The organism is Pseudomonas marginalis, from assembly GCF_024169655.1.
Lineage (GTDB): Bacteria > Pseudomonadota > Gammaproteobacteria > Pseudomonadales > Pseudomonadaceae > Aquipseudomonas > Aquipseudomonas paraveronii.
In genome coordinates, this window is the sequence record NZ_JALJWV010000001.1 from 4,158,508 (window position 1) to 4,215,308 (window position 56,801).

Consider the following 56,801-nt stretch of genomic DNA (forward strand, 5'->3'; position numbering starts at 1 on the left):
TAGCACTGGGCTCCTTCAGCAACTTCCCGGCAATGAATGCACTACGCGCCGCACTGCCAATGGTGCAGGCCTTCCTCATCATGGGCGTCATCATCAGCTTGCCGCTGATCCTGCTGGTCAGTACCTATCAGCTGAAGACCGTCATGACAGTGACGTTCGCGCTGTTCACCTTACACATGCTGAGCTTCTGGTGGGAACTGGCGCGCTGGGTCGACTCCAGCATGCTCGACACCTTGTACAACCAAGTTTCGGCTTCCAATCAAGCGCTGTTGTCGCTGCCTACGTCCGGGTTTATGGACGGGACAGTCACGGCACAGGTGATCGAGTACGTGATGGGGGCCATGTTCATCGTGCTGCCGATGCTGTTTCTAGGGGCCATGAGCTGGGCAGGATATTCAGTCGGCAGCGGGATTCAAGGCATGTTGGCGAACGGTAGCAAAGCAGCAAGTGACGCAGCGAGCAAAGGTACGGATCAAATATTGGGTGCTGCTAAGCGCTCAATTAGATGACTTGCTGTCGCCTATATAATGCCCGTTGTCGTCGAAGTCACCGATGTAGAGGTCAGCACCTAGGTAGTCTGGCCCTGGATTTTTCTCTTGTTGATCGGCACCAATAAAAACCCTGAGCCATAGCAAAGCAGTGACAGCCAGCATCATCACAATGAACGTAACCATCCAAGCACTGACAAAGAGCAATCCTCCGATCAATGCCAGTTTGGCAATCAAAAAACTCCCGCGAACAAGTAATTTACCTGCGGGCATACCTGCCGTCACCGCACGCTCAGCCACGCGGAGCTCAAACGTTTTCAACATACGGCAACCACGTTTTACCGACATGCCACATGCGTACGCCCAGCGGTGGGCACGTGAATTCTGAACAGGTTGCTGAGTCGGCATGGTCTCGGCCTCTTCTGAACGTTTTCATGGTTGAGACAGGAGTAATAGCCTACTACTGAAAACGGTCCGTTCCTGACCATTTATCAGTTTACCTAGCCGAAAAATCTTCGCTGGAGTAAAGCGGGCGGCACGGTTAAGCAGGGTATTGAGACTGATTGCCCATGCTAGCCGCTTTGCCCTGCGTCTGTTATCGGACGCTGCTGATAGGCATTCGTTGCTGTTACCTCACGCATTGATTTTGGGCGTCGCGGTGAACGCGACCCGTATCGCTTCCGCCAGGAATGCTTCGAATGGACAGGACCAACAGATGGCTAGTAACCTTTGGGTATGCGGTAGGTCTCGCCTTTTTTCTTGTCTCCGAAATTATCCGTATGCTCCGATTCGTCTGTGCGTATGCAATTCCGAGTCTGACCATTCCCCACAATGCATTTCGACCACTCGACCCGACTAGCTAATTCATCCAGCCTCATGACTTCAACTCGACGCGCTTTGATCTCGTCTAACGACGGCACCCACAGATAGAGAAACACTACAACCAGTGTAAGGATCGTGGCCTGCGCCGACAGGAAGTAGAGCCAGCGCCTACTATCCAATTTTTTTGCTGCTGTGTCGTACAGTTTAGCGGCCCGCTGTGCGGCAGCATCTGCCTCGATGAATCTCTTGCTCAACAACTCGGCGGCTTGACTCGCGGTTGACTGTGCGGAGCTCTCGATACTCTGTTTGACGCCAGCCTCCAGTCGAGTCAGTTTCTTTTCGACATTATCCTGTAACTCACGCAAGGCACCGGTAGCCCGTCGAGACTCGCTCTCATTGACCTCTGCCGCTTCCAATATTTTACGAGCTGAGCCGAAGAGGGCCTGAAAATTACGATCGTGCACTTGTTCTTTACTCGTTCCATTCATCTAAATCTTCCTAACGTTGGACCTTCTAGGTCAGGCATCTCATGTTTTGGTTGTTGCAGTCCCCGACGACGAGAAAGGTCCTGACTCTTGCTGTACTCCATCCATTGTGTGTGAGACAGGTTTAAGTCCATCAGGTCCTGTAGGGCCGCGAAATGCAGAGCACCACCGCTGCCGGCCACCAACACCAGCGCCCCCGTTCCGGTCTCCTCAGGTCCTTGAGCAAGCCTCACCAAGTCGATGTAATCGCGCTCCGCCTTGGCGTTTTCAGTCGATCTGTTTTGCAGAATGCCTGTAGCCAACTCCTCGATGAAGTTTTGAAACCTCTCAGTCGATTTAGGCCTCTGTCTAGCTCCATCGCCGAATGCATCAAGATAGGGCTCGATACGTGCCTTCAACGCGGCGTCTGGAAGAGGTGCTGTTTCGATGTACCAATGCACCCGTCGTGAAGTGCTCGGCAGGTCAGGCAACTCGTCCAATTTTTCTGAAAAAATTCGAGAAAGAAACTGGTGTCGACCAGCCTCTTTTTTTGACTTATTGGCCTCAGTCTTAAACTCGATCAAACGTACTGTGCCGGGGAAAGCCATCAGCAAATCCCCCAGCCGTTTGTCGTCTGGCGTTTGCTGAAGCAAGTTCACCATGCTCGGTAACTGGCCGGATTTCAGCTGTGAACCAAGAGCGAACCCCAACCCGTAAAGAAAATTTCCGATAACCACATTTTCATACAGCTTCATTGAACGTCATCGCTCCAGTGTCACCTGCCAATTTACAGAAGCTCGCCGGTAGCGCTCTGTGCTTTACCGTTTGTCAGTCTATCGGCCCGAAAAAACAAAGCTGGAGCTCAGTAGACTCAGCCCGTCAAACGCCGTCGTTTATCCGATTGATATTCGTAAATGACTTGGCTAAACCCAAGGTACGGATCGCTGTTATCGACAGCACCTTCCCAGGTAGCCAGAGCCTTCAAGGCTACGTCACTTCGGTGATGGTTCTCCCCAAGTGCGATGAGCGTTCGGTAGCTCGCACGGTGACCGTTTCTACGGTGATGAACGCCTACTGCTCTCCTGAGCGCCTTCCGAGCTCTGCTCGTCAGGCAAACTTTCTTGTTTTTCTTCAACCCATCGCGGGGAAATTCTTTCCCCCACGGGACAGGTTTCTTCGCGCTTTCAACGGAGGCACACCATGCCCGACTCACTTACACCGAAAGCACTGAGCCCCCTTCGGTTGCCCATCGTGTTCACGCCTGGCGCTTGGCAACGCGCAGTACAGCTCGAGCGTTCCGATCACGCTGGGAAGCTGCAGGTCAATCGGCTGAGCCACGTATTGCGCGCAGCCTTCGAAGCCCACCGGGCCTCTCCACACGAGCCCTATGTGCTGTTCGAGGTAGTCCACATCGCGTCACCGGGTCATCCACGCCATGACCCGGTGCTGCAAATGAGCCTCAGCCTGCTCCAAGAGCCGGACCAGCCTGACGCCTTGCTGATAGCGCTTGCAGGAGAGCACCAGCGCTGAGTGCATACGACCGTACTCGGCGCTCAGATCCACATTCGGACGGCCTGCAAGACCTGCATCAATCCTGCACATCACCCAACCGGGGGAACCCTCCCCGACGGGCAAGGCGTTCCTCCGTTTTCTCTCGAGGAAAATGCCATGCGCGATATCTACCAAGACGTGACTGAGAAGATCGTTACCGCTTTGGACCAAGGCGTAGCCCCCTGGATCAAACCCTGGACCTCAACCGACTCGGTTTACGCTGGTCGTCATCAACCCTACCCCATCAACGCCATCACGCGGCGTCCGTATTCAGGCATCAACTTACCGTTACTCTGGGCCGAGGCGAGGTTGCAGGGATTCACTCAAGATCGTTGGCTGACCTTCAACCAAGCCAAAAAGGCCGGTGGGCACATCCGTAAGGGTGAGCACAGCACCCTGGCGGTGCTCTACAAGCCGATGGAGCGCGAGGAACAGAGCGAGTCAGGCCAACCCGTACTCGATGAAAACGGTCAGCCCAAGGTCGCTCACTTTGGCATTCTCAGGACGCATTTTCTGTTCAACATCGAGCAAACGGAGGGGCTCGAAACGTTCAACGAAACCTTGCTCGAAGCGGACCCGACCGATCCCTTCCTGGCCAACAGTGCTGCGGAAAATCTGCTGTTAAGTTCGGGTGCACACATCGTTCATCGGCCTGCCGACGAAGCCTTTTACCACCCGGTCAGGGATCTCATCCAACTGCCGACAAAAGCGCAATTCCACGATGAAGGCGGGTACTACGCCACCGCACTGCACGAGCTGACGCACTGGACCGGGCATCACGCTCGGTTGCAGCGCGAGGGGGTGACGTCAGCCTGTCCGTTCAGCTCGCCAGGCTATGCCTTTGAGGAGTTGATCGCCGAGATGGGCGCTGCGTTTTTATGTGCTTACGCCGGCATTCAGGGAGAGCTGAGGCACGAGGGCTATATCGATTCCTGGCTCAGCCTGCTCAAGGCTGACAAGCGCGCGATCTTTCGTGCCAGTGGCCAGGCCCGAAGCGCCTCGGAGTATGTACTCAACCTGGAGCAGCAACTGAAGCAAGCGGTCTTGGATGACTCACGATGCATGAACGATGGAGCTTGATCGTTACCTCACCGCTGCAAACGCTTCACAGGGCCCAACGCGAGTTGAGCCCTTTTTTCTGTTTCCAGAAAACAGACGGAATCATACGGCGGACCCCTCACGCAAAGAACAAGAGAGGGGCGCACACCCGCAGCCTGTCATTCCGCATCCAGGTTCTGCGCCAGTAAATCCACCAGCTCGAGCGGACTCCGGCTGTCGATCACCTTGTAGATCAGATCGCGTTTACTGCGCGGTAACTTCTTGACCACGCTCTTCGCCGAGGCCCTGACGGCTTCGTCGGTCCCATGGATACGTGCCGCGAGCAGCAGCACGAGCGTGGCGTCAGTGAGGTTCATGGCAAGGCCCAAAAAATATGCACCGCAGTGTACCGGCTCTTTTCTTTGCCGTACTAGCCTCCAGCAAAACGATGTCTAGCAAAATCAATATCCCAATTGCCGCACAAAGGGACACGGGCCAAAAGGACGGGTAAGGGTTGGAAGGGAATGGGCACTCAAGGGTAAGAGCGCTATCCGAAAAGGCTAAAAGGCCACTGACCCAGCCACTTCCCGGAGGTCACGATGCTCAGTCTGTTTCGCCACAAAAGGCAGAAGCCCCCTCCGCCACCGACCGTCAACGTAGCCGAAGGTTACCTGTCCATCGAGTCAGCCCATACCCTCTTAGCAGTGGAGCACCGCCGTCAGTTGCTCGATCGCATCTGGCAATACACCGCCCTCTCCCACGTCCAATTCACCCAGCTCTACTTAAATCCGATCCATCGCTACGCCGAACAGGTCCAGCAACTCCCGGCCAGCGAGACGCACCACCATGCGTATCTCGGTGGCATGCTCGACCATGGCCTGGAGCTGGTCGCTTGCAGTTTGAAACTGCGTCAGTCGTATCTGCTTCCCACCGGCGCCGCGCCCGAAGACCAAGCCGCCCAGACCGATGCCTGGTCGGCTGGCATCGCCTATGGCGCGCTGCTGCATGACATCGGCAAGATCGCCGTGGACCTGCAGGTCGAACGCCAGGATGGCCGTCCTTGGCACCCCTGGCACGGCCCACTGGATCAGCCCTACCGTTTTCGCTACCTCAAAGGTCGCGACTATCACCTGCACGGCGCCGCCGCTGGCTTGCTCTACCCCCAGATTCTCGACCGTCCTATCCTGAACTGGCTCAGTGGATTTCCGTCACTGTGGGCCAGCCTGCTGTATGTCCTGGCGGGCCAGTACGAGCGCGCCGGTGTGCTGGGCGAATTGGTGATGCAGGCCGACCGCGTCTCCACTGCGCAGAACATCGGTGGCAACCCGAACAAGGCACTGCAGGCCCCGATCCATTCGTTGCAACATCACTTGATCAGCGGACTGCGTCACCTGGTTCAGCACGAGCTGAAACTCAACCAGCCGGGAGCCGCGGGTTGGCTGACCCAGGACGCACTGTGGCTGGTCAGTAAGACAGTCACGGATAAGCTACGGGCCTATCTGCTGTCGCAGTCGATAGAAGGCATTCCCTCATCCAATATCGCCGTGTTCGATGAACTACAGTCGCATGGGCTGGTCGAGTCCACGCCAGAAGGCAAAGCCATCTGGACCGCTCTTGTCGCGCAGAGGGACTGGCAGCAGACCTTTACCTTTCTGCGCCTTCAACCGGCGTTGATCTGGGGGAACGAAAACCGGCCTGAGGCTTTCAGCGGAACGGTGAGCGTGGCAGTCGATGACCTCCCGACTGACGCTCCGGTATCACCACCGCCGAAGGCGGTCAGTACAAGGTCAACTCAAAGCCAATCGCAGCCCGATCCAATGACTATGGAAGATGCGGACTACTTAGGATCGTTGCTGGATATGTTCGAGGTAGAGAAGCCTGAGGCCTGCGATGCACCGTCCGCAATTGCTCTCAAAATCTCAAACCCTCCTGTGAATAACCCTGGTCAGGTTTTCCTGAATTGGGTTAGGGAAGGCATCCAGAGCCACAAGCTGATCATCAATGACAGCAACGCGAAAATCCACACGGTGGGTGGCAGCGTATTTCTGGTAACACCTGGCCTTTTTCAACGCTATGCGCAGGAGTTTCCTGGTATCTCTCAGGGCGCCTGTCAAGAGATCGAAGAATGGCGTTGGGTGCAGAAGCAGTTTGAGAAACTGAAGGTCCACAGAAAACGTGACGATGGCTTGAACATATGGATCTGTCAGGTCGAAGGTCCTCGGAAGAAAGCAAATCTCAAAGGTTATTTGCTCGAGACTCCGGCGTTGTTGTTCAACATTGTGCCTGCCGACAATCCTTTTCTTAAAATCGTCAATGCTTAAATTTCCATAGCAGCCTATTGGATCCTACGACATTCTGTATCGCGAGTACTTGCCAGCCTTGTCCACTCCACTCAGTCCTATCACGATCAATAACGGCCTTGGTGGCCTCATACTTTTTTCAATTCGATCCTTTAGCCACAACTGTACCTGCTTTCGAACTCTCACATCCTCCGAGTCGTCATGCACCGCAACCGCTCATGCCCCTGGCTGTAGGGAAACCGACACTGCTGCCATTCACCTTGAACACTTGTCCAACCCGGAGAGCGGCTGTGATAAGCCTCTGAATTTCGATAGGCGTGTTTGCCGTTCGCTTACAGAAAGCGTGCCTTGCTAACAGCGCCCTCCCCCGAAACCTTACTGTTCAACATTTCCGATGCTTGTCGAGCAGTACCTAACGTCACTCGATCACCACCTCGGGTCGGCTAGCACTAGAAAGCGTTACGCAGTGGGTAGTGGAAGATAAGTCCTGCTACGGTAAAGTCCGAACGTCGCCAATCGAAGCTTAGCAATGTTGGCCACGCCCTCTTCGTCTGGACATTCTAGCTACTCATCCCCGCACGGCTTATGATGATGGCAGCTTGGCATTGCCCCGCTCCGTTCTCGGAGCGCTTCGGAGCTACGCGCCTTTTCTAACCACGGATGGATCCTAGGCTCCGCGCTTCGCGAAATAGTCCTCAGGCCTCTCGTCCGCCAAGAAAGTACGCTTTCCGCACAATGTCAGTCTCTCAATGCTAGGAGCAAAAATTGGCTGAAGACGCAGTGTCATTCATCACCTCAGAGGACGAAGCAGAGGTTCGAGAGGATAGAACTCAAGCTCCCGAGCTCTTCGCCCTCGATTCTGGCCAACTACCTTTCGAACGAATGGGAGATGCTCATTTTGAGCTTTTGGTCGCAGATGTCTTTCGCGCAGAGCTGCAAGCTGACTCTGAAGACTGGTACGACACCGTCAGTCGCTTGAATGACGGGGCCGACCAAGGACGAGACGTCATCTTGTTCAACGAAGGCAGTCCCGTTGGAGTAATTCAGTGTAAGCGCTTGAAGAAAACTCTTGAGCTCGATGCGCTTATTTATGAGATCTGTAAATTCTTTCTATACGCTCACATCAGACCACAAATCTCCTCTACGCCAGGAACTGCCTTTAGATATTACGTAGCAGTAGCAGACGGTGTCAGCGCCAAGCTTTTTGAATTTATGCAAGGAACAGGTCAAGCGCGCTTCGATGATTTGCGTGCGACTTTTCAGACGAAATGCGGCACCGTGCGTACTAAATCAGAAACTCTAAAAAAACACCCTTTACTCAAAAACCTAACAAAACCCCAGCTATGCAATATCGTCTGGCAGTGGATACCTCATTTGCAGACTAGGGTGTTGAAAAAAGACAGCCTTTCAAGCTTGGTGGCTAAACACTCAATAGTAAAACGTACCTACTTCCAACTCGAATCGGACAGTACTGCGATCATCGAAAGCATTCGCGACTACCTAGTATCTCAAGGTGGGGCACTTTCAGGGGCTGACGAGCCTTACCTAAAAAAGATCCGTACAGAATACATTGATCGGGAGCTGCGTGAGGGCGATCAACTCAATATTGGACTTATCCAAGGTAAGGATTTAATTCCTTTTCTACAGGCCATGCTTGCTCCAGAAGTGGGGATGTTTGAGCAAAGTTTTGGTAACCGCCCCGTAGTGCTCGCGGCAGGTTCTGCAGGCGCTGCTCCTGGACAATGGAGTGACATAAATACGCTTGTAGAAGCCTACCCAAATCCTCTCGTATTAGTAGTCGGATGCGGAGAGGTCACCGGGGCTATACTGATCGGATGGACAGCAACCGATGGAATGTCCTCCATTGACCCTTCTTGGAAGCCGGCACCCGCTCAAAAATTCAGGGCGGGATGGTGCTGGGTAACCGACCCTGCTGAAGGGCTAATCAACTGCTATGTTCTGGTGGAAAATGAACCCAATAACCCTGACTTTGATCGAGGTAACATTTCTCTGAGGCTTGCTTTCAAGGATCTTATCGTCTGGCCTACCTTGGGAAATGATTTCACTAATTCACTCCAGAATAAAAACTCTCAACTGCGGAGAATCATCGCGAGCCAAGCTGATGATCGGCAACGCCGGCACAATCTAATCTTGACCTCTCAGCACATCACAGACCTCAAGGGTATCGCGAAATCTCTGCCGGACTACTACGCAAGACGGTTGACCTCTTCGGTTGTGGTTGCGGCCGCCAACAGCGGGCAGCTGCGAAATTGTTCGATGAAAATTCACAGCGCAACCGGGATATTTCCAGCCGCAGACCGAGCGCAAAGTACCCGCTCAAGCCTACCTGGAATACAGCCTCCAAGCCGTGTCATGCGCAGAAGCACCAGTGGTGGAATGATGCTCACATTGACATGGGATGCTAATGGGTCTCTGGAGCGTGTGAAGGGCCTTAGACTGCAAGGTGGTGTAGTCCAAGATGACTTGGAACCAGCTGCACTCGAGTTCCACGAACTCTTCGACCGTCATCCACCCGACGCCTATTATCTTGATGTGGTAAAGGAAGAACTCAAGCGGCTTAACACACTTGTGCAAGCAGGAAGCATTAAAGACTCACAGGACTTTACATATCAGACCAGGTACGGAGTGAAGCCAGATAACGATTTTACGTTAGACGAAATGGCCTCCTCAGGAAAATATGTGATGAGAGCGGTGAAAGCACTGAGCTACCTCAAGTCTCACAAAGACTCTGTCTGGATCACAGAACCAGGCACGAAAGGCCACCTCCAATTCAGCAACGCAGAAGGTGAGTACAACGTCCTTGCGTGGGCAAATGACGACTTCGGCGTGAGGGATATGGCTAACGATCTCTATCGATGGGCCAGAGGTACTGCAAACCATCCACAACTAGTTGTGTTCGCGAACGGAATTGGTCGTGTTGAGGATACAAAGCCTGGCGAATCTACCGATGATGAGGAAACCAGTCGAGAGCGCTTCGACATTTCAGACCCACCGCACAGAAAAGACTCCATCACCGATGTTGCAATGGTGAATAAGGTGTACTTCTTCGCTCTCGACGGGATCGAGTCGATGTACGACAAGGCAAAGGCTATTCCCGCTGAAGATTTTATGGACGACATATCTAATCGCAGGAAAACACTAGATGCTCAGTGACCTGATTACGCTCTTGGATGAGCGAGCAACCCAGGCCGGCTTCACTTCCCCCGAGAAGGGTGTTTTGGAGTTTACAGGCGACCCTCACTGGCCGGGCCCTCCCCCTACGACTCAAGTGAAATATTGGTCGACTACTTTTGCCTCAGTGCTGCTTGTACACATCGACGGCGCTACCGCAGAGGAAGCCTGGAGAGAAACGAAGCATGCTGAAGCGTTTCTCGACGCCGGACTCCTGCGGCTGGAAAAAAAGGGTTCCGTCGTGGATGGCTACCTGGTTTTAGCGCTGGCGCAATCGAATGAAGAGCTCAAGCAATTCATTACTGACGTCGAGAAAGATACGAGGTTCGTCAGGAAGCACGTCGTGTACCAGGACGCCGAAGGCTGGCAACGGTGCCAACGTATCACCCCGCTTGGATTGGCAGAGCCGTATGAACAGGCTGACTACCCGCAATTCGTGCCTGAAAATGAAGAGATGGCTGACCTGCTGGCAACCCTATCAACGTCAAAAGGAAAGGAACTCGCTCGCAATCATGGAAAGAAGTGGGATTTGAATGAATAACTTACCTATTAAATTCATTTCGGTAGAGATCCAGAATTTTCGAGGCGTGCGAGATGTTCTACGAATCCCACTGAGCGCACCGCTGACGATCATTCACGCAGCTAACGGCACCGGTAAAAGCACCATATGCTATGCGTTGGAATGGTTGCTAACGAATAAAGTGAACGATCTTCCAACTACCACTGATTTTTCGTGCCATTGGGGATCTGGCGACACATTCGTAAGCGCTGAATGCGAGATCAACGGCGAACCGTATCAATTAGAACGGCTAAAGGGTAAAGCTTGGATCAAAAAACAGGGCGATCGCAAAAAGAAACCCATCAAAGACGCTAATCTGCTGGAGATGCTCACCCCCGGCTCAATTTCGGGTGGTAGCGCCCAAGCCACGACCAAAGCCCGCCGTGACTGGCTACGCAACTGCAGATGGCTATACGCAAACTCCCTGGCCCTTCTGGTAGATAACAGCGAGTCGGCGCTCCGACAGCAGATATTTGCGGACATATTGGGATTGGGCCACCTTGCGAGCACACTTAGCAATCTGAAGGAATACCGGACTGAGCTACCCAAAACTCAAGGTCTGGAGACAAAACTGCAGGGGCTTTCGACCGAAATTAATGCACTTGAAGCAAGGCTTTCTGAAAGCCAACACGGGCACGACCAAGTGTCTATCAAGCTGAACGAGGTGCTAGCAGGTTTTCCAGGCACTCAGTTAACGGGAAATCTTCTAAACGATTTCAAAATTATTCAAATGAAGGTGGCCGGGCTGCTGCAGACTGCTAAGCACCAGAAGAACATACTGAGTTTGTTACTGGAGGGATGGGCAGAATACGAATCAGGTCTTCAGCAGCTCGGAATCAACCGGGACTTGCTCAGAGAGCTTACCGAGACCACCACGAAATTGAACAATGAGCACCGCCAGCTATCTGAGCAGCTCGCTGCCCTCAATACACGAATGGGCCAAGCAAAAATCAGTATTGACTGGGCACGAAAAAATACTGAGATTCTCGATCGCTGGGACGCCATCATTGCGAATCCCGTCTTCATCCAGCAGTTCCCTCAACCCGATATTTCCTTCGATCGTCTGCAGCAAAGCTTCGTTGAACATGGCTGGGATGCAGACCGGCAAACGCGATGGCGGAATGCCCTTGAATACTTGATCAGCAACAAGAACACCCTGCTGGATCTCCTACAACGTAAAGAAGATCTGCTGCGCAGCCCTGTCTTACCCCCAGCGAATTTCGTTCAGATATCAAAATCAGCAGATGAGGCGAAGCAAGCGAGAATTAAAGCTCAAGCCGAATTCGACGCTTTATCGAACGTGATAGAACGCCTGAGATCGCTCGGACATGAAGCGGTGAATTCCCTTACGAGCGGCCATTGCCCCCTATGCAGCCATGACTGGAAATCAGCTGACGCATTGCGCCAGCGTCTCACTTACGCTGCTACGACGCCAGAGCTGCAGGCTGCAAAAGAAAAACTAGATATTGCTCAGGCGACCGAGAAGTTCTGCGACTTGTCATTACAAACCGCTAGCCAACAGCAATCTGCAGCTGAGAATTACTCTGGCCAGCTTAAGTCTGCAAACGATAAATTGAAGTCATTTGACGAAAAAACAAGCTATCTAGCTACCATGAACAAAGCTGAGTTTTCAGGTTCTGACGTCAGCAGTTTTGAACACCTACTCACCCGCATCAAAATCGCGATCGACACAAAAATAATCGCTGAAGCCATGCCAAGGGTTGATGAGTTCTTCAAGTTGCCATCCCCTGCCAACGCGAGAGATGGGGTATCCGCTGCGAGAAAGGCGCTGATCGGTTACACCCAGCATTTCGAGCAACAGCTTAGGTCAGATAATGCAGAGCAGCCGATTCTAACCCGCTCCGTGAACGAGAAGCTCCAAAACATTCAAGCTAAAACCCAAGAATCTCACCAGGTCAATGCCAGGATCGCGGCGGCTTCTCAAATAGTGAATCGTTTCCAAAGCCAGTGGAACGAAGTCAACAGTGGTCTCCCAATCTCTGTGGAATTGCACTCCGCCACACAAACGCGCGTGGACGAAGAACTCGCGAGGGCGAAAGGCTATGAGCTTGAGATTAGCGAATGCAAAATTTTCCTGAGTGTCGATGAAGACTCTGAAAAATTGATGAAGCTTCTGAAAGAAAAACAGGTGGTGACAGAAAAGCTCAATGCGGGCCAAAGCCACATAACAGCGGCAGACAGCGCGATCGGCCTGTACAGCAATCATGTTCGTGACGCGACCGTTTCTAGCCTATCCCCGCTCCTGGGCCCGGCGACTGAACTGTTCTCTCGGATGCACGCAAACGAGGTGTATCACAAGCTGAGCGTTTCTGGGGACGATTTGAACTGGATGGTACTCGCTGAGGGTCACGACACACCGTTGGAAGCTCAAGAAAAATTGAGCCAAGGACAGCGGCAAGACCTGGCGCTATCTCTATACCTTGCCAGGGCAAAAAGTACCGGTGGCAGTTTCCTGTTGGATGAACCGATCGCTCACCTGGATGACCTGAACCGAGTGGCCATGCTGGATATTTTCAGGCTCGCCGCGACATCAATGCCAAACATGAACTTGATCCTTACGACCGCAAGCGACAGTTTAGCCCGACACCTGATGCAGAAATTTTCGAGCGTTTCGGATAAGCAGCTATTGAACACAATCTATCTGGAAGGAAATCCGAGAACGGGTGTGAAAGCGTCAGTGAATGGGGTTCCAACCGATACAGCGGCACCTGTCTAGAACTGGGAGAATCCACTGGGCCGGGAGATTGAGCATCTCCAGACTCAGAGGCCGAAGCTGATCCCTCCCGTGAAAAAAAATGAAACCACATGGTTGACCTTACGATGTAACTCCAGGAAATCAAAAATGGGTCGAGGCAAAGAGTTCTTTCGAGGAATGACGAAAACCCGGCTGAAGGAGGCGATTCGGGAGGAAATCGCGGCAGTTGATTTCGGACAGGAATTTGAGTCCGCCCTCATTGCCGACCTCATACTCCAGAAGCATTACCACTGCGCGGCGCAAAGCCTTCGCCCAAGTCTCTTTCGAAAACTACACCGGCCCGGAGCGGCTTACGACTTCCAAGGCTACTTTCCAGACCATGGCTGGCACGGGGTCTCATGGACGCAATGCATTGAACCTCGAGACGAAATGGCCTGGTTGGATCGCGCACTCCGGGATGCTGCGCACCCCATAATTTCGAGCTATAGGGCGATGCATCCAATATGCGAACGGTGCGGGAACCACCCGTCAACGGAAGTTGACCACGTTCTTCCCGAGTTCAACATTATGGTCACTCAGATTATTCAAACGCTCAGCCTCTCCCAGGTCGAGGAGATATTTTCTCGCTTCGACTGGCTGGACAAAGAGCCATTCTCTCTTCCGCCAGGACACGCTGCTTTGCAGCTCATCGATGAGGCTCATCAGACTGCAATACTCCAAGCTGTATGCAAACCCTGCCATATGCTCAACGCGAATGAGCGGCGGCGCTGAGCGATTCGGAGACTGGGGATGAAACCAAGCTGGCTACTTCCTCATGAGTAATCCTCAGCAATTGGACTTGCTGGCACACAAGCCCGCTTATGAAGGTGTCTACGAAACCCGGGGCGATTCAGACTTCAGGTGAGCGATCAGCTAGCGGGCTTGTGCTTGCCCGTTCCCTGCGCTGGTCAAGGTACGACAATGCGATCTCCAAGCCGCTTTCGGACGGCTTCTCTCAACTGGACTTTGCCGAGATCGTCGAGAATAGAGGCTGAAAGAGGTTCGGAAGCCTTCAACAATTGACGTCCGGGATGATCCGGTTCAAGCAGATCGAGGATTCGATCGGCAGTCGTACGATCACGCCTGGCCATAGCGTTGGCGCCAACCAGCAGCAGAGCGCGTCGCTTGTTCGAGTTAGCGACCCGCTCAAAGAGTTTAAGGGCAATTTCCTCGGAAGCATGGGCGCCGACGAGTTGAGCCGCTGACGCGGCAAGGATTGGCGGCGTACTCAGCAGAAACGCGGATGTCAGATGCTCGACAATGCTAGGGTCTACGGAATCGGCGTCGGCCAGGGCATCAATGGCGTCGAGGCGTATCCAACGGGCTTCCGGAATATTGACGAGGTTCGATATTTTCTGCTGGATTCTCGCGCTGCAGCAATTCGCTGCGACGATCAGGGCATTTCGGCTAAGCGCGCGGTCGACCGTTGTGGCGGCAAGATCGAGCAGAGTATTCCCGATTGTATCGGATAAGGGACCGTTCACTGCAAGGGCAACGACCGCCTCTTGCGCAATATCAAAGCTCTCGGGTTCATCGTAGTGCGGTTCGGCGCTCGACCAAGTGTCATGTATCAGAAACAACAGCGTTTTGAGGTGATCCGGGTGCGGCCGTTCTGCAAGCAGGGCGACTAGGGCGCGGCGAACGCGGCTTCCAGGATCGGATGCCATTGCGAGGATTGTAGGCGGCAAGGGGTCCGGGAATGTCGGCGCCAGATGAAACAGCGCCGTACGGCGTGCATCGGCGCGCTGGTGGCAAAGCGCAGCCTCAACAAGGACGGTATCGCCAATCGCAATCGCCGCCTCGGTCGCACTGACGGCATGTTCTGTGCGGCTGGCAAGGGTCAGCCACTGGATGATCGCTGGCGAGGCGTCGCCACTGCTTTCGATGATGACCGGCACGACAAGGTCGAGCGCATCCGCATCGAGCTGCGAGGCACAAGCCGTCAGGAATAATAGCGTCTGACCGTTGACCTTGCGAGCTTTCCGTTTCCTGGTCGGGAACGCTTTGTAGATTTCCTTTAGTTCCCTTGGAAGCGCGCCTGTAATCAGACTTAGTGTAGCCGCGTGGCTGTCTTTCCCGAGTTGCCGGCGGGCGCGCTGCATGGCAGTTAGCAGGGTGACTTGTCGATCAGGCTGTCCACTATTCACCTGGAATGCGGCGACCAGGGATTTTGGTGCGACTTTCAAAGCTGTGAGCGCAAGCTCGTCACACAGATCCACCTCAGAGGGGACTGAGCTGATCCGCGCCGTAAGCGTAGGCTCCAGCGCTGTGCGCCAGTGCTCTCGCGCTGCCGCCCAGACATATGGCTCCTCATCCATACCCTTGCCCGCTACGAGAATGGCTCGAAGCTCGCTTTCACCCACCGGTCCGGGGGAGGTTAAGAGCGCCTGTGCCCAGGCACGGACCAACTCCGCTACGCGCGGATGGTTGGCAAGGAGCAGCCAGCGACCCTCTACGCGAAGCTGGCGGATGTAGGCGTCGATGAAGACGCCGGATGTGTAACCGTCGCCTTCATGGTTCGACTGCGCGGCCTCTTCAGCGGCATGGTCCCGCTCGCCATCCTCAATTGCACGCCATTCCTCTAGGCCACTCTTAGCGTGTTGACGGTGGATGCTCGCGAGGTCATCCAACGCAGCCTGCACTATCCTCTCGAACCCTGCTAGATCGCGCACGGCGCCAGCCGCGACGGCGTTGGCGTTAAGCTCGAAGCCGTGGCCAACCATCTCGTGCGCGGCGTCGAGATAGGCGGCGGTCAGGTTGGGTGCGAAGCGATCGAGCCGCTTGGCGAAGTCTGCTCCGTAGTCCCCTCGGTCGAAGCCAAGCTCCTCACGAATAAATCGGGCGGCGACTTTGGCCGCGATGGGGCTCGCGGACACAGTGTCGTACCAGGCATCGTCAAAGACCGGCGGCTGCCAGTTATGGGTGAAGAAGGAAGCCCCCCGCTGTGTACCTTTCAACAGCCATCGCGCCACGCGGCTTGGTATCGAGGCATCGCTACCTACCTCGGACGCCAGCTCCAGCAATGGTGCGAACTTGGATTCGGGGTCCATGAGGCTTTCGTCCAGCCAGGCATCGATCGCTTCCTGGCTGTCGGAGTCAATTGCGAAGGCTTGGTCAACGTCCTGTCGGCCAGCGAACGTGCGAGCAACTTCATAAACTCGGGCTGCCGTTTCCATGCCCCAGCTGCGGTGCGTTGACGGCAGCTGAACGAGCGCGGAGATCAGGGTCTCGATCGCAAACTCGCTCTGCCCCCAGCAGCCCCTTGCGAAGGCCTCAAAGCCTTGGCGGACGCTCGGATGAGCGAAGGCGATCGTGCGGGCCGGCTGCCGCAGATGGCGGGCCGCGACCATACGGTCTACGAGGCGATCCAAGCCATCGCCTAGCGCTCGATCAAGTCCACGTAGCGTGCGTTGAAGAGAGTGAAGTCGGGCGCGGTCGAACTGGCCGCGCGCCACCAGCAGCGCCCAAACGATGGCTGAGGTTCCGCAAGTGTCGATGGATGATAGAGCTCTGACGACGACACCTTCCACCGCATCGCGCTGCGCCAACTCGAGCAGCCGGCGAAAGAAGATATGGTCTTCTTCCCCGGCATCGGGGCCGGTTTGCATGTGGGCGAAATACAGCTCTATCTCGAGCGGCGTCCCAAGCTTGTCTAGCACCTCATTGCGAAACGCGTACGCCTTGGTTTGCAGAGCGGCCGGTAGCTGATCCATGCGATTGTCATGAATGTCGCGGAGTTGGCCATCCCGATACTGGCCGGCATCCAACTCGACCGACCACGTATTGAGACTCACCCCGACTTTGGCGCTCTGCATCATGTCGCTGCGGGACGTGATGACGAACTGGTGATCCAGCGTGGCCTTGGCGAGCAGGCGCGGCAGCTGCTCGGTCCATGCTTCGCTGCCCCCGCGTAGGCTAAATTGGCCCCACGGATCATCGACATAGAAGAGTGTCGATCCTTTGTTAACGACCTTACGCACGTTGGTCGGCGAATCGTCCGCGCCGATGGTAACGACTTCCAGCGCACCATCGCGCCGTCGCGCGATATCGCATAGTTTGAGCGCCGCTTGCGTCTTGCCCGTACCTGAAGGGCCCATAATCACGACTGCATTCTTGTCGTTTAGGATTCTGAGCATCTCATCGAAGTTCGCAGGCGCCACGAAATGCTCGAGGCTGGCAGAGCTGGCCAGGAACCCGCCGTGCGTCCTTACCGTCGCGAGAAGATCGTCGCTCGTCCATAGACCGGGCGTGCTGCCTCGGGTCCTCCGCTTGGCTTCGAGACGCAGCTTTGCGATCAGATTTTGCTGCTCGACCTTCGGGACATGCAGCAGGTCCGACATCAGTTCCCGGATATCTGATGCGAGCTGCTTTTCGGTAAGCTTGCCCCAGATCGCGACGCGGCCTTCGGGCGAAGCTTTCAGTGTGGAATGAAGGCTCGGAGGGAAGCTTGCCTTGTCGGATACCTCTTCGAAGCCTTCGACCAGCAGGTTACGCGCGACCCCCTTGACGTCGGCATTGGTCACGAGCAGATAGCGGGTGCTCGGATCGTCGAGATGATGCAGTGCTTTTCGGCGCCCACCTTTTTTGTCGGAGCCGTGCTTGAGCAGACCCTCGAAATCCTCAATCGACCAAGGCTCGCCGTTGTCCATTTTGATCTGGATGACAAGCTTATATCCGCCAGAGACAATCGCACTGGGTTGTACGCATCCTGGCACGTTGGGCTCCAGATCCGCCTCCAGATCTTCCTCGTTTGCCGGTTCCAGCACCAGGCGCGTAGCCGCTTTGGAAATGAGGAGGAGTTGCAGGGCTGCGAGGATCGAGACGTCGAGCTGATAGTCGAAGCCGGCTTGAGCGGCGGCCCCGCCCCGCAGGGGACGCCTTGCTTCCGCGCTATCGGAGAAGGATGTGTCCGACGCGTCGGAGTGCGATTGCTTGATGTCTCGACGATTATTTGTCGACATCGTCGAACACCGAGCGCTTTGTCACGACGGGGGTGGAAGGCGGAGCTTCCTCCTTCTTTTGCGTCACGATGTGCGTCCAATCCGCTTCGTCTTCGGAGCCTTCATCATGCTGGCGCTTGCGCTCTTCAAGCGTCTCGACTGAGCGTTTCACGTGATCGCGCGCGTTGTCGATCAAAGCCGTGGCGTCCGCGTCGACACCAGTCGTCTCAATGCGATCAAGCACGCCGAGAAGCTTTTTAAAGTGGTTGTCAGGCTCTTCGTCCAAGTCAGCGTCGGCGGCGATCTCATCGATCCTCTCTTCGAGCGAAGGCAGCACAGTTGTCCGCAGCGCTAAGCCCACACCGATAAGCCTTAGCGGCGGTATGACCGCTAGCATCTGTGGCTCGTCGAAGAAGGAGACGTCGAGACCGTTGAGCACGGCTGATTCCAGCCTGTCGGCTACCTCAGAGCGAAGATCGTTAGGCAAGACGCTGAGGTGATGAGCACGTGCATAGGTGGCGATCTGGGGATCGTTGCTAGTGAGATCAGATTGCCAGCATGGCCGTCGAAGTAGATTGGGAAATTGCTCGACGGCTTTGACGAACACGGCCTCGCTCGAACGATAGGAAAGGAAGTGGAACAGCATCCAATTGCGGTGTAATTCGTCGGGCGTGTGGCCAAGTCGTGCGACCAGAGCGTCGTCGAGCGTTGTCTGGATGACAAGCGCATCTCGAATGAGCGGCGAGCCTTCGCACGTGAAGCTGCTAAGAATGGTGTCGATAGTCGCGCCTCGTATGAGCGCCGCCATCATATGGGGCTTCTGGCGCAGAATCTCCGTTAGGGCGTCGGAGATCGTCGGATGGGCGAAGGTCCATTTTGATCCGGAAAGCTTCAGGAACGAGCCTTTCAGCTCAGCGAAACAATCCTGAATCTTAGTGAGAGTGTACCCAGTCAGCTCAGCGACAGCCTGTGCGGCCGAAGCGTCATGATCGCTAGGATCGAATCCGGCCTGATGGACATACACGAGGATGAGCGCGGCCTGCAGCTGATCATCTAAGGCGTTGACGGTATCAATCAGATGCTCTGTCGGCTCCTCCATAAAGCGTACGAGTGAGCTTTCGCGGGGCGCTAGGCCCTTGGTGAAGTTTGGGTCGCCGAGACGTTCGGCGATCCCAGGGAGAAAATCGCGAACCGCAGCGACAGCGGCTAGATGCGGTTTGATGCTCGATCGCCAGCTCTGGCTCTGCTCACCGAAATTTACATGATTATAGAGAATTTGCGTCTTCTCTTCGAACGTCAACTCGCCAACATCCACCACGGCGCTGCCGTCTACGAATTGGGCAAGGTTGCGCTGCCCGAGCCGGCGCCGCGCCGCTTCATAGATATGTTTTCGGGAAGTTAGAAGAAATCGATTGCCATGCTTGATCGCGGCCCGCAGCTTGGAGAAGGCAGACGTCCAGTCCTGCACATAGTCGTCGCGTAGCACATTGGAGCCGAAGGCATCGTCGATCCAGAAGAAGCGCCCCGGATCATTAGGATTCCAACCGGCCTCAAAGTCGCGTGGGCTGGTCAGAGCAAGTACGGTGTTGTCTGGATTTTCCGACGCTATGGTCGACACGATGGCGCCAATCGCCGATTTACCGCTAGAAGGATTACCGAGTAGCAGCACTACGCCGTGCTCAGAGATCGCGTTGACCGCATCGCGATGAGCCTGGGTAGGCACATAGGTGCGAAGCTTTGGAATCCAGCTGTCAAGCAATGCCCGGCTCTGCTCGCTGAGCCGCTCATCTACGATCGAGGTGAGGTCGCCTAGGCCGTAGACCTGCGGAACGAGGGCCCGGAGGCGCGCGCTGCTCCTGATAACACGGACGATATACTGGCGACCGAGAATGTGCGGCTTACGCACGCCAAGCGCGCGGAGTTTGGCACGCATTGCGGCTGCGATGGGCGCATCTACGCTCATGTTCGTCATGAAGACATAGGTTTCTGCTTGGCCGGCTTTGACCAGTTCCTCGACATGAGCGATCTCGGCGGTGAGATCACTGAGCTTCAACGCCTTTGCGGCATCGGACGTATGCTTGCATTGCACGGTTCCGATCAACAGGGCGTCGTTTTCTGCAGAAATGAGGAAGACCGCGTCCTGACCGCCGTCTTGAGCTTCGCGGAAGATTTCCACGGGCCGGCCGAGCACGACCTCGCATACTTGCGAGCATAGATCCTGAAACGCGCGCCAGCCGATGGTATGGAGCGCTAGATCGCTCCAAGGGCCGTTTGCTCTCCGTTCGGGCAGCACAGAAGCCTCGATTAGCACACCTTAGTCCTTCGTGCAGTGGCAACAACACGTAGAACGCCGACCGGTGTAGGATGGATTTCCGCGTCTGAGACGTCCCAATTTGCATCCAAATCAAGACGGTATTTGTCGAAGCAGCGCTTTGCCACCTCTCTAGCTGACGGCAGACTATTAGGAGGATCCATGGAAAGCCCAGCGCCGCAGACCACTAAAAGGCTGCCGGCGTTCATAGAGGCTAGTAGTCGAGTGATTGTCTCAGGCGTCAAGCCCCCCCCACGGAGAAATATCTCGCCTACCTGATTCAGCTGCGATTTTGTCGATCCTGTTGATCGCATTAGTAGCACTCACCGTTGTTCCTCACGTTGGCTTTCTCAAAGCTCTTCTTGACCTGATCAATAATCGAAGGAGTCATGCCGCAGCGCTTCATTCCTTGGTCTCCTCAAATCTATCCTGTCCGACCTTGATCGCATAGCCTGACTTCAGGTTGCCAATCAGCAGATACCCGCTGCGCGCTCAGAAAATCCGTTGAAGGTCGCCCGATTTGCGGCATGTAAATGTGTACTTAAAAACCGTGACTGGAGATAGATTCCTGTGAATCCAGAAAACGAAAAAAGCGGCTAAAGACCGCTATTTCCGTGGCTTCCAGGCGTTCAGAGGGCCTTAGTGGAAGCAAATATGGCGCAGCGGACGAGACTCCAACACAAATACGCCTCTCAGATGGCAGCGCTACCAAGATCCATGATATCCGTGGGAGTAAATGTGGGAGTAATTTTGTAGACATGAAAAAGCCCAACCTTTTCAGATTGGGCCAAGTCATTGAAAAATATGGTCGGGACGGAGTGATTCGAACACTCGACCCCTAGCACCCCATGCTAGTGCGCTACCGGACTGCGCTACGCCCCGACTAGGCGTGTTACTGGGTTCGCTTCGCAATGAAGCGATCAGGAATATACCGCAAGCTTTTGAAATGTGGAAGTATTTTAAAAGCCTGAATTATTTCTTCAGAACCACCAGCACATCTTCGAGTTCGGAGATCATTTGGCGGATCAACTGCTTGTATTGGGTGGTGTCGTCTTTGGCTTCATCACCGGACATGCGCTGGCGCGCGCCGCTGATGGTGAACCCCTGGTCGTATAGCAATGCACGGATCTGTCGGATCATCAGCACATCCTGGCGCTGATAATACCGACGGTTCCCGGTGCGTTTGACGGGGTTGAGTTGAGGAAACTCCTGCTCCCAATAGCGCAGCACGTGAGGCTTTACCGCACAGAGCTCGCTGACTTCACCGATGGTGAAGTAGCGTTTGCCTGGGATGACGGGTAACTCGTCGTTATGACTTGGTTCCAGCATAAGCCTCAACTCGGGCCTTCAACTTCTGCCCTGGACGAAAGGTGACCACACGGCGAGCCGTGATCGGGATTTCTTCTCCCGTTTTTGGATTGCGGCCAGGCCGCTGGCGTTTGTCCCGCAGGTCAAAATTACCGAAACCGGACAATTTAACCTGTTCGTTGTCTTCCAGAGCGTGTCTGATTTCTTCAAAAAACAGCTCGACCAATTCCTTGGCCTCGCGCTTGTTCAGACCCAACTCTTCGTACAGACGTTCCGCCATCTCAGCTTTCGTCAAAGCCCCCATACGTCACTTCCTTAACGTGGCGTTTAACCTTTGTTCAAGCGATGTGAGGATATTTTGTGTCGTGGCATTCACCTCATCGTCATTAAGAGTGCGCGATGGATGCTGCCAGGTCAAGCCAACTGCAAGGCTTTTTCTATGCGGATCAATGCCTTTACCCTGATAGACGTCAAATAGCCTGAGGTCCGTCAGCCATTCGCCTGCATTTTCACGGATTACATCCAGAACAGCCGTGGCGGACACTTCGCGATCAGCAATCAACGCCAGGTCGCGACGTACTTCCGGGAAGCGCGACAGCTCGCTGAATTTCGGCATCTTGCCCGAAGCGACTTCGGCCAGAACCAGTTCGAAAACGAAGACCGGGCGGTCGAGACCGAGGGTTTTCGACAGTTCCGGGTGAAGCGCGCCGACGAAACCCACCAGGCGACCTTCGCGCTCGATACGCGCCGTCTGGCCCGGGTGCAGCGCCGGGTGGCTGCCCGCCACGAACGTGAAGTCGTTCAGTGCTCCGGCAAAACCCAATACGGCTTCCACGTCAGCTTTAACGTCGAAGAAGTCCACCGCATCGCGGCCTTGGGCCCAACCTTCCGGCAAGCGGCTGCCGCAAACAACACCGGCGAGCATCGGCTCTTGCTTCAAGCCATCCAGTTGGCCGACGAAACGCAGGCCGCTTTCGAACATGCGCACGCGGTCTTGCTGGCGGTTCAGGTTGTGGGAAAGCGCTTTCACCAAGCCTGGCCACAACGACGAACGCATGGCGGCCATATCGTTGGAGATCGGGTTGGCCAACAACAGCGGCTCGACGCCTGGGTTGAACAGTTCGAACTGCTTGGGATCGATGAAGCTGTAGGTCACCGCTTCCTGATAGCCACGGGCAACCAGCAGGCGGCGCAGTTCAGGCAGGTGCGCGCGCGCTTCAGCCTTGGGTTGCGGCGCCAGGCGCGCTTGCGGGTAGCGAACCGGCAGACGGTTGTAGCCGTAGAGACGGGCCAGCTCTTCGATCAGGTCGACTTCGAGGCTGATATCGAAGCGATGGCTTGGCACTTCAACGCGCCACTGCCCGGCTTCACCCGCAGCAATACCCAGGCCGAGGGCCGAAAGCAGACGCTCGATTTCAGCCGGCTCGATCACCAGGCCGAGCATCTGCTCAACGCTTTTGGCGCGCAGGGTGATCGGTGCAATCGACGGCAGGTATTGTTCGCTGACGGTTTCAGTGATCGGGCCCGCCTCGCCACCGGTGATTTCCAGCAGCAGGCCAGTGGCGCGCTCCATGGCTTCACGGGCCAGTTTCCAGTCAACGCCACGCTCGTAGCGGTGCGACGCATCAGTGTGCAGGCCGTAGGAGCGAGCCTTGCCAGCGATGGCGATCTGGTCGAAGAATGCGCTCTCAAGGAAGATGTCACGCGTGGTTGCGGACACACCGCTGTGTTCGCCCCCCATCACACCGGCAATTGCCAGGGCGCGGGAATGGTCAGCAATCACCAAGGTGTCGGCACGCAGGCTGACTTCCTGACCGTCGAGCAGAACCAGCTTCTCGCCTTCTTCCGCCATACGCACACGGATGCCGCCATTGATTTCGGCGAGATCGAAAGCGTGCAACGGCTGGCCGAGTTCAATCATCACATAGTTGGTGATATCAACGGCAGCGTCGATGCTGCGCACGTCGGCGCGACGCAGGCGCTCAACCATCCACAGCGGCGTTGGCTTGGACAGGTCGACGTTACGGATCACACGCCCCAGGTAACGCGGGCAAGCGTTGGGTACCAGCACTTCGATCGGGCGCACTTCATCATGCACCGCAGCGACTGCGGCAACCACCGGCCGGGTGACGGGAGCGTTGTACAGCGCGCCGACTTCACGAGCCAGGCCCGCCAGGGACAGGCAGTCGCCGCGGTTCGGGGTCAGGTCGACCTCGATGCTGGCGTCTTCCAGTTCCAGGTAGACACGGATGTCCTGGCCCACGGGCGCGTCGGCCGGCAGTTCCATCAGGCCATCATTGCCCTCGCCCACCTGCAGCTCAACCTGGGAGCACAGCATGCCGTTGGACTCAACGCCACGCAGCTTGGCTTTCTTGATTTTGAAGTCGCCCGGCAGTTCGGCACCGATCATGGCGAACGGGATCTTCAAGCCCGGGCGCACATTGGGCGCACCGCACACGACCTGGAACGTCTCCGCGCCATTGCTGACCTGACACACACGCAATTTGTCGGCATCGGGGTGCTGCTCGGTGCTCAGCACCTCGCCCACAACCACACCGCTGAATACGCCGGCGGCCGGAGTAACGCTATCGACCTCAAGACCGGCCATCGACAGACGAGCAACCAGCTCGTCGCGGCTTACCTGCGGGCTTACCCAGCCACGCAGCCATTGTTCACTGAATTTCATCCTGCTCTCCTAAAGATTCGTTACGACTAGCGAAATTGCGCGAGGAACCGCAAGTCGTTGTCGAAGAACAGACGCAAGTCGTTCACGCCGTAACGCAGCATGGCCAGACGCTCAACGCCCATGCCGAAGGCAAAGCCCGAGAACTCTTCCGGGTCGATCCCGGACATGCGCAGCACGTTGGGGTGAACCATGCCGCAGCCCATTACTTCCAGCCAGCCGGTCTGCTTGCAGACGCGGCAGCCTTTACCGCTGCACATCACGCATTCCATGTCGACTTCGGCGGAAGGCTCGGTGAACGGGAAGAACGATGGACGGAAACGCACTGCCAGCTCTTTCTCGAAGAACACCCGCAGGAACTCTTCGATGGTGCCTTTGAGGTCGGCGAAATTGATATCGCGATCGACCAGCAGGCCTTCGACCTGATGGAACATCGGCGAGTGGGTAATATCGGAGTCGCTGCGGTACACACGGCCTGGGCAGACAATGCGGATCGGCGGCTTGTTCGCTTCCATGGTGCGGACCTGTACCGGCGAGGTATGGGTGCGCAACAGCATGTTTGCGTTGAAATAGAAGGTGTCGTGCATCGACCGGGCCGGGTGATGGCCTGGGATGTTGAGCGCCTCGAAGTTGTGATAGTCGTCTTCGACCTCAGGGCCTTCGGCGATGCCGTAGCCGATATGGGTGAAGAACTGCTCGATACGCTCCAGAGTCCGGGTGATCGGATGCAGACCGCCCGAGGCCTGACCACGGCCAGGCAAGGTCACGTCAATGGACTCGGCGGCGAGCTTGGCCGCAAGTTCGGCCTCCTCGAGCGACGCCTTTCGCGCATTGAGAACCTCTGTGACACGCTCCTTGGCGACGTTGATCAGCGCACCGACTTGCGGACGCTCTTCAGCCGGCAAATTCCCCAGGGTCTTCATCACCTGAGTCAATTCACCCTTTTTGCCAAGGTAGTGAACCCGGATTTGCTCCAGGGCATTGATATCTTCAGCGCTTTGCACAGCCTCAAGAGCTTGAGCGACGAGCGCGTCCAGGTTTTCCATGTACAGACTCCAGATACAAAATAGGGGAAGAGCTTGAAGGCTCTTCCCCTATTTATGACGTTTAACACCTTGGGCCACAGGAGTAGCCCAGGGTGACTGTCGGGGGTACTTAAGCCAAGGTGGCTTTAGCTTTCTCGACAATCGCAGCAAACGCCGCTTTTTCGTTCACTGCCAGATCAGCCAGAACCTTACGGTCGATCTCAATGGACGCTTTTTTCAGGCCAGCGATGAAACGGCTGTAGGACAGACCGTTAACACGAGCACCAGCGTTGATACGAGCGATCCACAGAGCGCGGAACTGACGTTTTTTCTGACGGCGGTCACGGTAGGCGTATTGGCCTGCCTTGATTACCGCTTGTTTGGCAACACGGAATACGCGTGAACGCGCGCCGTAGTAGCCTTTAGCAAGTTTCAGAATTTTTTTGTGACGCTTACGGGCCATGACGCCACGCTTAACACGAGCCATGAGTTACTTCCTCTATTCTTGATCCAAAAATTAACGAAGGCGCAGCATGCGCTCGACTTTTGCCACGTCAGACGGATGCAGCAAGCTGCTACCGCGCAGTTGACGCTTACGCTTGGTCGACATTTTGGTCAGGATGTGGCTCTTGAAAGCGTGCTTGTGCTTGATACCGTTAGCAGTTTTCAGAAACCGCTTAGCAGCACCACTTTTAGTCTTCATCTTTGGCATGTTCGGATACTCCGCATTCAGTTGATAAACATAATCAGAAGGCCTGCCGTGCCCTATTGATTACTTCTTCTTTTTCGGGGCGATGACCATGATCAGTTGGCGTCCTTCCATCTTAGGATGCTGTTCGACCGAACCGTACTCGAGCAGGTCAGCTTCAACCCGCTTGAGGAGTTCCATCCCCAGCTCCTGGTGGGCCATCTCACGGCCGCGGAATCGCAAGGATACCTTGGCCCTGTCCCCATCACTCAGGAAACGTACCAGGTTGCGCAGTTTTACCTGGTAATCCCCTTCCTCCGTCCCTGGACGAAACTTGATTTCTTTAACCTGGATCTGCTTCTGGTTTTTCTTGGCAGCGGCAATCTGCTTCTTCTTCTCGAAGATCGATTTGCCGTAGTCCATCAGCTTGCAGACAGGCGGTACAGCATCGGCGGAAATCTCCACCAAATCGAGCTTGGCTTCTTCAGCCTTAAGAAGCGCGTCTTCAATTGACACAATCCCAAGCTGCTCACCCTCAGCCCCAATTAACCGAACCTCGCGTGCCGAGATATTCTCGTTGATCGGGGCTTTCGGTGCAGCTCGTTTATCTTGTCTCATTTCACGCTTAATAATAATTACTCCGAATCTGGGCGACCACGCCGGGAAACCGCTTGCGCGAGGAACTCAGCGAACTGGGCGACGGGCATCGAGCCCAGGTCAGCACCTTCACGAGTACGCACAGCGACAGTCTGCATCTCGACTTCCCGATCTCCGATAACCAAAAGATAGGGAACCTTGAGCAAAGTATGCTCGCGGATTTTAAAGCCGATCTTTTCATTTCTCAAGTCGGACTTGGCACGAAATCCGCTTTCGTTGAGAGTTTTTTCAACTTCAGCAGCAAAATCGGCCTGTTTATCAGTGATATTCATGATCACTGCCTGGGTCGGAGCCAACCACGCGGGGAATGCGCCCTCGTAGTGCTCGATCAGGATACCGACGAACCGTTCGAACGAGCCGAGGATCGCCCGGTGCAACATAACCGGGTGTTTACGGCTGTTGTCTTCGGAGACGTATTCGGCTCCCAGACGGATCGGCAGGTTAAAATCGAGCTGCAAAGTACCACATTGCCAGACACGACCAAGACAATCTTTCAACGAGAACTCGATTTTCGGGCCGTAGAAGGCGCCCTCACCCGGCTGCAGATCATACGCAAGGCCCGCGCTGTCTAGCGCGGCGGCCAGTGCCGCTTCGGCGCGATCCCACAGTTCATCGGAACCGACGCGTTTTTCCGGACGAGTGGACAGCTTCATTTCGACTTCGGTAAAGCCGAAGTCGCGATAAACGTCCATGGTCAGCTTGATGAACGCAGCGGATTCGGCCTGCATCTGCTCTTCGGTGCAGAAGATGTGGGCGTCGTCCTGAGTGAAGCCGCGCACGCGCATGATGCCGTGCAGCGCACCCGACGGCTCGTTACGGTGGCAGGCACCGAACTCGGCCAGGCGCATCGGCAACTCGCGGTAGCTCTTCAAGCCCTGGTTGAACACCTGCACGTGGCATGGGCAGTTCATCGGCTTGATGGCGTAGTCGCGGTTTTCCGACTGGGTAGTGAACATGTTGTCGGCGTAGTTGGCCCAGTGCCCGGATTTCTCCCACAGGCTGCGGTCAACGACCTGGGGAGTCTTGATCTCCAGGTAGCCGTTTTCGCGCTGAACCTTGCGCATGTACTGCTCAAGCACTTGGTACAGGGTCCAGCCGTTCGGGTGCCAGAACACCATGCCCGGCGCTTCTTCCTGAAGGTGGAACAGGTTCAGGCGCTTACCGATCTTGCGGTGGTCGCGCTTCTCGGCTTCTTCGATGCGCTGGACGTAGGCGGCCAACTGCTTCTTGTCAGCCCAGGCCGTGCCGTAGATGCGCTGCAACTGCTCGTTCTTCGCGTCGCCGCGCCAGTAGGCGCCGGACAGCTTGGTCAACTTGAACGACTTGAGGAAGCGCGTGTTCGGCACGTGCGGGCCACGGCACATGTCGACGTATTCTTCGTGGTAGTACAGGCCCATGGCCTGCTCGTCCGGCATGTCTTCCACCAGGCGCAGCTTGTAGTCTTCGCCACGGGCGGTGAACACGTCGATCACTTCGGCGCGCGGCGTGACTTTCTTGATCACGTCGTAATCTTTTTCGATCAGCGCGTGCATGCGCTGTTCGATCGCAGCCAAGTCGTCCGGAGTAAAAGGACGCTCGTAGGCGATGTCGTAATAAAAGCCTTCGTCAATGACCGGACCGATCACCATTTTCGCCGTCGGGTACAGCTGCTTGACCGCGTGGCCAATCAGGTGCGCGCAAGAGTGGCGAATGATCTCCAGCCCCTCTTGATCCTTGGGCGTGATGATTTGCAGGCTGGCATCGGCGGTGATCAGGTCGCTGGCGTCGACCAGCTTGCCGTCGACCTTGCCGGCCACGGTGGCTTTGGCCAAGCCGGCACCAATAGATGCGGCGACCTCGGCTACGGAAACCGAATGATCGAATGAACGTTGACTGCCGTCGGGAAGAGTAATAGTTGGCATGGCGCCTCCTCTCCTAGTGGTGACCCCTACCAAAGGTCACGTGGGTTGGGATGAGCCAGTACAAGATCCAATACCAGGCCGTTCAGTGATGAACGCCTGCCTTACAGCGGCAGGAGCCTTTCGGCCAACCGATGATCGAACCAGAGTGACTGGAGTGGAAAAAAAGGAACATGGCAAGGCGGCATTTGGCGCGCCCGGAAATAGCCAAGCGCAAGATGCTAGCACAGATGAACGGTCATCGCGCCCGCAGCGCCGCAGGTAATAACAAATTCCCGTCTTTATAGGGGAAAAAGTGAACTTGAGCTGTACGCCGGCCCTCAAATCCATCGAGAATCGCCGTTCGTCCTCACGACTTTGGAGCATTTAATGATGCGTTTTTCCTCAACTTTTGCGCTTGCAGCATCCCTTACCCTTATCTCCCTTGGCGCACACGCAGCAGCCCCTTCGAACTGGCCTGCGGGCGCCAGGGACGCGTTCGTTAAAGACTGCAGCTCAGCCGCCAGCCAGAACGTGGACATCAAAACCGCCAAAGCACACTGCGAATGCGGCGCCGACAAGATCAATGCCGAATTGAGCACCGCGGAAATCAAGGAACTCATGACGAACCAGAACGCGAGCCAGGCGCTAAAAAACAAAGCGGTCGCGGCGATTTCGTCCTGCAAAGTCGTGAAGAAAAACTAAGAATCACCGCGATTCGGATGGCAGTTTTTCAGTAAAAACCCTCTTAAAACTGCCATTTCGCACAAATTACGCAGCTTTTACGGCTTTTTTTACCAGTTGATATTTCGTGCAGAAGCCCCGTAGATCGGGGCTTTCAGCCCACCGAAGGACTAAACCCAAGGCTATTGATTAGCAAACAGTGCCTTGGGGGGGCTCCCAAGCCGAACATTTCGACTATGATAGCCCAGTGTGCCCAGTTGGCCTGAGCAGCACAGCACTACTGAAAATATATGTTTCTTGGAGATACACCATGTCTAATCGCCAAACCGGCACCGTTAAATGGTTCAACGATGAAAAAGGCTTCGGCTTCATCACTCCTCAAGGTGGCGGTGACGACCTGTTCGTACACTTCAAAGCTATCGAAAGCGACGGTTTCAAAAGCCTGAAAGAAGGCCAAACCGTTTCCTTCGTGGCTGAGAAAGGCCAAAAGGGTATGCAAGCTGCACAGGTTCGCGGCGAGTAATTCTCCGCTGAGCTAAAAAAACCCCGTCCATGTGACGGGGTTTTTTATGGGCGCTGCAAAAGCCTGTGGCTATCAGCCGCAATTGACCCGGGTGATCACCAGATTGTCGTCGGTGTTCAGGTTCAGGCGGTCGGAACGGTATTCCAGGGTGATCATATCGTTAGGCTTGAGAATTCGGGCGTTCTGCGCACCGGCACGGGTACGCGCCTGCTCCAGCAACTGGGGCGAGGCTTTCTGGCCGATCGTGAACTCGGCGGCCTTCGCCTCACAGCGGCTATGACCGGCATCGGTCACGGCGGCGTCTTTGGCTGGCTCAGAGGTACCCGGGGTGCTGCAACCCGCCAACGCGAGTGCCGCCAACAAAGTACCGAATGATGCGAGCTTCCAAGGCATGAAGCCTCCTATGATAAAAAATGGACAGAGATCGTGCGACAGCAGTCAGGCGGATTGGTTTCAAGACGTAAATCGCCCGCTGGCAAGTCTGCCTGACTCAGGACAAGCATTCGCCCGGTCAATCGTCACCAGATATGAACGAATTCAGTAGATATCGATGTAGTCAAACGGCGGTTTTGGCCAATTCTGTTTCAACGCATTGAAAATCTGCGTGACCCAGACCTCATCGCTGGCGGCCACATTTCCGACGTAACCGGAGCCCTTGGCCCAGGTTTCCAGGCGAAACAGCAACCCATCGATATCGACTCCCCCGACGGCCTGGCCGGAGGAGATGTAGGCAATACCGGCCCTGGTGACTCGCAATTGGGTGTGTTCATCGTCGCTGGCACTGGCGAGCAGTTGGCGCACGGCGCTCAGTGTCAGGTTCTCGGGGTTGTTCAAGTCGATCTGCACGCGGCGTTCCCCGGCAATTAAAACAGGCTGACAGTGTCGCACACGGCCGGCCCCATTCCGAAGTACCTCATGCATAAGTAGCAGTGCCAAATGCCGTACAAAATGCTTAACTGCCGGAGTAAGCACCGCGTTTTAGCGCATTACCCCGTACTTCCTGCTCGCGAGTCCCCCATGACCACCGTAACGCTCCAAGCCGACATCAAAGCCAAGTGGCCCCAAGGGCAGAGCTCCTACAGCCCCGGAAGCCCGGAAGAATTGGCGATCATCGGTATCGACCTGCTGGTCAAGGAGTTGGGCACCCAGGCCGCACAAGCGTTCATTGGCCAGGTTTTCGAGAAATACCCGGCCAATCACATGGGCGCACACAACCCCGGGCGCGAATAAGAACCGGCCGGCGAGCGCCGACCGGCAATCACCTTACTTCAGGCGCGCCAGGCGCTCGGTCAGCAGATCGAAAAAGCCCTGGGCGTCGCCATTCTCAACCCAGAACACATTCTTTTCCTGCTTCAGGCCGTCATACCAATCGACGATGGTCTGGCCAAAGGTCGGTCCTTCGCGGCTGTCCACCACCATATTGGCCTGACGCCCACTGAACAACGACGGTTTGAGCAGGTACGCGATGACCGTAGCGTCGTGCACCGGGCCGCCAGGAATGCCGTAGTGCTCCATATCGCCCTTTACGTATTCATTGAGAATATCGCCGACGACTTTGCTCGCATTGTTCTTGATGTCGGCGATTTTCTTCAGGCGCGCCTCACTGGTCAGCACCTTGTGGGTCACGTCCAACGGCAGATAGGTCAGCTTGACGCCGCTCTTGAGCACAATTTCGGCTGCGACCGGGTCGGCGAACAGGTTGAACTCGGCCACCGGTGTGATATTGCCGCCATTGAAGTGCGCGCCGCCCATCACCACCACTTCCTTGATACCTTGGGTGATTTCAGGCGCCTGGGTCAGCGCCAGCGCCAGGTTGGTCTGCGGGCCAAGCATGGCGATGGTGATGCTGTGGGGCTTGGCGGTGCTCAGGGTCTTGATCAGGTAATCAACGGCATTGCCTTCGGCCAGGCCTTTTTTCGGCTCGTGTACGGCGACACCGGAGATGCCCTCCTTGCCGTGGATATTTTCGGCGTAGATCGGCGTGCGCAGCAGCGGCTTCGGCGCGCCCGCGTACACGGGGATCTCCTCACGCCCTGCCCACTCACGGGCCAGGCGCGCGTTACGCGAAGTCTTGTCCAGGCGCACATTGCCGGCGACGGTGGTCAGCGCCCGAATGTTCAACTCCTCCGGGGAAGCCATCGCAAACAGCAAGGCCACTACATCGTCGGCACCTGGGTCGGTGTCGATGATCAGGTCGATTTTTTCCGCCGCTTGGGCGCTCGCTGCGGTGAGTGCGGACAAAAGCAGAACACTCCGGAACAGATTTTTCAGGGTTGGAAGACGCCGTTGCATAAAACACTCCTTGTCGTTGGGGAACTCTAGAACGTTACGCCGGACACCAGCGCGATATTGCAATAAGGCTGGCACTCGCCCGTGCGGACAATGGCACGCGCACCGCGACTCAATTGCTTGAAGGCTTCATGGCTGACCAGACGCCGCTCGCCGAGCGCCGCCTGGTCGGTCAGGGCGTTGAGCGCACTGAGTGCCGGCGGTTGCTTGAGCAGGATTTCTTCTGCCAGCACATGGTTTTCCACCTGCATTTCACTGAGCACAACGCGCAAGGTGCTGATGAAGTCGGGAATGCCCTGGGTCAGTGCCAGGTCGATCAACTCGACACCCGGCGGCACGGGCAGGCCCGCATCACCGATAACCAGGATGTCGCCATGACCAAGGGAGGCGATCAGGCGTGACAGGGCAATATTGAGCAGCGGTGTCTTTTTCATGAGGACACAAAACCTTGAACGTCGTGCAGCGTAGGAATGGAGGGTTGCGCACCCGCGCGGGTGACTGACAGCGCGGCCGCCACCTGGCCAAAACGAATAGCCTCGGCTTCGCTTTTGCCATCGGCCAGCGCTGCGGCAAAGCCGCCGACAAACGTGTCACCGGCAGCCGTGGTATCCACCGCCTTGACCTTTGGCGCCGCCAGATGCTCAAAACGCTTGCCGTCGCTGAACAGTGCGCCCTGAGCACCGAGGGTGATGATGACTTTACCGGCGCCGGCCTTGATCAACTGCATCGCGGCGAGCTTGGCGCTGTCCAGGGAGTCCACCGTCACGCCACTCAGGGCGGTGGCTTCGTTTTCATTGGGGATCAGATAATCGATCGAGGCGTACCACTGCGCCGGTAAAGGACCGCTGGCCGGGGCCGGATTGAGGATCACCGTCTTACCCAGTTCACGCCCGCGCTTGAGCGCATAACCGACGGTCTCCAGCGGCACTTCAAGCTGACAGACGATTACGTCGGCGGCCTGCAACACCGCGTCAGCCGCCTGCAACGAAGCGGGCATCAGCTCGCCGTTACTGCCGGCAACGATCACGATCGCATTCTGGCTACTGTCATCCACCACAATCAACGCCACACCGCTGGAACCGTCGACGCGGCTCACAGCCTGGCAATCGATGCCTTCCACCAGCAACGCATCGCGCAATTGGCCGCCGTAGGCGTCAGTGCCGACGCAACCGATCATCGCAACCTCGGCCCCCAGCCGCGCCGACGCGACGGCCTGGTTGGCGCCCTTGCCACCGGGGACGGTGGAGAACGACTGGCCTATCAGGGTTTCACCGGCGCGGGGCAGCCGACTGGCACGGGTCACCAGGTCCATATTCAAGCTGCCTACTACCACTACTTTTGCGGGCATACATCAGTACTCATCAATTCGGTTCAGCGGTATTGGGCGAACACACCAGCGAGTGGCGCCGTCGACTCACGCAAGACAATACTTGGCGTCACGATGCGTTGATCGATCGGCAGTTGGGGGGTCGCAATTCGTCGCAGTAACAACTCGGCCGCCGTCTCGCCCAATTGCACGATCGACTGCCCGACCGTGGTCAGCGCCGGGTACACGTAACGGCCCATTTGAATGTCATCGAAGCCGATCACCGACAATTCGCTCGGCACGCGGATGTTGCGCTCGGCTGCCGCACGCAACACGCCGAAACCGATCATGTCGTTGCTGGCGAAAATCGCGCTCGGCGGGTTTTCCGACAGCAACTTCACCGCCGCGGCATAACCGCCGATGCTGGTGAAGTCACTTTCCTGGGTGCGATTGGCTGCCACATCGACGCCCGCCTCGCGCAAAGCCCGGTGATACCCAGCCAGACGCATTTGCGCCACGCGGGTATGGCCGGGACCGCCGATGCAGGCGATGTCCCGATGGCCCAGTTCAAGCAAATGTCGGGTCGCCAAGTAAGCGCCCTGCTCATGATCAATGCGCACCTGGTCGACATCAATACCGTCCAGCGCCCGGTCGACGATCACCATAGGCGTGCGCACCGCGCTCAAGCCCGCGGCAAGGCCGCTGTCGTCGCCGCCCACCGAGGTCACGATCAAACCGTCGACGCGCTTCTCCAGCAACACCCGCAAGTAACTGCGTTGTTTTTCCGCGTTGTCGTCGGAGTTGCAGAGGATCACGCAATAGCCGTTGCGCTCGCAATAGTCCTCGATACCCCGGGCCAGCTCGGCGAAATACGGGTTGAGGCTGTTCGGCACCAACAGGCCGATGGTGGCGGTGGTCTTGGCCTTGAGCGAACGCGCCACGGCGCTGGGCACATAGTCCAGTTGCTTGATCGCGGCTTCCACCTTGAGGCGTACCGGCTCGCTGACTGGGCGCGTCTTGTTCACTACATGAGACACGGTGGTGTAGGAAATACCTGCAAGCGCTGCCACATCCTTAATCGTCGCCATGGTTCAGCCCCGCCGACTTGCGCGTTGGCTGCGGTAGGTATCGAGGACCACGGCAATCACGATCACGGCACCGGTGATGATGCGCTTGGTGGGTTCCGTGGCACCGATCTGCGCAAGGCCAGCCGCCAGCACCGAAATAATCAACACACCGAAGAACGTGCTGATCACCGAGCCGCGTCCGCCCATCAGGCTCGTGCCACCGATCACCACTGCCGCGATCACTTGCAGCTCCAGACCGGACCCGGCGTTCGGGTCCGCCGCTTCCAGGCGCGAGATCTGGAACAGCGCCGCGACACCGGCCAGCAGGCCCATCAGACTAAACACCAGGATCTTGTAAGGCTTGGGATTGATCCCGGCCAGACGCACAGCCTCTTCATTCGTACCGATACCGATCAAGTAACGGCCGAATACAGTACGGGTCAACACCAGTTGGGCGGCGACGATCACCAGCAAAGCGATGATGAACGAAGGCGAAATCCCGAAGGCAATCGGGTTGGACAGCCAGGCAAAGGAGTCACCGATATAGGCCGTGCGCGAACCGGTCATCTGGTACGCCACGCCGCGCGCCATTTCCAGCACGCCGAGAGACACAATAAACGACGGGATTCGCCAGGCCACGGTGATCGAGCCGGTGATGGTGCCGGCCAACGCGGCGCAACCCATGCCGAGCACGGCGGCCGGCAACACGCTCCAGCCCCAGCTGAGAATCGCCACGCTGACCGCCGACGCCGCCAGGGCCAGCACCGAGCCCACCGACAGGTCGATACCGCCGATGATCAGGATGAAGGTCATGCCCACCGCCAGCACCATCAGGTCCGGGATCTGGTTGGCCAGGGTGCTGAAAGTGTCGTAGGACAGGAAGTGATCGCTGAGCACCGAGAACAGCGCAATCATCGCCAGCAACGCACCCGCCAGCCCCAGGTAGGTGCCCATGCCGTAAAAGTTACCACCCGCTTTACCGGGCGAAGTTGTTGTTTTCATTGGGCATCCCTAAGCGCTGCGTCGTTGAGCAGCGCGTCACGTTTCTGATAGCCGGCAAAGGCGGCGGCGAGCAATTCATCCTGGGTCCAGCTGTCGCGCTCGAAGGTCTCGATCAACCGCCCGGCAGACAGCACGCCGATGCGGTCACAGATCAACATCAGCTCACGCAGGTCGCTGGACACCACCACCAGCGCTTTGCCCTGACGGGTCAATTCACCGAGCAACGCATAAATGTCGAACTTGGCACCCACGTCGATGCCGCGGGTCGGCTCATCGAACAGCATCACCGAGCAGTCGCGCTCCAGCCAGCGACCAATCACGACTTTCTGCTGGTTGCCGCCGGACAGTTCGGACACCAATTGCGCCGGGCTGGAACTGCGGATGCGCATGGCATCGATCTGACGCTTGGCCAGAGCGGTTTCGTCGCGACTATTTACCACACCGCCGCCGGAAATTTCCGGCATGTTGCCCAAGGCGATATTCGCGCTGATGGATTGCGTCAGCAGCAGGCCTTCGCCCTTGCGGTCTTCGGTGATCAAGGCGATGCCGTGACCCACCGCGTCGACCGGCGAGCGAATGCTGACCACTTGGGCCGGCGACCCCAGGGCAACGGTGCCGCTGTCGGCCAGGTCGGCACCGAAGATCAGGCGCAGCAATTCCGTGCGGCCGGCGCCGATCAGGCCGGAGATGCCGTAGATCTCGCCGGCACGCACGTCAAAGGAGACGTCGCGGACTTTGTCGGCGCGGGTCAGTCCTTTTACCGTCAAGGCCGGGCCGCCGATGGTACGTGGCCCCAGGTCAATGTGTTCGCCCAGCTCGCGACCGACCATCAAGGTCACCAGTTGCTCGCTGTTGTAATTGGCCATCGGCTCGACGCAGACCAGTTTGCCGTCACGCAGTACCGCAATGCGTTGGGCGACACGGGCCAACTCTTCGAGCCGATGCGAAATATAAATGATCGCCACGCCCCTGGCCTGCAGGCGGGTGATTTGCTCAAACAGCATCTCGACTTCACGGGCGGTCAACATCGCCGTGGGCTCGTCGAGAATCAGCACATGGCAGTCGCCGATCAGGTTACGGGCGATCTCGACCATTTGCTGATGGCCGATGCCCAGGCTGCCAACCAGCGTGTCCGGATCGATCGCATCCAGGCCAACCTGGGCCATCGCTTCGATCGCCGCGCTGCGCAGTTGCTTGCGGCTGATCCAGCCACAGTGGCTGGGCAGGTTGTCCAGGAACAGGTTTTCGGCCACGGTCAGCGTCGGCAGCAGGTTGAGTTCCTGCATGACCATGCGCACGCCCAGCTCTTCGGCCTGGGTGCGGCTGCCGGGGCGGTAGTCCTGACCGTTGAACTGCATGTGCCCGGTGGTCGGTGTGACCAGCCCGCCGATGATCTTCGACAAGGTACTTTTGCCTGCGCCGTTTTCACCGGTCAGCGCCAGCACTTCCCCGCGATTGAGCGTCAGGGTGATGTCGGATAGAACTGGCTGGGCATAGGTCTTACCGATACCGCTGACCGAGAGGACAGCGTTCGGGGCGGAAGATGACATAGGAAAATCTCCAGGCGCCCGCTCAGGGTGAGCGGACGCTGTTGGGTGCAGCCAGGATTACTTCTTGAGGACGAGTTCGACCGGGGTTTCGATCGCGCCGTCTTGAGCCTCTACCTTCTCACCCTTGACCAGCTTGAGCGCGTTCTGGATACCAAACACGGCCTGCTGTGCGGCAGCCTGGTCGGCTGTCGCCAGGACTCGGCCGTCCTGCAGCATCGGCTTGATCGCTTCGATGTTGTCGTAGCCCACGACCAGCACCTTACCGGCCTTGCCTGCCGCGCGCACTGCGGAGACAGCGCCCAGGGCCATGTTGTCGTTACCGGCCAACAGTGCCTTGAGGTCCGGATATTCGCTCAGCATCGCAGAGGCGACTTTCTGGCCTTGGTCGATTTCCCAGTTGCCGGATTGGGTGGAGACGATCTTCATGCCAGCCGCGTCCATCGCATCCTTGTAGCCTGCAGTGCGCTGCTGCGCGTTGGTGGTGGTCGGTACCCCTTCGATGATGCCGACCTTGTCACCTGCAGCCAGTTGCTTGGCCAGGTAATCACCCACCAGCTTGGAGCCCTTGCGGTTGTCCGGGCCGACGAAGGGAATATCGAGGTTTTTGCTTTTCAGCACGCCCGGGTCCAGGCGGTTGTCGATATTGACGACCTTAATGCCGGCATCGGAGGCTTTTTTCAGCACGGTGACCAATGCCTTGGAGTCAGCCGGCGCGATGACGATGGCGTTCACTTTGGCGAGGATCATCTGGTTGACGATATCGATCTGCGCGCTGGTATCGGTTTCGTTCTTGATACCGTTGCTGATCATGTCGAAGTCCGCGGCGTGGGACTTCTGGTAGTCCTTCGCGCCTTCTAGCATGGTGACGAAGAATTCATTGGCAAGGGACTTCATCACCAGGCCGACCTTGGGTTTGGCGGCGGCGTCATCAGCGAATGCAGAAGAGAAAGGCAGCGCAGCAGATGCGGCGGCAAGCACAGCGACAGCAAGAAGACGTCCAGCGAATGGCAGCTTCATGGGTTCACTCCGATCTTATGATTATTGGGAGCAACGCTTGCACCGAAGAGCACTTCGGCAGCCCTCCCACCCGGGCGGCTGATACGAACTTTCAAGAGGTTCAGGGTGCCCCCGTGAAACATCTCGCAAACGTTTGCGTTAATCAAACTATGAGAACCTTGTCGGGATTTGTCAACGGAAGAAAACCGCACGCCCTCCAAGCCCTCTAGCCCTTACTCTCTCGCCTGTCACGCTGGGTTATTAAACATCGCCGCCGCCGGATCGTTTTCTAAAACGACAGGCCGTGACGTCGATGACATACACCGCACGCGACTATCTCGTCATTATTTTCGGACAACCGAACGCAACACCCGCCTTTTGTTCGGAAAGCCGGACAATCGTTTAGAAAAACCACTCTAAATGCGAATTAAATACCAATAAAATCAGTAGGTTAAATAATAACGACCGGCAGTTTCAGGCTGGTACAAATCCTGCTCCCTCCCAGCACCTCGATGCGTTCAGAACCGCTCGAGCGCTCTAGATGAACTTGCTACCGCACTCATCAAAAACCAGAGAGAAAAATAATGAAATCTGCATTGAAGACCATTGTTCCGGGCGCCCTAGCCCTTCTGCTGCTGTTCCCTGTTGCCGCTCAGGCAAAAGACGTCGAAACCAAAACCAAACTCTCCAACGTGGTGATCCTCGCCACCGGCGGCACCATTGCCGGTGCCGGCGCCAGCGCCGCTAACAGCGCCACCTACCAGGCAGCCAAAGTCGGCATCGAGCAATTGATCGCCGGTGTTCCGGAGCTTAGCCAGGTCGCCAATGTGCGTGGCGAGCAAGTGATGCAAATTGCGTCCGAAAGCATCAACAACGAAAACCTGCTGCAACTGGGTCGCCGCGTCGCCGAACTGGCTGACAGCAAGGACGTCGACGGCATCGTGATCACCCACGGCACCGACACCCTGGAAGAAACCGCTTACTTCCTGAACCTCGTGGAAAAAACCGACAAGCCCATCGTTGTAGTCGGGTCCATGCGCCCAGGCACCGCCATGTCGGCAGACGGCATGCTCAACCTGTACAACGCCGTCGCCGTCGCTGGCAGCAAGGATGCCCGCGGCAAGGGCGTGCTGGTGACCATGAACGACGAGATCCAATCGGGTCGCGATGTCAGCAAGATGATCAACATCAAGACCGAAGCATTCAAGAGCCCATGGGGCCCGTTGGGCATGGTGGTTGAAGGCAAATCCTACTGGTTCCGCCTGCCGGCCAAGCGCCACACCATGGATTCTGAATTCGACATCAAGACCATCAAGAGCCTGCCTGACGTCGAAATCGCCTACGGTTACGGCAACGTGAGCGACACTGCCGCCAAGGCCCTGGCCCAGGCCGGCGCCAAAGCAATCATCTATGCAGGCACTGGCAACGGTTCGGTGTCCTCCAAGGTCGTCCCGGCTCTGCAGGAACTGCGTAAGCAAGGCGTGCAAATCATTCGCTCCTCCCACGTGAATGCCGGCGGTTTCGTGCTGCGCAACGCCGAACAGCCTGACGACAAGTATGACTGGGTGGCTGCCCATGACCTGAATCCGCAGAAAGCGCGGATCCTGGCGATGGTTGCCCTGACCAAGACTCAGGACAGCAAAGAGCTGCAACGGATGTTCTGGGAATACTGATTCCTGGTGACACCTGTGCAGGGGCGGATTCGCTCGCCCCTGCTTCCCCGTAGACCCCTCGCTACCCACCTCCCCGCCCTACATCAATTCGCCTGAATCGCTGTCAGACGAGTGCGCTGAGTTTTAAGCAGTTGCGAAATCGCCCACAGTCAAATACTGTATGCACGTACAGCTTATTAAGGAATCCGCCGTGGCAAAATCCTCTTCCGCAGTGCCAACCCCGCCTGACGCCTATGAACGCCTGGCCCTTCGTGTGCAAAAAATCATCAATTCGACCAACGCCCAGAAAGCCAAGGCGGCCTTGATCTTCCGTCTGCCGGATGAGCCGGAGGACGAATGGCAACGCTTGCTGGAAGAAATTGCGGAGAACGACAACGTCACACTCGCTCACCGGGACGACGGTGGCGTGCAGATTTTCTGGGTTGTGCCGAAGGAAGATTGATTCAATGAGTGTCCGTTTTACTGCTGTGTTTTTTTGCCTGTTTTTTGCCGTCACCGCCCATGCCCAAGCGCCCCGAACGTTCAGCGAAGCCAAGAAAATCGCCTGGAAGCTCTACGCACCGCAATCCACCGAGTTCTATTGCGGCTGCAAATACACGGGCAACCGCGTGGACCTGAAAGCCTGCGGCTACATCCCACGCAAAAACGCTAACCGCGCCGCGCGCATCGAATGGGAACATATCGTGCCGGCCTGGCAGATCGGGCATCAGCGCCAGTGCTGGCAGAATGGCGGGCGTAAGAACTGTACGCGGCATGACGACGTGTTCAAACGCGCCGAAGCCGACCTGCACAACCTCGTGCCGAGCATCGGCGAGGTCAATGGCGACCGGAACAACTTCAGTTTTGGCTGGCTGCCGGTGCAAAGTGGACAGTACGGCTCATGCCTGACCCAGGTCGACTTCAAGGCCAAGAAGGTCATGCCGCGCCCGTCCATTCGCGGGATGATCGCACGGACGTATTTTTACATGAGCAAACAATACGGCTTGCGCCTGTCGAAACAGGATCGTCAACTGTACGAAGCCTGGAACAAGACCTATCCGGTGCAGGCCTGGGAGCGCCAGCGCAATCAGACGGTGGCCTGTGTGATGGGGCGTGGGAATGAGTTCGTCGGCCCGGTGAATCTGAAAGCCTGCGGCTGAAAACGAGCGGGAAAAATCGGCATTTCCCCGCTCAATCTGCCAGTTACTGCGCGACCTTGTGTTCGATGACCTGCGACTCGGTATCGTTTTTCTTGGCGCGGGCCAGCTTTTCCGTAAGCAGGGCCTGCTTGGCTTCAGCCTCGGCCCGGGTAGGAAATGGCCCCAACAGCACCACGTCCTTGCCGTCTTCCTTCACGATATAAAAATTGAAACCATGCTCCAGCAACCAGGCGGTCAGGTCGGTGATCGCCTGCAGCTTGTGGTCCGGCGGGCCTACGCGCACGTCCCATTCCTGGGCGGCAATCGCACCGATTTGCGGCTGGCTTTCAGTCACGGCCGGCTTCGCCTTGGGCTCTTCGACACGCTTGCCTTCACCGCAACCGGCCAATGCCAACACCGCCATTGCCATCGCTACTTTACGCACTGCCCTGCTCCTTTAAGGATAAAGAGGCAACTTTATCATCCACTGTCTATTCTGGCGGTCATAAACGTTGGCTTAAACAATGCGAATCATGTATCGCAGACCTGTATGATGACGCCATGGGAATTAATGTCGCCTCTATGCGTCCTAAAAGAGGCAGTCACAGGGAAGCGCTTAGCAGTAAGCTACACACATCCGACACCTGCCCTGTCTGAATCATGTGTCCTTAAAGGTAATCAAGGAGAAGTCCATGCTGATACTCACCCGTAAAGTTGGTGAAAGCATAAACATCGGTGATGACATTACGATCACCATTCTGGGCGTCAGCGGCCAGCAAGTAAGAATCGGCATCAATGCACCTAAGGATGTTGCCGTGCATCGCGAGGAGATTTACCAGCGCATCCAGGCTGGCCTAACGGCGCCAGATAAAAACCAGACGCCTTGAAGCGCCTTCAGTAGCCAGCCTTTTCGTTCACTGTAACGGCTGGCGAAAACCCTTTTGACCTGCTCGCGTTCTTTTCGCGCTCAGCGTGTCCCGCCCCTTCATCGTCGCTGAAAGATGAAACTGTCATCACGCCCGGAACTTGTTGCATGATTCGCGGCCGAATCTCGTGAAACCCTCTTCCGCCATACGAGTGCACTCAGGAGCACATCGATGAGGCCTACCACGAAGCGACCCTTTGCCGCCCGTTCCTGGATGATCGCCCTGCTCATCGGGTTCGTCTTTGCGGGATTGGAATGCGGTTTGAGATTCGAAATCAAAGGCATCTACGTCACCGATGTACCCTCGTGGCTGGACTTGACGCTGTTGCTCGGCGGCTACCTGTTTGTATTCTGCCTCAAGCCAATCCAGAAAACCGTCCAGCGCAAAATGTGCCAGCGCGCGGCTCTGGGGGGACATCGGAGAACTGCACGCTGATCGCCAATGCCTCGCTATCAGATCGCCGGTATTTACAGTCCCGCCCCAGCACCTATGCTTGCCCTTGCCCGGTCAGTTGAAAGGCGCTGAAGCCAATGGACACCCTGAGCAAATCCCAAATCGAATCTGCACTGGCATCACGCTTACCCAGCTATAAGGTCGCCTGCACATTGCATACTGACGGCACCCTTTCAGCCATTCTCAGCGGCCCGAACACCGACCACTTCACGATCACCGGCATCGTGCGCGCGCACTATCGCGGCGAAGCAGCGATTGCCCGACTTGCCAACGAGATACTCAGGGAAATGGTGCTATCGCGCCGGGGTGTGAAAAGTTATCCGTTGCAGATGCCCGGCGCACCCAGCACTTGCGAAGAAGGCCAGGGCCGGTAGAGGGCGCAGCCTTTCCTCTCAATCCATTCGGCGCTCGACGCGCAGCAAGCCTTCAGCGTCGCGCTGCACCTGAAACTGTTCATACCCGTCGATCGAAGCATGCGCCGTCACCATGAGGGTCTGGTGCGTCGAAGTCACGACCATCACATCCGCGCCCGCCGCCTCCCCCGCTCGAATCCCCACCGTTGCATCTTCAAATACCAGGCAGTCCTGGGCCGCGACACCCAGACGCTGCGCGGCGAGCACATAGCAGGCGGGGTCGGGCTTGCCGTTGTCGACATCCTCGGCCGTCACCCACACCGCCGGCGGACTGATGCCAGCCGCCTGCAGGCGCCGTAGCGCCAACTCCCTGGGAGCGGACGTCACCAACCCCCATTGATCACCGGGCACACCGCTCAAGAACGCAACGGCGCCGGGAATCGCCACGACACCCTCGACATCATTCAGCTCAGCCTCGGTGATCCATTGCGCCTCAGCCTCAGGGTCGACTCCAGGCAGCGCCTGACGCTTGATCGTATCGATCGCGCGGGCGCCATGAATGGTGGCCAGGAACGCCGCCACATCCAGGCCATGACGTTCAGCCCAGATACTCCACACCCGTTCTGCAGCCGCAATGGAGTTGAGCAAGGTGCCGTCCATATCGAACAGGAAGGCGCGGTAACGCTGGGCAAATACAGCAGGACCAGGGATGGGCACGGCGTGGCTTCCTTGTAGGCGGCGACAAAAATAGACCCGATGCAATCTACGGATCACCTCGGCGCTTGTAAACGCCAGCAGTAAGGTGTGCATCCTGACCTCACATCAACAGATAAAGCAGGACAATATTGACCACCAGCATCATCAACGCGGTCGGCACCTGCGCCTTGATCACCGCGTTTTTGTCCGGCAGTTCCAGCAACGCTGCCGGCACGATATTGTAGTTGGCCGCCATCGGGGTCATCAGCGTACCGCAATAGCCGGAAAACATGCCGATCGCCGCCATCACCGCCGGGTTGCCACCGTAGATGCCGACCAGCACCGGCACGCCGACGCCGCCGGTCATCACCGGAAACGCGGCGAAACCGTTACCCATGATTACCGTAAACAGCGCCATGCCCAGCACGTAAACCATCACCGCCACCAACTTGAAATCCAGGTTGATGTAAGTGGTGGTGACGTGGGCAACCGCAGTGCCGACTCCAGCCTCGTTGAACAGCAGCCCGAGCATTGCCAGCATCTGCGGCAACACCATGGCCCAACCCAGGGCCTCGGTGAGGCGACGGGATTCGCGCAAGGCTTGCACCGGCGTATCGCGAGTCAGCCAGCAGGCCAGGCCCAGGGCAATCAGGCAGCCGATCCCCAGCGAGACGAACGTGGTGTTTTTCGGGTCCAACAACGGTACGCCGCCGATCTCGGTGTGCTTGAGCAAGACCGAGCCAATCACCGTAGCCAGGGGAATCGCCAGCGCCGGGATAAACAACTTGTGGCCCAGGCGACCGGCACTCGCTCGGGACGCCTTGTCGTGCAATTGGGCATGGGTGCCACGCCCCACGCCACCCAAACCGGCGATCAACGCCATGACCACCACGCCCGCGCCGATCGCCACCGACGGCAAGCGCTCCCCCACCAGGAACGGAATGGCGAACAACAACCAGAACAACGCGCTGGACCAGCGCTTGGGGTGGCTGCGATCGAGCAGGATCATGCCCGCAGTGATCAGCAGCAACACACCGGCCAGCCAGTACAAGTATTGAATGGAAATGATCATTGCGCGGCCTCCACTGGCGTGGCGACGGCAGTCATCTCACGGGTCAATCGTCGATCGAACCGATGCAGGCGGACCGCGTGAATAATGAAGGCGCAGATCGCCGTGGGAATGCCCCACACCGCGATGTGCAGTGGCTCCACATCAATCCCCAAACCCAGCAGGAAGGTGTGCATCAACGCAATCGCACCAAACGCGACAAAGATGTCTTCGCCAAAAAACAGCCCAACGTTATCGGTGGCGGCACACATCGCCAACACCTTGTGACGCACCTTGTCCGGCAGTTTGCCGTAGCGTTTTTCCGCCGCACCTTCAGCCATTGGTGCCAGCAGCGGTCGCACCATCTGCGGATGCCCGCCGAGACTGGTCAGCCCCATGGCCGCCGTCGACTCGCGCACAAACAGGTAGATAATCAGCAAGCGCCCGACCGTGGCCCGCTCAAAACGCGCGATCCAGTTCTGCGCATGCAGGCGCAAGCCATGGCGTTCCAGCAAGCCGATCACCGCCAGGGGCAATAACAGGATCAATTGCAGGGCGCGAGTCTGAAGGAAACCATCGCCCATGGTCGCGAGGATTTTTTCTAGCGGGAAATGGGCAGCCAACCCGGTGGCGATGGCGGCGGCGGTGACCACCAAGAGCGGATTGAAGCGCAAGACAAAGCCAACCACGATCACAAGCACGCCGATCAGCGGCCATAAGTTCACAACAGTTTGCATGGCGGTGAGGTCCTTTAATGCGCGCTGCGGCGCCAATGACAGCAGGATGTGAACAAAGGGTTCACAGCAGGACAGTGGCGTGCAGTCGGCTCGGTTTTTTATTGTTGACCTGGAAGGTCGAGCGTCGATGGCGGCAACTTTGCTGCCTGGGGGCGGGAGGTGTCCAACAAGAAAAATTGGTGCTGCAAACCAATAAATTTTGTGAGTGATTGCCTTGTGTCGGCTCAGCGTGAAGATTCTTATTCAGCCACTACACTCAACAAAGCAGCTGCGCGGTTCGTGCACCGCTGCCCACGGCAATGTTACCGACAGGGAGGCAAACCCCTATGTACGCCGGACAAATGCATATGGAAACGTTCAATGGCGAGATTCTCTGCCAAATGCTCGTCCAAATCATCTGCCTGCTAGCGGTGGCTCAGCTTTTCTTCTGATCGCCCGCCTCACCGTCCGCCGTGAACGGGGTGGGGCGAAGCTGTGCCAAAAATTCCAGGCAACAAAAAAGGGCTCACCTTTCGGTGAGCCCTTCTAGACCGCCCAGCAGAGCGGATTTTGTTTGGTAGGCGCGATTGGACTCGAACCAACGACCCCCACCATGTCAAGGTGGTGCTCTAACCAACTGAGCTACGTGCCTGCTGTGAGGCGGCATTCTACGGAATTCCGGAGGGCTGTCAACATCTTTTTTGCAGCTAACCCTATGAATATGCGAATTTTTTATTTTCGGTCAGTACATCCGTATTTTTTGGGCGGCTGGCAGGCAATTTTCAACTCAGGTAGGATCCGGGCACTCGTAAAAAATATAAAACAGAGGTTCCAGGATGGCGAACACGCCCTACCCCCAGTCGTATTACGCCGCGTCCGCGAATGCGGTTGCGCCTCGACCAGTACTGCAAGGTGAAGTCGAAACGGATGTTTGCGTGATTGGTGCCGGCTACACCGGCCTCTCCAGTGCGCTGTTTCTGCTGGAGAACGGTTTTCGCGTGACGGTCCTGGAGGCGGCAAAGGTGGGGTTTGGCGCGTCAGGCCGCAATGGTGGGCAGATCGTCAACAGCTACAGCCGCGATATCGATGTGATCGAGCGCAGTGTCGGGCCGAAGCAGGCGCAACTGCTGGGGCAAATGGCGTTTGAGGGCGGCAAGATCATTCGCGAGCGGGTGGCCAAGTACCAGATCCAGTGCGACCTGAAGGACGGCGGGGTATTTGCCGCACTGAACAGCAAGCACATGGACCACTTGGAGTCGCAGAAGCGCCTGTGGGAGCGTTACGGCCATACGCAGCTGGAGTTGCTGGATGAACGGCGCATCCGCGAGGTGGTGGCCTGTGACAATTACATCGGCGGCCTGCTGGACATGAGCGGCGGGCATATTCACCCGCTTAACCTGGCACTGGGCGAAGCGGCAGCCGTGGAGTCCCTCGGCGGTACGATTTATGAGCAGTCGGCGGCAGTGCGCATCGAGCGCGGCGCCAACCCGGTGGTCCACACCGCCGAGGGCAAGGTCCGGGCGAAGTTCATCATCGTCGCCGGCAATGCCTACCTGGGGAACCTCGTGCCAGAGCTGGCGGCCAAGTCGATGCCGTGCGGCACACAAGTGATCACCACCGCGCCGCTGGGGGATGAGCTGGCCAAGACCCTATTGCCGCAAGACTACTGCGTCGAAGACTGCAACTACCTACTCGACTACTACCGCCTTACCAGCGACAAGCGCCTGATCTTCGGCGGCGGCGTGGTGTATGGCGCGCGGGACCCGGCGAATATCGAAGCGATCATCCGCCCAAAAATGCTCAAGGCTTTCCCGCAACTCAAGGACGTAAAGATCGATTACGCCTGGACAGGCAATTTCCTACTGACCCTGTCGCGCTTGCCGCAAGTCGGTCGCCTGGGCGACAACATCTATTACTCCCAAGGCTGCAGCGGCCACGGCGTGACGTACACGCACCTGGCGGGCAAAGTACTGGCGGAGGCCCTTCGAGGCCAGGCAGAGCGTTTTGATGCGTTTGCCGACCTGCCGCACTACCCATTCCCGGGCGGACAGCTATTGCGCACGCCGTTTGCCGCAATGGGCGCCTGGTATTACGGGCTGCGGGATAAGCTGGGGTTCTGATTGGACCGCCTGCCTGGGATGCCGACGCGGCGGACTCATGACGAGGCCGAGTCGATGCCATCGCAGGCAAGCCAGCTCCGAGGAGGCCTGCAAAAACCGGCTGACCAGAGCCAAATCGCAGACACAAAAAACCCCGGTCTTTCGACCAGGGTCTTTGCTATCGGATCAAAGATAGCCAAAGGCTTTCTTTGTGCTGCAAGGCGTTCAGTGGGCCTTGAAGCAGATATGGCGCAGCGGACGGGACTCGAACCCGCGACCCCCGGCGTGACAGGCCGGTATTCTAACCGACTGAACTACCGCTGCGTATCGCTTGACCGGCTGAGCGTAAACCCTCAACCGTCTTTAAACATCTGATCGATCAGCCTTGGCTGTTCAATCTCAAGCTCGACACGTCGAACCTGGAAAATATGGCGCAGCGGACGGGACTCGAACCCGCGACCCCCGGCGTGACAGGCCGGTATTCTAACCGACTGAACTACCGCTGCGCGTCGGTGCAACCTTTAACGTTGCGTCTTGCCCGAAGGCAAAACTCTCAAGAAGTGGTGGGTGATGACGGGATCGAACCGCCGACCCTCTGCTTGTAAGGCAGATGCTCTCCCAGCTGAGCTAATCACCCTTTGCTTCGTTGAGGCCGCGAAATTTACGCAGATAGCGGACCTAAGTCAATAGCCTGCTTGAAGTTTTTCTGAAAAAGACAAAATTGCTTCAAGACGGCTACCCACCCTACTCGCTGTAAATCATCTTCTTGCTCATGCCACCGTCCACGACAAACTCTTGCCCCGTGACGAACCCGGCCTGGCGCGACAGCAACCATGCCACCAGCGCCGCCACGTCCTCTACTGTGCCAACCCTGCCCGCCGGATGCTGGGCGTGATCGGCGTCGGTCAACGGCGCTGCGCGACGGGCTGCCGGATCACGCGCATCGATCCAGCCAGGGCTGACGGCGTTGACCCGCACTTCCGGGCCAAGACTCATCGCCAAGGCATGCGTCAGGGCCAGCACGCCGCCCTTGCTCGCAGCGTAGGCTTCGGTGTCCGGTTCCGACTGCCGAGCCCGGGTCGACGCCAGGTTGACGATCGCACCGCCATGGGCACGCAGGTACGGCGCACAGTGCTTGGCCAGCAACATCGGGCCGCTGAGGTTCACCGCCAGCACGCGATTCCAGGAGGCCAGATCGAGGCTTTCCAAGGTGATATTGCGCGGGTCGGCCACCGCGGCATTGCACACCAACGCATCCAGGCGTCCGAACTGCCCAAGCACTTCGGCGACGCCTTGGGCGACTTGCTTCTCGTCGGCCACGTCCATGGTGATAAACCAGGCATTCTCACCGAGCACCTTGGACACCTTGGAGCCGCGCTCGCGGTCCAGGTCGGCCAACACCACCTGCCAGCCTTCGCTGATCAGCCATGCAGCGATCCCCAGGCCAATGCCCCGGGCGGCGCCCGTCACCAGCGCGACGCGCCCGTTACCGGCCGCAGCAGCGTCAATGGCCCACTCGATCACAAGGCTGCCAGCCCGCGAGCCAGGTCAGCCTGCAAGTCAGCCACGTCTTCGAGCCCTACCGCGACGCGGATCAGGCTGTCACGAATGCCCGCCGCTTCACGCTCCTGTGGCGCCAGGCGACCGTGGGACGTGGTGCTCGGGTGGGTAATGGTGGTCTTGCTGTCACCCAGGTTGGCCGTGATGGAGATCAGGCGCGTCGCATCGATAAAGCGCCAGGCGCCCTCTTTGCCGCCTTTCACTTCAAAACTCACCACGGCGCCGAAGCCACGCTGCTGGCGCTGGGCCAACTCGTGCTGCGGATGGCTCTTGAGGCCTGCGTAATGAACCTTCTCGATACCGTCCTGCTGTTCCAGCCACTCGGCCAGGGCCTGGGCGTTCGCACAATGGGCCTTCATCCGCAGGCTGAGGGTTTCCAGGCCCTTGAGGAAGATCCACGCATTGAACGGGCTCAGGGTCGGGCCGGCAGTACGCAAGAACCCCACCACTTCTTTCATCTGCTCGCTGCGACCTGCCACCACCCCGCCCATGCAACGGCCCTGGCCGTCGATGAACTTGGTCGCCGAATGCACGACAACGTCCGCGCCCAGCTTCAACGGCTGTTGCAGCGCCGGGGTGCAGAAGCAGTTGTCGACCACCAGCATGGCGCCTTTGGCATGCGCCACTTGCGAGAGCGCGGCGATATCCACCAACTCGGCCAGCGGGTTGGACGGCGACTCGACGAACAGCAGCTTGGTATTGGCTTTGATTGCCGCATCCCAGCCGGAAAGATCCGCCAAAGGCACGTAATCCACTTCGATACCGAAGCGCTTGAAATACTTTTCGAACAGACTGATGGTTGAACCGAACACGCTGCGCGACACCAGTACATGGTCGCCAGCGCTGCACAGGCTCATCACCACCGCCAGGATCGCCGCCATGCCGGTCGCCGTGGCGACCGCCTGCTCAGCGCCTTCCAGTGCAGCGATACGCTCTTCGAACGCGCGCACGGTTGGGTTGGTGTAACGGGAATAGACGTTGCCCGGCACCTCACCGGCAAAACGCGCAGCGGCGTCGGCAGCAGTGCGGAACACGTAGCTGGAGGTGAAGAACATCGGATCACCGTGCTCACCTTCCGGCGTTCGGTGCTGGCCGGCGCGCACAGCCAGGGTATCGAAAGCTACGCCATCGAGGTCGCTGTCCAACCGACCGGCATCCCATTCCTGACTCATGCTGCGACTCCTTACTCAATTCTTTATTTAAGATACAAAACCGGCCCCTCAGGGCCGGTGTTTACTCAGTTGTTGTACAGATCGATGATCGCGCTGACCGCCTGGGTCTTGATCTTCGACGAGTCGTTGCGCGCCTGCTCGATCTTGTTCAGGTAAGCCTCATCGACATCACCGGTCACGTACTTGCCGTCGAACACGGCGCAGTCGAACTGCTCGATCTTGATCTTGCCACCGCCGACCGCTTCGATCAGGTCGGAAAGGTCCTGGTAGATCAGCCAATCGGCGCCGATCAGGTCGGCTACGTCCTGGGTCGTGCGGTTGTGGGCGATCAGTTCGTGGGCGCTCGGCATGTCGATGCCGTACACGTTCGGGTAACGCACGGCGGGCGCTGCGGAGCAGAAGTACACGTTCTTCGCGCCGGCTTCGCGAGCCATCTGGATGATCTGCTTGCAGGTGGTGCCACGCACGATGGAGTCATCCACCAGCATCACATTCTTGCCACGAAATTCCAGCTCGATGGCGTTGAGCTTCTGGCGTACCGACTTCTTGCGCGCCGCCTGGCCAGGCATGATGAACGTGCGACCGATGTAGCGGTTCTTGACGAAGCCTTCGCGGAACTTGACGCCCAGATGGTTGGCCAGCTCCAGTGCGGCGGTACGGCTGGTGTCCGGGATCGGGATCACCACGTCGATATCGTGTTGAGGGCGCTCGCGCATGATCTTGTCGGCCAGCTTCTCGCCCATCCGCAGACGCGCCTTGTACACCGAAACACCATCAATGATCGAATCCGGACGCGCCAGGTAGACGTGTTCGAAGATGCACGGGGTGAGTTTCGGTGCCACAGCGCACTGGCGGGTGTGCAGCTTGCCATCTTCGGTGATGTACACCGCTTCGCCCGGCGCCAGGTCGCGGATCAGGGTAAAGCCCAGCACGTCCAGGGACACGCTTTCGGAGGCGATCATGTACTCGACGCCTTCGTCGGTGTGACGCTGGCCGAACACGATCGGACGGATGCCGTGCGGGTCGCGGAAACCGACGATGCCATACCCGGTGACCATGGCCACTACCGCGTAACCACCGACGCAACGGTTATGCACGTCGGTCACGGCGGCAAACACGTCTTCTTCGGTCGGCTGCAGCTTGCCGCGCTGGGCCAGTTCGTGAGCGAACACGTTGAGCAGCACTTCCGAGTCGGAATTGGTGTTGACGTGACGCAGGTCAGATTCGTAAATCTCCTTGGCCAGTTGTTCAACGTTAGTCAGGTTTCCGTTGTGCGCCAGGGTGATGCCGTAAGGCGAGTTGACGTAAAACGGTTGAGCTTCGGCCGAGGTCGAGCTACCGGCCGTCGGGTAACGCACATGGCCAATGCCCATGTGCCCGACGAGGCGCTGCATGTGACGTTGATGGAACACGTCACGCACCAGGCCATTATCCTTGCGCAGGAATAACCGGCCGTCGTGGCTGGTCACAATACCGGCAGCGTCCTGGCCGCGGTGCTGGAGGACGGTTAGCGCGTCATACAGCGCCTGATTGACGTTCGACTTACCGACGATACCGACGATGCCACACATGCGACGCAACCCCTACTTAATGAATCTTGACTGAACACTGCTTACTGAGGCGTTTTGGCCGGTAAGAGGTGCTCCTTGAACGGAAGATCAGCGGGCATGCTGATCCCGCTGGCCAGCCACTGACTGCTCCACCCCAATATGAGGTTCTTGGACCAATCTGCAACCAATAGAAATTTTGGCACGAGTACCGACTCCTGCCACCACGAATCCTGCTGTACCGGCCCCAGGCTCAACAGCCCGACCGCCACGACCACCAGCAACGCGCCACGCGCAGCACCGAAGGCCATGCCGAGAAATCGATCGGTCCCGGAGAGGCCGGTGACACGTATCAACTCGCCAATAAGATAATTGACCATTGCTCCCACCAGCAGCGTGGCGATGAACATGATGGCGCAGCCCGCGATGACGCGAGCCGAAGGTGTCTCGATGTATCCGCTCAGGTAGACCGACAGCGAACCGCCGAACATCCAGGCGACGACTCCTGCGATGATCCAGGTCAGCAACGACAGTGCTTCTTTTACGAAGCCGCGGCTTAGACTGATCAAAGCGGAGATGGCGACGATTGCGACGATCGCCCAATCAACCCAGGTAAATGGCACGGCGCAGCCTACGGACGGATAAGGCGGCGCATTTTAGCAGAGCGCCGAGCTATCGGTAAGCGGTGATTGCGGGTGCTTTGCAAATCAATAGTTTGTGACGAGTTAAGCGCATTTCAAGGCCCGCACAAAACCAAAGTGGGAGGGGGCTGGCTCCCGATGGCGGTGGATCAGTCAGCACAACCGATACTGATCGACCGCCATCGGGAGCCAGCCCCCTCCCACATTTGACTGCATTCCAAGCTGAAAGCGGCGTGAACTCAGCCGCGCTCAGGCTGGAAACGCACCACAAAGCCATTGAGATTCTGCTGGCGCCCCAACAAATCGCGCAGGCGGTCCGCTTCGGCACGCTCGATCAGCGGTCCGATAAACACGCGATTCTTGCCATCTGCGCTGCGGATGTAAGCGTTGTAGCCCTGGCTGCGCAGTTTTTTCTGCAAGGCCTCGGCGCTTTCGCGATTGGCCAGGCTGGCCAGTTGGATCGACCAACTGATCGGCAGGCCATTCGGGTCGATACGGCTCTGGCCCACGTCCGGCTTGCCCGGCGCGGCAGGTTGCGGGGCGACCGGTTTGGGGGCAGGCGCTGGTGCGGCAGGTTTGGCGACGACAGGCGCTGGCTTGACCACAGGCACACTCGGCTGCACCGGCATCGACGGAGCCGGCTGCGCGGCCAGGTCCTCATCGGTCGGCACCGGCTCTTCTTCAGGCAATGCCTGCGGCTCAGGCACCACCACCGGTTCAACCTGTACCTGAGGCACTGCCGGCGCCTGGGGCGATGCCGGCGCCTCGACAACCACCTGGCGCTGCTCATCCTGACGGGAGAACAGCATCGGCAAGAAAATCACCGCCAAGGCCACCAGCACCAGGGCGCCGACCATTCGCTGCTTGTATGCGCTATCCAGTAATGCCATGTGCAGCTTCCTCCGTGGAGCGCCGGGCCAACCATTCGAGCGCCTCGGCAACACAATAAAATGACCCGAACAACAGAATCTCGTCCTCGGGCATGGCAACCGCACACTGCGCTTCAAGGGCCGCAGTGACGCTTGCATATGACGTCACGTGGGCACCAAGGTTCTGCAAGGCAACCTCAAGCTCAGCGGCCGGCCGGCTGCGCGGCGTGTCCAGGGGCGCAACCGCCCAGGCCTGGACATTCGCCAGCAACGGCACGACGACCCCCTCCAGATCCTTGTCGGCCAGCAAACCGAACACCGCCAGGCGACGACCCACCAGCGCTGTACGCGACAGGCGTTGCGCCAGGTATTCGGCGGCGTGGGGGTTGTGCCCCACATCCAGCAGCAGGTTGAGGCGCTTGCCCTGCCAGTCGAAAGCACGGCGGTCCAGACGCCCGACGATCCGCGTAGCCAGCAATGTACGAGCAATCTGCGCAGGATTCCACGGCAGGTCCAGCAGCAGATAGGCTTGCAGGGCGAGCGCGGCGTTTTCCATCGGCAGGTTCAGCAGCGGCAGGTCATGCAGCTCCACGAGCTGGCCGCGCGCATCACGCCCGCGCCACTGCCAATGCTCAGCGCCCACTTCAAGATTGAACTCGCGCCCACGCAGAAAGAACGGGCAATCCAGCTCCCGCACCTTGTCCAGCAACGTCTGCGGCGGGTCCAGGTCACCGCACAGCGCAGGCCTGCCCTGGCGGAAGATCCCGGCTTTTTCATAGGCCACGGACTCACGGGTATCACCCAGGTAGTCGACATGGTCGACGCCAATGCTGGTGACCAGCGCCAGGTCGGCATCCACCACGTTGACCGTATCCAGGCGCCCGCCCAGGCCCACTTCAAGCACGACCACGTCCAGGCGCGCCCGTTCGAACAGCCAGAACGCCGCCAGGGTGCCCATCTCGAAGTACGTCAGGGAAATCTCACCGCGTCCGGCATCGAGCGCGGCGAAGGCTTCGCAAAGTTGCTCGTCAGTGGCTTCGACGCCATTGAGTTGCACTCGCTCGTTGTAGCGCAGCAGGTGCGGCGAGCTGTACACGCCGACGCTCAGCCCTTGGGCCTGCAGCAGCGCTGCGACAAAGGCACAGGTCGAGCCTTTGCCGTTGGTGCCGGTCACCGTGATCACTCGCGGCGCCGGACGGCCCAACCCGAGGCGTGCCGCTACCTGTTGCGAGCGCTCCAGACCCATGTCGATGGCGGACGGATGCAACTGCTCAAGGTAGGCGAGCCATTCGCCCAGGGCTCGTTGGGTCATAGGTTTGCAGGCACCGGCGGCACGACGATCGGTTCAACCTTCGGCGCGACGTAGACCGGCGTCGGCAGGCCCATCATTTGCGCGAGCAGGCTACCCAGGCGTGGACGCAGCTCGGCACGGGCGATGATCATGTCGATCGCGCCGTGCTCCAGCAAAAATTCGCTGCGCTGGAAGCCTTCCGGCAGTTTTTCGCGAACGGTCTGCTCAATCACACGCGGGCCGGCAAAACCGATCAGGGCTTTGGGCTCGCCGACGATCACGTCGCCCAGCATCGCCAGGCTGGCGGAAACACCGCCGTACACCGGATCGGTCAGCACGGAGATGAACGGGATGCCCTCTTCGCGCAGACGCGCCAGCACCGCGGAGGTCTTGGCCATTTGCATCAGGGAGATCAGCGCTTCCTGCATGCGCGCACCACCGGAGGCGGAGAAGCAGATCATCGGGCAACGGTTTTCCAGGGCGTAGTTGGCGGCGCGCACAAAACGCTCACCGACGATGGCACCCATGGAACCGCCCATGAAGGAGAACTCAAACGCCGACACCACAACCGGCATACCCAGCAGCTTGCCGCTGACCGAAATCAGCGCGTCCTTCTCACCGGTCTGCTTCTGCGCAGCGGTCAGGCGATCCTTGTACTTCTTGCCGTCGCGGAACTTGAGGCGGTCAACCGGCTCCAGGTCAGCGCCCAGTTCGTTACGGCCATCGGCGTCGAGGAAAATGTCGATGCGGGCGCGAGCGCCGATACGCATGTGGTGGTTGCACTTGGGGCAAACGTCCAGGGTCTTTTCCAGCTCCGGGCGGTACAGCACCGCGTCGCAGGATGGGCACTTGTGCCACAGACCTTCAGGAACCGAGCTTTTCTTCACCTCGGAACGCATGATCGAAGGGATCAGTTTGTCTACTAACCAGTTGCTCATGCTTTCTTTCTCCAGTACCGGTGGCTTGAACACAGCCCCGCGTATGCCCTTGAGCTAAATTCATATGTGGCGATGACACATGCTGGACGGGGTCAGACGTTCGACCGGCCATTTCCCGCATGCATCCTCAGCCTTCCAGACAACCTGCCCGTGCAGGGTTGCCACTTCATTTCCGGGCCTCCCGCAGGCGGCACCGGGCTGTTTTACACAGTGATAGTTATGGACGGCGGCAGACTGCCAGCCGTCACATCGCGCCGTTGCTGTTGCGCACAGCCTGCAAGAAAGCGCGAATCTTGCTGTGATCCTTGATGCCCTTGCCCTGCTCTACGCCCCCGCTGACATCCACGGCATACGGCCGAACCTGCTCGATCGCCGCCGCGACATTGGCGGGGGTGAGCCCGCCGGCCAGGATGATCGGTTTGCTCAACCCCTCGGGGATCAGCGACCAATCGAAGGCTTCGCCGGTGCCGCCGGGTACGCCTTCGACGTAGGTGTCCAGCAGAATCCCGCGCGCGCCGGTGTAGGCAGCGCAGGCGCCCGCGATATCATCCCCGGCCTTGACCCTCAACGCCTTGATATACGGGCGCTGGTAGCTTTCGCACTCGTCAGGGGTTTCATCGCCGTGAAACTGCAACATGTCCAACTGCACAGCATCCAGGGTTTCGTTGAGTTCGCAACGGCTGGCGTTGACGAACAAGCCCACGGTGGTCACGAACGGCGGCAGCGCGGCGATGATCGCGCGCGCCTGCACCACACTCACCGCCCGCGGGCTCTTGGCATAAAACACGAAACCGATGGCGTGCGCCCCCGCTTCGACTGCCGCCAGCGCGTCTTCTATGCGGGTAATCCCACAAATCTTGCTGCGAACGGCTGACATGTCGTAGAAACCTCAGGGGTTGGACCGAGAAAGTCCCGGATGGTAACAAAAGCTTTTCCGGGCGTCAGCCGCCAAGTTCGCTGAAACCGGTGAGGAAGTGTGGCCCGACGAAGCGCTGCGGTAGCTCGAACTCGTCGCGATACTCCACCTCCACCAGATACAGGCCAAACGGATGCGCCGTGACACCGCCGGTGCGGCGAATGCGGCTCTCCAGCACTTCCTTGGCCCACTCCACCGGGCGTTCGCCGGTGCCGATGGTCATCAGCACGCCGGCAATGTTGCGCACCATATGGTGCAGGAACGCCCCGGCGCGGATATCCAGCACAATCATCTTGCCGTGACGCGTGACCCGCAGGTGATGGACTTCCTTGATCGGCGACTTGGCCTGGCACTGGCCGGCGCGGAACGCGCTGAAATCGTGGACGCCAACCAGGTGCTGCGCGGCCTCGGCCATGCGCTCGGCATCCAGCGGGCGGTGGTTCCAGGTAATTTCTTGGTTGAGGTGCGCCGGGCGGATCTGGTCGTTGTAGATCACATAGCGGTAACGCCGGGCGATGGCCTTGAAGCGCGCATGAAAATGCGCCGGCATGACCTTCGCCCAACTGACACTGACGTCATGGGGCAAATTGATATTAGCGCCCATCACCCATGCCTTCATCGAGCGCTCGGCCTGAGTATCGAAGTGCACCACCTGGCCGCAGGCGTGTACGCCTGCATCGGTGCGCCCAGCGCACATCAGCGATACCGGC

Annotated in this window: 54 protein-coding genes and 5 tRNA genes (2 of these 59 only partly in view); 18 read left to right on the plus strand and 41 right to left on the minus strand. The window is 57.8% G+C overall.

Going from position 1 to position 56,801, the window contains the following annotated elements; genetic code table 11:
- On the plus strand, positions 1–509 hold the 3' end of the coding sequence (locus J2Y83_RS18925; RefSeq protein ID WP_253397471.1) for a conjugal transfer protein TraG N-terminal domain-containing protein. It extends 1,033 nt beyond the left edge of the window; only the last 509 of its 1,542 coding nucleotides appear in the window; its start codon lies off the left edge, out of view; the stop codon is at positions 507–509.
- Here the strand turns inward: J2Y83_RS18925 and J2Y83_RS18930 are convergent.
- The 3 genes from J2Y83_RS18930 to J2Y83_RS18940 all read right to left on the minus strand — a co-directional run bounded on the left by J2Y83_RS18930 (position 498) and on the right by J2Y83_RS18940 (position 2,529).
- Positions 498–896, minus strand: a complete 399-nt coding sequence (locus tag J2Y83_RS18930; protein ID WP_253397473.1) for a DUF3742 family protein — start codon at positions 894–896, stop codon at positions 498–500. The genes J2Y83_RS18925 and J2Y83_RS18930 overlap by 12 nt on opposite strands.
- A gap of 311 nt (positions 897–1,207) precedes the next feature.
- A complete protein-coding gene (locus tag J2Y83_RS18935; RefSeq protein ID WP_253397475.1) occupies positions 1,208–1,798 on the minus strand; it encodes a hypothetical protein in 591 nt (196 codons plus the stop codon).
- On the minus strand, positions 1,795–2,529 hold the full coding sequence (locus tag J2Y83_RS18940) for a hypothetical protein (RefSeq protein ID WP_253397476.1): 735 nt from the start codon (positions 2,527–2,529) through the stop codon (positions 1,795–1,797). The genes J2Y83_RS18935 and J2Y83_RS18940 overlap by 4 nt, the downstream gene beginning before the upstream one ends.
- A gap of 445 nt (positions 2,530–2,974) precedes the next feature.
- Here J2Y83_RS18940 and J2Y83_RS18945 point away from each other — a divergent pair, with 445 nt between their 5' ends.
- Positions 2,975–3,304, plus strand: coding sequence for a hypothetical protein (locus tag J2Y83_RS18945; RefSeq protein WP_253397477.1), 330 nt, complete (start codon positions 2,975–2,977; stop codon positions 3,302–3,304).
- A gap of 138 nt (positions 3,305–3,442) precedes the next feature.
- On the plus strand, positions 3,443–4,405 hold the full coding sequence (locus tag J2Y83_RS18950) for an ArdC family protein (protein ID WP_253397478.1): 963 nt from the start codon (positions 3,443–3,445) through the stop codon (positions 4,403–4,405).
- A 137-nt stretch (positions 4,406–4,542) separates the two neighbouring features.
- Here the strand turns inward: J2Y83_RS18950 and J2Y83_RS18955 are convergent, their stop codons facing one another.
- Positions 4,543–4,740, minus strand: coding sequence for a DUF7740 domain-containing protein (locus J2Y83_RS18955; RefSeq protein ID WP_253397479.1), 198 nt, complete (start codon positions 4,738–4,740; stop codon positions 4,543–4,545).
- A gap of 222 nt (positions 4,741–4,962) precedes the next feature.
- On the opposite strand from J2Y83_RS18955, the gene mobH reads away from it, so the two are divergent.
- The 5 genes from mobH (at position 4,963) to J2Y83_RS18980 (ending at position 13,901) form a co-directional block, all read left to right on the plus strand.
- The gene (gene mobH, locus J2Y83_RS18960) at positions 4,963–6,684 is read left to right on the plus strand and encodes a MobH family relaxase (protein ID WP_253397480.1); all 1,722 of its coding nucleotides are present in this window, start codon (positions 4,963–4,965) and stop codon (positions 6,682–6,684) included.
- 744 nt (positions 6,685–7,428) lie between these two features.
- On the plus strand, positions 7,429–9,837 hold the full coding sequence (locus tag J2Y83_RS18965; protein ID WP_253397482.1) for an ABC-three component system protein: 2,409 nt from the start codon (positions 7,429–7,431) through the stop codon (positions 9,835–9,837).
- Positions 9,827–10,396 carry a hypothetical protein gene (locus J2Y83_RS18970; RefSeq protein WP_253397484.1) on the plus strand — a complete coding sequence of 190 codons (570 nt, stop codon included), beginning with the start codon at positions 9,827–9,829 and terminating at the stop codon, positions 10,394–10,396. Before J2Y83_RS18965 ends, J2Y83_RS18970 begins: the two co-directional genes overlap by 11 nt.
- Positions 10,389–13,151, plus strand: a complete 2,763-nt coding sequence (locus J2Y83_RS18975) for an AAA family ATPase (RefSeq protein ID WP_253397486.1) — start codon at positions 10,389–10,391, stop codon at positions 13,149–13,151. Before J2Y83_RS18970 ends, J2Y83_RS18975 begins: the two co-directional genes overlap by 8 nt.
- A gap of 126 nt (positions 13,152–13,277) precedes the next feature.
- Positions 13,278–13,901, plus strand: a complete 624-nt coding sequence (locus J2Y83_RS18980) for a hypothetical protein (RefSeq protein ID WP_253397488.1) — start codon at positions 13,278–13,280, stop codon at positions 13,899–13,901.
- A 176-nt stretch (positions 13,902–14,077) separates the two neighbouring features.
- On the opposite strand, the gene J2Y83_RS18985 is transcribed toward J2Y83_RS18980, so the two are convergent.
- The 11 genes from J2Y83_RS18985 to thrS form a co-directional block, all read right to left on the minus strand.
- Positions 14,078–18,130, minus strand: a complete 4,053-nt coding sequence (locus tag J2Y83_RS18985; RefSeq protein WP_253397490.1) for a hypothetical protein — start codon at positions 18,128–18,130, stop codon at positions 14,078–14,080.
- Positions 18,117–20,285 (minus strand): hypothetical protein, encoded by a 2,169-nt coding sequence (locus J2Y83_RS18990; protein WP_253397491.1) that lies wholly within the window; start codon positions 20,283–20,285, stop codon positions 18,117–18,119. Before J2Y83_RS18990 ends, J2Y83_RS18985 begins: the two co-directional genes overlap by 14 nt.
- Positions 20,286–21,225: 940 nt before the next feature.
- A tRNA-Pro gene (locus tag J2Y83_RS18995) sits at positions 21,226–21,302 on the minus strand.
- A gap of 90 nt (positions 21,303–21,392) precedes the next feature.
- Positions 21,393–21,749: a MerR family transcriptional regulator gene (locus J2Y83_RS19000; protein WP_003174972.1), complete on the minus strand. Its 357-nt coding sequence runs from the start codon at positions 21,747–21,749 to the stop codon at positions 21,393–21,395.
- Positions 21,730–22,032, minus strand: a complete 303-nt coding sequence (gene ihfA, locus J2Y83_RS19005; RefSeq protein WP_002553164.1) for an integration host factor subunit alpha — start codon at positions 22,030–22,032, stop codon at positions 21,730–21,732. The genes J2Y83_RS19000 and ihfA overlap by 20 nt, the downstream gene beginning before the upstream one ends.
- A 3-nt stretch (positions 22,033–22,035) precedes the next feature.
- Positions 22,036–24,414 (minus strand): phenylalanine--tRNA ligase subunit beta, encoded by a 2,379-nt coding sequence (gene pheT, locus J2Y83_RS19010; RefSeq protein ID WP_253397492.1) that lies wholly within the window; start codon positions 24,412–24,414, stop codon positions 22,036–22,038.
- Positions 24,415–24,440: 26 nt separating this feature from the next.
- The gene (pheS, locus tag J2Y83_RS19015) at positions 24,441–25,457 is read right to left on the minus strand and encodes a phenylalanine--tRNA ligase subunit alpha (RefSeq protein ID WP_247395785.1); all 1,017 of its coding nucleotides are present in this window, start codon (positions 25,455–25,457) and stop codon (positions 24,441–24,443) included.
- 109 nt (positions 25,458–25,566) lie between these two features.
- Positions 25,567–25,923 carry a 50S ribosomal protein L20 gene (gene rplT / locus J2Y83_RS19020; RefSeq protein ID WP_003219940.1) on the minus strand — a complete coding sequence of 119 codons (357 nt, stop codon included), beginning with the start codon at positions 25,921–25,923 and terminating at the stop codon, positions 25,567–25,569.
- 30 nt (positions 25,924–25,953) lie between these two features.
- The gene (rpmI, locus tag J2Y83_RS19025; RefSeq protein WP_002553160.1) at positions 25,954–26,148 is read right to left on the minus strand and encodes a 50S ribosomal protein L35; all 195 of its coding nucleotides are present in this window, start codon (positions 26,146–26,148) and stop codon (positions 25,954–25,956) included.
- 60 nt (positions 26,149–26,208) lie between these two features.
- Positions 26,209–26,760, minus strand: coding sequence for a translation initiation factor IF-3 (gene infC / locus J2Y83_RS19030; RefSeq protein ID WP_169851780.1), 552 nt, complete (start codon positions 26,758–26,760; stop codon positions 26,209–26,211).
- Positions 26,760–28,682 carry a threonine--tRNA ligase gene (thrS, locus tag J2Y83_RS19035; RefSeq protein WP_253397493.1) on the minus strand — a complete coding sequence of 641 codons (1,923 nt, stop codon included), beginning with the start codon at positions 28,680–28,682 and terminating at the stop codon, positions 26,760–26,762. Before thrS ends, infC begins: the two co-directional genes overlap by 1 nt.
- A gap of 366 nt (positions 28,683–29,048) precedes the next feature.
- Between thrS and J2Y83_RS19040 the strand changes: the two genes are divergently transcribed.
- Both J2Y83_RS19040 and J2Y83_RS19045 read left to right on the plus strand, forming a co-directional pair.
- Entirely contained in the window at positions 29,049–29,363 is a 315-nt protein-coding gene (locus J2Y83_RS19040) for a hypothetical protein (protein WP_253397494.1), read from the plus strand.
- 289 nt (positions 29,364–29,652) lie between these two features.
- Entirely contained in the window at positions 29,653–29,865 is a 213-nt protein-coding gene (locus J2Y83_RS19045) for a cold-shock protein (protein WP_003234260.1), read from the plus strand.
- Positions 29,866–29,937: 72 nt separating this feature from the next.
- On the opposite strand, the gene J2Y83_RS19050 is transcribed toward J2Y83_RS19045, so the two are convergent.
- Positions 29,938–30,258: an I78 family peptidase inhibitor gene (locus J2Y83_RS19050; protein ID WP_017847669.1), complete on the minus strand. Its 321-nt coding sequence runs from the start codon at positions 30,256–30,258 to the stop codon at positions 29,938–29,940.
- 144 nt (positions 30,259–30,402) lie between these two features.
- Positions 30,403–30,711 (minus strand): hypothetical protein, encoded by a 309-nt coding sequence (locus J2Y83_RS19055; RefSeq protein WP_247395790.1) that lies wholly within the window; start codon positions 30,709–30,711, stop codon positions 30,403–30,405.
- 171 nt (positions 30,712–30,882) lie between these two features.
- On the opposite strand from J2Y83_RS19055, the gene J2Y83_RS19060 reads away from it, so the two are divergent.
- Positions 30,883–31,095, plus strand: coding sequence for a hypothetical protein (locus tag J2Y83_RS19060; protein WP_247395793.1), 213 nt, complete (start codon positions 30,883–30,885; stop codon positions 31,093–31,095).
- A gap of 33 nt (positions 31,096–31,128) precedes the next feature.
- Here J2Y83_RS19060 and J2Y83_RS19065 read toward each other — a convergent pair whose 3' ends face one another.
- The 7 genes from J2Y83_RS19065 to J2Y83_RS19095 are packed head-to-tail and all read right to left on the minus strand — an operon-like array spanning position 31,129 to position 38,096.
- Entirely contained in the window at positions 31,129–32,157 is a 1,029-nt protein-coding gene (locus tag J2Y83_RS19065; RefSeq protein WP_253397495.1) for a nucleoside hydrolase, read from the minus strand.
- A gap of 26 nt (positions 32,158–32,183) precedes the next feature.
- Positions 32,184–32,588: a D-ribose pyranase gene (rbsD, locus tag J2Y83_RS19070; RefSeq protein WP_247395797.1), complete on the minus strand. Its 405-nt coding sequence runs from the start codon at positions 32,586–32,588 to the stop codon at positions 32,184–32,186.
- Positions 32,585–33,502: a ribokinase gene (gene rbsK / locus J2Y83_RS19075; protein WP_253397496.1), complete on the minus strand. Its 918-nt coding sequence runs from the start codon at positions 33,500–33,502 to the stop codon at positions 32,585–32,587. Before rbsK ends, rbsD begins: the two co-directional genes overlap by 4 nt.
- A gap of 23 nt (positions 33,503–33,525) precedes the next feature.
- A complete protein-coding gene (locus tag J2Y83_RS19080) occupies positions 33,526–34,548 on the minus strand; it encodes a LacI family DNA-binding transcriptional regulator (protein ID WP_253397497.1) in 1,023 nt (340 codons plus the stop codon).
- 3 nt (positions 34,549–34,551) lie between these two features.
- Complete coding sequence (locus tag J2Y83_RS19085; RefSeq protein WP_247395802.1) at positions 34,552–35,529, minus strand: ABC transporter permease; 978 nt, start codon at positions 35,527–35,529, stop codon at positions 34,552–34,554.
- Positions 35,526–37,079 carry a sugar ABC transporter ATP-binding protein gene (locus tag J2Y83_RS19090; protein ID WP_253397499.1) on the minus strand — a complete coding sequence of 518 codons (1,554 nt, stop codon included), beginning with the start codon at positions 37,077–37,079 and terminating at the stop codon, positions 35,526–35,528. The genes J2Y83_RS19085 and J2Y83_RS19090 overlap by 4 nt, the downstream gene beginning before the upstream one ends.
- A 57-nt stretch (positions 37,080–37,136) precedes the next feature.
- Complete coding sequence (locus tag J2Y83_RS19095; protein ID WP_253397501.1) at positions 37,137–38,096, minus strand: sugar ABC transporter substrate-binding protein; 960 nt, start codon at positions 38,094–38,096, stop codon at positions 37,137–37,139.
- Positions 38,097–38,659: 563 nt separating this feature from the next.
- Between J2Y83_RS19095 and J2Y83_RS19100 the strand changes: the two genes are divergently transcribed.
- The 3 genes from J2Y83_RS19100 (at position 38,660) to J2Y83_RS19110 (ending at position 40,887) form a co-directional block, all read left to right on the plus strand.
- Positions 38,660–39,748: an asparaginase gene (locus J2Y83_RS19100; RefSeq protein WP_253397503.1), complete on the plus strand. Its 1,089-nt coding sequence runs from the start codon at positions 38,660–38,662 to the stop codon at positions 39,746–39,748.
- A gap of 190 nt (positions 39,749–39,938) precedes the next feature.
- Positions 39,939–40,190, plus strand: coding sequence for a DUF1654 domain-containing protein (locus J2Y83_RS19105; protein WP_247395806.1), 252 nt, complete (start codon positions 39,939–39,941; stop codon positions 40,188–40,190).
- Positions 40,191–40,194: 4 nt separating this feature from the next.
- A complete protein-coding gene (locus tag J2Y83_RS19110) occupies positions 40,195–40,887 on the plus strand; it encodes an endonuclease (RefSeq protein ID WP_253397505.1) in 693 nt (230 codons plus the stop codon).
- A gap of 43 nt (positions 40,888–40,930) precedes the next feature.
- Here J2Y83_RS19110 and J2Y83_RS19115 read toward each other — a convergent pair whose 3' ends face one another.
- The gene (locus tag J2Y83_RS19115; RefSeq protein WP_253397507.1) at positions 40,931–41,311 is read right to left on the minus strand and encodes an SPOR domain-containing protein; all 381 of its coding nucleotides are present in this window, start codon (positions 41,309–41,311) and stop codon (positions 40,931–40,933) included.
- 247 nt (positions 41,312–41,558) lie between these two features.
- Between J2Y83_RS19115 and csrA the strand changes: the two genes are divergently transcribed.
- The 3 genes from csrA to J2Y83_RS19130 all read left to right on the plus strand — a co-directional run bounded on the left by csrA (position 41,559) and on the right by J2Y83_RS19130 (position 42,619).
- The gene (gene csrA / locus J2Y83_RS19120) at positions 41,559–41,753 is read left to right on the plus strand and encodes a carbon storage regulator CsrA (protein ID WP_003192511.1); all 195 of its coding nucleotides are present in this window, start codon (positions 41,559–41,561) and stop codon (positions 41,751–41,753) included.
- A gap of 210 nt (positions 41,754–41,963) precedes the next feature.
- Positions 41,964–42,227 (plus strand): hypothetical protein, encoded by a 264-nt coding sequence (locus J2Y83_RS19125; RefSeq protein WP_253397509.1) that lies wholly within the window; start codon positions 41,964–41,966, stop codon positions 42,225–42,227.
- Positions 42,228–42,322: 95 nt separating this feature from the next.
- Positions 42,323–42,619, plus strand: coding sequence for a hypothetical protein (locus J2Y83_RS19130; protein WP_253397511.1), 297 nt, complete (start codon positions 42,323–42,325; stop codon positions 42,617–42,619).
- A gap of 18 nt (positions 42,620–42,637) precedes the next feature.
- On the opposite strand, the gene J2Y83_RS19135 is transcribed toward J2Y83_RS19130, so the two are convergent.
- The 4 genes from J2Y83_RS19135 to J2Y83_RS19150 all read right to left on the minus strand — a co-directional run bounded on the left by J2Y83_RS19135 (position 42,638) and on the right by J2Y83_RS19150 (position 45,710).
- Entirely contained in the window at positions 42,638–43,315 is a 678-nt protein-coding gene (locus J2Y83_RS19135; RefSeq protein WP_253397513.1) for an HAD-IA family hydrolase, read from the minus strand.
- A gap of 100 nt (positions 43,316–43,415) precedes the next feature.
- Positions 43,416–44,366 carry a DUF979 domain-containing protein gene (locus J2Y83_RS19140; protein WP_253397515.1) on the minus strand — a complete coding sequence of 317 codons (951 nt, stop codon included), beginning with the start codon at positions 44,364–44,366 and terminating at the stop codon, positions 43,416–43,418.
- Complete coding sequence (locus tag J2Y83_RS19145) at positions 44,363–45,079, minus strand: DUF969 domain-containing protein (RefSeq protein WP_247395817.1); 717 nt, start codon at positions 45,077–45,079, stop codon at positions 44,363–44,365. The genes J2Y83_RS19140 and J2Y83_RS19145 overlap by 4 nt, the downstream gene beginning before the upstream one ends.
- Before the next feature lie 554 nt (positions 45,080–45,633).
- A tRNA-Val gene (locus tag J2Y83_RS19150) sits at positions 45,634–45,710 on the minus strand.
- A gap of 184 nt (positions 45,711–45,894) precedes the next feature.
- Here J2Y83_RS19150 and J2Y83_RS19155 point away from each other — a divergent pair.
- A complete protein-coding gene (locus tag J2Y83_RS19155; RefSeq protein WP_253397517.1) occupies positions 45,895–47,178 on the plus strand; it encodes an NAD(P)/FAD-dependent oxidoreductase in 1,284 nt (427 codons plus the stop codon).
- A gap of 226 nt (positions 47,179–47,404) precedes the next feature.
- Here J2Y83_RS19155 and J2Y83_RS19160 read toward each other — a convergent pair.
- From J2Y83_RS19160 to truA, 12 genes are all read right to left on the minus strand, one after another.
- A tRNA-Asp gene (locus tag J2Y83_RS19160) sits at positions 47,405–47,481 on the minus strand.
- A gap of 105 nt (positions 47,482–47,586) precedes the next feature.
- A tRNA-Asp gene (locus tag J2Y83_RS19165) sits at positions 47,587–47,663 on the minus strand.
- Positions 47,664–47,718: 55 nt separating this feature from the next.
- Positions 47,719–47,794, minus strand: a tRNA-Val gene (locus tag J2Y83_RS19170).
- A 107-nt stretch (positions 47,795–47,901) separates the two neighbouring features.
- A complete protein-coding gene (locus J2Y83_RS19175) occupies positions 47,902–48,666 on the minus strand; it encodes an SDR family oxidoreductase (RefSeq protein WP_253400417.1) in 765 nt (254 codons plus the stop codon).
- Positions 48,667–48,677: 11 nt separating this feature from the next.
- Complete coding sequence (locus tag J2Y83_RS19180; RefSeq protein ID WP_253397519.1) at positions 48,678–49,889, minus strand: O-succinylhomoserine sulfhydrylase; 1,212 nt, start codon at positions 49,887–49,889, stop codon at positions 48,678–48,680.
- Between the two features lie 65 nt (positions 49,890–49,954).
- Positions 49,955–51,460 (minus strand): amidophosphoribosyltransferase, encoded by a 1,506-nt coding sequence (gene purF, locus J2Y83_RS19185; RefSeq protein ID WP_247403595.1) that lies wholly within the window; start codon positions 51,458–51,460, stop codon positions 49,955–49,957.
- Between the two features lie 41 nt (positions 51,461–51,501).
- The gene (locus tag J2Y83_RS19190) at positions 51,502–52,059 is read right to left on the minus strand and encodes a CvpA family protein (RefSeq protein ID WP_247403593.1); all 558 of its coding nucleotides are present in this window, start codon (positions 52,057–52,059) and stop codon (positions 51,502–51,504) included.
- Positions 52,060–52,316: 257 nt separating this feature from the next.
- Entirely contained in the window at positions 52,317–52,967 is a 651-nt protein-coding gene (locus J2Y83_RS19195; RefSeq protein WP_253397521.1) for an SPOR domain-containing protein, read from the minus strand.
- Positions 52,951–54,258: a bifunctional tetrahydrofolate synthase/dihydrofolate synthase gene (gene folC / locus J2Y83_RS19200; RefSeq protein WP_253397523.1), complete on the minus strand. Its 1,308-nt coding sequence runs from the start codon at positions 54,256–54,258 to the stop codon at positions 52,951–52,953. Before folC ends, J2Y83_RS19195 begins: the two co-directional genes overlap by 17 nt.
- The gene (gene accD / locus J2Y83_RS19205) at positions 54,255–55,175 is read right to left on the minus strand and encodes an acetyl-CoA carboxylase, carboxyltransferase subunit beta (protein ID WP_253397524.1); all 921 of its coding nucleotides are present in this window, start codon (positions 55,173–55,175) and stop codon (positions 54,255–54,257) included. The genes folC and accD overlap by 4 nt, the downstream gene beginning before the upstream one ends.
- A gap of 244 nt (positions 55,176–55,419) precedes the next feature.
- A complete protein-coding gene (locus tag J2Y83_RS19210; RefSeq protein WP_247407642.1) occupies positions 55,420–56,052 on the minus strand; it encodes a phosphoribosylanthranilate isomerase in 633 nt (210 codons plus the stop codon).
- 64 nt (positions 56,053–56,116) lie between these two features.
- On the minus strand, positions 56,117–56,801 hold the 3' portion of the coding sequence (gene truA / locus J2Y83_RS19215; protein WP_247407644.1) for a tRNA pseudouridine(38-40) synthase TruA. 140 nt of this gene lie beyond the right edge of the window; only the last 685 of its 825 coding nucleotides appear in the window; the start codon falls outside the window, past its right edge; its stop codon occupies positions 56,117–56,119.

Bases quoted from the DNA above. Each gene is read 5' to 3' on its own strand.
- J2Y83_RS18970 (WP_253397484.1), top strand. From the start codon at position 9,827: ATGCTCAGTGACCTGATTACGCTCTTGGATGAGCGAGCAACCCAGGCC.
- J2Y83_RS18985 (WP_253397490.1), bottom strand. From the start codon at position 18,130: ATGTCGACAAATAATCGTCGAGACATCAAGCAATCGCACTCCGACGCG.
- J2Y83_RS18930 (WP_253397473.1), bottom strand. From the start codon at position 896: ATGCCGACTCAGCAACCTGTTCAGAATTCACGTGCCCACCGCTGGGCG.
- J2Y83_RS19095 (WP_253397501.1), bottom strand. From the start codon at position 38,096: ATGAAGCTGCCATTCGCTGGACGTCTTCTTGCTGTCGCTGTGCTTGCC.
- J2Y83_RS19045 (WP_003234260.1), top strand. From the start codon at position 29,653: ATGTCTAATCGCCAAACCGGCACCGTTAAATGGTTCAACGATGAAAAA.
- J2Y83_RS19180 (WP_253397519.1), bottom strand. From the start codon at position 49,889: ATGAGTCAGGAATGGGATGCCGGTCGGTTGGACAGCGACCTCGATGGC.
- J2Y83_RS19050 (WP_017847669.1), bottom strand. From the start codon at position 30,258: ATGCCTTGGAAGCTCGCATCATTCGGTACTTTGTTGGCGGCACTCGCG.
- accD (WP_253397524.1), bottom strand. From the start codon at position 55,175: ATGAGCAACTGGTTAGTAGACAAACTGATCCCTTCGATCATGCGTTCC.
- rbsK (WP_253397496.1), bottom strand. From the start codon at position 33,502: ATGCCCGCAAAAGTAGTGGTAGTAGGCAGCTTGAATATGGACCTGGTG.
- pheT (WP_253397492.1), bottom strand. From the start codon at position 24,414: ATGAAATTCAGTGAACAATGGCTGCGTGGCTGGGTAAGCCCGCAGGTA.
- J2Y83_RS19085 (WP_247395802.1), bottom strand. From the start codon at position 35,529: ATGAAAACAACAACTTCGCCCGGTAAAGCGGGTGGTAACTTTTACGGC.
- J2Y83_RS19145 (WP_247395817.1), bottom strand. From the start codon at position 45,079: ATGCAAACTGTTGTGAACTTATGGCCGCTGATCGGCGTGCTTGTGATC.
- J2Y83_RS18945 (WP_253397477.1), top strand. From the start codon at position 2,975: ATGCCCGACTCACTTACACCGAAAGCACTGAGCCCCCTTCGGTTGCCC.
- mobH (WP_253397480.1), top strand. From the start codon at position 4,963: ATGCTCAGTCTGTTTCGCCACAAAAGGCAGAAGCCCCCTCCGCCACCG.
- J2Y83_RS19155 (WP_253397517.1), top strand. From the start codon at position 45,895: ATGGCGAACACGCCCTACCCCCAGTCGTATTACGCCGCGTCCGCGAAT.
- J2Y83_RS19125 (WP_253397509.1), top strand. From the start codon at position 41,964: ATGAGGCCTACCACGAAGCGACCCTTTGCCGCCCGTTCCTGGATGATC.
- csrA (WP_003192511.1), top strand. From the start codon at position 41,559: ATGCTGATACTCACCCGTAAAGTTGGTGAAAGCATAAACATCGGTGAT.
- J2Y83_RS19140 (WP_253397515.1), bottom strand. From the start codon at position 44,366: ATGATCATTTCCATTCAATACTTGTACTGGCTGGCCGGTGTGTTGCTG.
- thrS (WP_253397493.1), bottom strand. From the start codon at position 28,682: ATGCCAACTATTACTCTTCCCGACGGCAGTCAACGTTCATTCGATCAT.
- J2Y83_RS18940 (WP_253397476.1), bottom strand. From the start codon at position 2,529: ATGAAGCTGTATGAAAATGTGGTTATCGGAAATTTTCTTTACGGGTTG.
- rplT (WP_003219940.1), bottom strand. From the start codon at position 25,923: ATGGCTCGTGTTAAGCGTGGCGTCATGGCCCGTAAGCGTCACAAAAAA.
- rpmI (WP_002553160.1), bottom strand. From the start codon at position 26,148: ATGCCAAAGATGAAGACTAAAAGTGGTGCTGCTAAGCGGTTTCTGAAA.
- J2Y83_RS19065 (WP_253397495.1), bottom strand. From the start codon at position 32,157: ATGCAACGGCGTCTTCCAACCCTGAAAAATCTGTTCCGGAGTGTTCTG.
- J2Y83_RS19110 (WP_253397505.1), top strand. From the start codon at position 40,195: ATGAGTGTCCGTTTTACTGCTGTGTTTTTTTGCCTGTTTTTTGCCGTC.
- J2Y83_RS19090 (WP_253397499.1), bottom strand. From the start codon at position 37,079: ATGTCATCTTCCGCCCCGAACGCTGTCCTCTCGGTCAGCGGTATCGGT.
- purF (WP_247403595.1), bottom strand. From the start codon at position 51,460: ATGTGTGGCATCGTCGGTATCGTCGGTAAGTCGAACGTCAATCAGGCG.
- J2Y83_RS18975 (WP_253397486.1), top strand. From the start codon at position 10,389: ATGAATAACTTACCTATTAAATTCATTTCGGTAGAGATCCAGAATTTT.
- ihfA (WP_002553164.1), bottom strand. From the start codon at position 22,032: ATGGGGGCTTTGACGAAAGCTGAGATGGCGGAACGTCTGTACGAAGAG.
- J2Y83_RS19040 (WP_253397494.1), top strand. From the start codon at position 29,049: ATGATGCGTTTTTCCTCAACTTTTGCGCTTGCAGCATCCCTTACCCTT.
- J2Y83_RS19195 (WP_253397521.1), bottom strand. From the start codon at position 52,967: ATGGCATTACTGGATAGCGCATACAAGCAGCGAATGGTCGGCGCCCTG.
- J2Y83_RS19080 (WP_253397497.1), bottom strand. From the start codon at position 34,548: ATGGCGACGATTAAGGATGTGGCAGCGCTTGCAGGTATTTCCTACACC.
- folC (WP_253397523.1), bottom strand. From the start codon at position 54,258: ATGACCCAACGAGCCCTGGGCGAATGGCTCGCCTACCTTGAGCAGTTG.
- J2Y83_RS18955 (WP_253397479.1), bottom strand. From the start codon at position 4,740: ATGAACCTCACTGACGCCACGCTCGTGCTGCTGCTCGCGGCACGTATC.
- J2Y83_RS19000 (WP_003174972.1), bottom strand. From the start codon at position 21,749: ATGCTGGAACCAAGTCATAACGACGAGTTACCCGTCATCCCAGGCAAA.
- J2Y83_RS18950 (WP_253397478.1), top strand. From the start codon at position 3,443: ATGCGCGATATCTACCAAGACGTGACTGAGAAGATCGTTACCGCTTTG.
- J2Y83_RS19210 (WP_247407642.1), bottom strand. From the start codon at position 56,052: ATGTCAGCCGTTCGCAGCAAGATTTGTGGGATTACCCGCATAGAAGAC.
- pheS (WP_247395785.1), bottom strand. From the start codon at position 25,457: ATGGAAAACCTGGACGCGCTCGTCGCTCAAGCTCTTGAGGCTGTGCAA.
- J2Y83_RS19100 (WP_253397503.1), top strand. From the start codon at position 38,660: ATGAAATCTGCATTGAAGACCATTGTTCCGGGCGCCCTAGCCCTTCTG.
- J2Y83_RS19060 (WP_247395793.1), top strand. From the start codon at position 30,883: ATGACCACCGTAACGCTCCAAGCCGACATCAAAGCCAAGTGGCCCCAA.
- J2Y83_RS18935 (WP_253397475.1), bottom strand. From the start codon at position 1,798: ATGAATGGAACGAGTAAAGAACAAGTGCACGATCGTAATTTTCAGGCC.
- J2Y83_RS19130 (WP_253397511.1), top strand. From the start codon at position 42,323: ATGGACACCCTGAGCAAATCCCAAATCGAATCTGCACTGGCATCACGC.
- J2Y83_RS18980 (WP_253397488.1), top strand. From the start codon at position 13,278: ATGGGTCGAGGCAAAGAGTTCTTTCGAGGAATGACGAAAACCCGGCTG.
- rbsD (WP_247395797.1), bottom strand. From the start codon at position 32,588: ATGAAAAAGACACCGCTGCTCAATATTGCCCTGTCACGCCTGATCGCC.